At 71.4% G+C, this 56,515-nt stretch carries 54 protein-coding genes (2 of these 54 running past the window's edge); 36 read left to right on the top strand and 18 right to left on the bottom strand.

Annotated elements, in window-relative coordinates; translation table 11 throughout:
• A protein-coding gene (locus IF61_RS0123760) for an NAD-dependent epimerase/dehydratase family protein (protein WP_030368545.1) crosses the window boundary here: on the top strand, positions 1-1,039 show its 3' portion. It extends 8 nt beyond the left edge of the window; only the last 1,039 of its 1,047 coding nucleotides appear in the window; the start codon falls outside the window, past its left edge; the stop codon is at positions 1,037-1,039.
• Between the two features lie 14 nt (positions 1,040-1,053).
• A complete protein-coding gene (locus tag IF61_RS0123755) occupies positions 1,054-2,118 on the top strand; it encodes a lysophospholipid acyltransferase family protein (protein ID WP_030368544.1) in 1,065 nt (354 codons plus the stop codon).
• A 198-nt stretch (positions 2,119-2,316) separates the two neighbouring features.
• Here the strand turns inward: IF61_RS0123755 and IF61_RS0123750 are convergent, their stop codons facing one another.
• The 4 genes from IF61_RS0123750 to IF61_RS0123735 form a co-directional block, all read right to left on the bottom strand.
• Positions 2,317-3,525: a DUF5667 domain-containing protein gene (locus IF61_RS0123750; RefSeq protein WP_030368543.1), complete on the bottom strand. Its 1,209-nt coding sequence runs from the start codon at positions 3,523-3,525 to the stop codon at positions 2,317-2,319.
• Between the two features lie 205 nt (positions 3,526-3,730).
• A complete protein-coding gene (locus IF61_RS0123745) occupies positions 3,731-4,567 on the bottom strand; it encodes an ECF subfamily RNA polymerase sigma factor, BldN family (protein WP_030368542.1) in 837 nt (278 codons plus the stop codon).
• 486 nt (positions 4,568-5,053) lie between these two features.
• Positions 5,054-6,001, bottom strand: coding sequence for an HAD family hydrolase (locus tag IF61_RS0123740; RefSeq protein WP_030368541.1), 948 nt, complete (start codon positions 5,999-6,001; stop codon positions 5,054-5,056).
• A gap of 143 nt (positions 6,002-6,144) precedes the next feature.
• The gene (locus tag IF61_RS0123735; RefSeq protein ID WP_078660433.1) at positions 6,145-6,423 is read right to left on the bottom strand and encodes a glutaredoxin family protein; all 279 of its coding nucleotides are present in this window, start codon (positions 6,421-6,423) and stop codon (positions 6,145-6,147) included.
• 464 nt (positions 6,424-6,887) lie between these two features.
• On the opposite strand from IF61_RS0123735, the gene IF61_RS0123730 reads away from it, so the two are divergent.
• The 6 genes from IF61_RS0123730 to IF61_RS0123705 all read left to right on the top strand — a co-directional run bounded on the left by IF61_RS0123730 (position 6,888) and on the right by IF61_RS0123705 (position 13,389).
• On the top strand, positions 6,888-7,682 hold the full coding sequence (locus IF61_RS0123730) for a redox-sensing transcriptional repressor Rex (RefSeq protein ID WP_030368539.1): 795 nt from the start codon (positions 6,888-6,890) through the stop codon (positions 7,680-7,682).
• The gene (locus tag IF61_RS0123725; RefSeq protein WP_030368538.1) at positions 7,679-9,148 is read left to right on the top strand and encodes a glutamyl-tRNA reductase; all 1,470 of its coding nucleotides are present in this window, start codon (positions 7,679-7,681) and stop codon (positions 9,146-9,148) included. The genes IF61_RS0123730 and IF61_RS0123725 overlap by 4 nt, the downstream gene beginning before the upstream one ends.
• The gene (hemC, locus tag IF61_RS0123720; protein ID WP_030368537.1) at positions 9,145-10,167 is read left to right on the top strand and encodes a hydroxymethylbilane synthase; all 1,023 of its coding nucleotides are present in this window, start codon (positions 9,145-9,147) and stop codon (positions 10,165-10,167) included. Before IF61_RS0123725 ends, hemC begins: the two co-directional genes overlap by 4 nt.
• Positions 10,164-11,813, top strand: coding sequence for a bifunctional uroporphyrinogen-III C-methyltransferase/uroporphyrinogen-III synthase (locus IF61_RS0123715; RefSeq protein WP_030368536.1), 1,650 nt, complete (start codon positions 10,164-10,166; stop codon positions 11,811-11,813). The genes hemC and IF61_RS0123715 overlap by 4 nt, the downstream gene beginning before the upstream one ends.
• Positions 11,810-12,802 (top strand): porphobilinogen synthase, encoded by a 993-nt coding sequence (gene hemB / locus IF61_RS0123710; protein ID WP_030368535.1) that lies wholly within the window; start codon positions 11,810-11,812, stop codon positions 12,800-12,802. The genes IF61_RS0123715 and hemB overlap by 4 nt, the downstream gene beginning before the upstream one ends.
• Positions 12,803-12,924: 122 nt before the next feature.
• Positions 12,925-13,389 (top strand): ATP-binding protein, encoded by a 465-nt coding sequence (locus tag IF61_RS0123705; protein WP_030368534.1) that lies wholly within the window; start codon positions 12,925-12,927, stop codon positions 13,387-13,389.
• A 21-nt stretch (positions 13,390-13,410) separates the two neighbouring features.
• On the opposite strand, the gene argS is transcribed toward IF61_RS0123705, so the two are convergent.
• On the bottom strand, positions 13,411-15,171 hold the full coding sequence (argS, locus tag IF61_RS0123700; RefSeq protein ID WP_030368533.1) for an arginine--tRNA ligase: 1,761 nt from the start codon (positions 15,169-15,171) through the stop codon (positions 13,411-13,413).
• A 162-nt stretch (positions 15,172-15,333) separates the two neighbouring features.
• Here argS and lysS point away from each other — a divergent pair, with 162 nt between their 5' ends.
• Entirely contained in the window at positions 15,334-17,082 is a 1,749-nt protein-coding gene (lysS, locus tag IF61_RS0123695; protein WP_030368532.1) for a lysine--tRNA ligase, read from the top strand.
• A 118-nt stretch (positions 17,083-17,200) separates the two neighbouring features.
• Here lysS and IF61_RS0123690 read toward each other — a convergent pair whose 3' ends face one another.
• A complete protein-coding gene (locus IF61_RS0123690) occupies positions 17,201-17,920 on the bottom strand; it encodes a hypothetical protein (protein ID WP_030368531.1) in 720 nt (239 codons plus the stop codon).
• Positions 17,921-18,117: 197 nt separating this feature from the next.
• Positions 18,118-18,987, bottom strand: a complete 870-nt coding sequence (locus tag IF61_RS0123685; RefSeq protein WP_030368530.1) for a hypothetical protein — start codon at positions 18,985-18,987, stop codon at positions 18,118-18,120.
• Between the two features lie 187 nt (positions 18,988-19,174).
• On the opposite strand from IF61_RS0123685, the gene IF61_RS0123680 reads away from it, so the two are divergent.
• Positions 19,175-20,368, top strand: coding sequence for an RtcB family protein (locus IF61_RS0123680; RefSeq protein ID WP_030368529.1), 1,194 nt, complete (start codon positions 19,175-19,177; stop codon positions 20,366-20,368).
• On the opposite strand, the gene IF61_RS0123675 is transcribed toward IF61_RS0123680, so the two are convergent.
• The 4 genes from IF61_RS0123675 to IF61_RS0123660 form a co-directional block, all read right to left on the bottom strand.
• Positions 20,340-21,074 (bottom strand): DUF2306 domain-containing protein, encoded by a 735-nt coding sequence (locus tag IF61_RS0123675; RefSeq protein ID WP_052392950.1) that lies wholly within the window; start codon positions 21,072-21,074, stop codon positions 20,340-20,342. The genes IF61_RS0123680 and IF61_RS0123675 overlap by 29 nt on opposite strands.
• A gap of 107 nt (positions 21,075-21,181) precedes the next feature.
• Positions 21,182-21,577 (bottom strand): VOC family protein, encoded by a 396-nt coding sequence (locus tag IF61_RS0123670; protein ID WP_030368527.1) that lies wholly within the window; start codon positions 21,575-21,577, stop codon positions 21,182-21,184.
• A 30-nt stretch (positions 21,578-21,607) separates the two neighbouring features.
• Entirely contained in the window at positions 21,608-22,351 is a 744-nt protein-coding gene (locus IF61_RS0123665; RefSeq protein WP_030368526.1) for an SDR family NAD(P)-dependent oxidoreductase, read from the bottom strand.
• 60 nt (positions 22,352-22,411) lie between these two features.
• Entirely contained in the window at positions 22,412-22,753 is a 342-nt protein-coding gene (locus tag IF61_RS0123660) for a YnfA family protein (RefSeq protein ID WP_030368525.1), read from the bottom strand.
• 475 nt (positions 22,754-23,228) lie between these two features.
• Here IF61_RS0123660 and IF61_RS33500 point away from each other — a divergent pair, with 475 nt between their 5' ends.
• From IF61_RS33500 to IF61_RS0123645, 3 genes are all read left to right on the top strand, one after another.
• Positions 23,229-23,612 (top strand): anti-sigma factor antagonist, encoded by a 384-nt coding sequence (locus IF61_RS33500; RefSeq protein ID WP_052392949.1) that lies wholly within the window; start codon positions 23,229-23,231, stop codon positions 23,610-23,612.
• A gap of 70 nt (positions 23,613-23,682) precedes the next feature.
• Positions 23,683-24,414, top strand: coding sequence for an ANTAR domain-containing protein (locus IF61_RS0123650; protein WP_052392948.1), 732 nt, complete (start codon positions 23,683-23,685; stop codon positions 24,412-24,414).
• Positions 24,415-24,419: 5 nt separating this feature from the next.
• Entirely contained in the window at positions 24,420-25,148 is a 729-nt protein-coding gene (locus tag IF61_RS0123645) for an ANTAR domain-containing protein (RefSeq protein ID WP_030368522.1), read from the top strand.
• A 20-nt stretch (positions 25,149-25,168) separates the two neighbouring features.
• On the opposite strand, the gene IF61_RS0123640 is transcribed toward IF61_RS0123645, so the two are convergent.
• Positions 25,169-25,804, bottom strand: a complete 636-nt coding sequence (locus IF61_RS0123640; protein ID WP_078660429.1) for a hypothetical protein — start codon at positions 25,802-25,804, stop codon at positions 25,169-25,171.
• Between the two features lie 129 nt (positions 25,805-25,933).
• On the opposite strand from IF61_RS0123640, the gene hemL reads away from it, so the two are divergent.
• The 8 genes from hemL to IF61_RS0123600 all read left to right on the top strand — a co-directional run bounded on the left by hemL (position 25,934) and on the right by IF61_RS0123600 (position 34,439).
• The gene (hemL, locus tag IF61_RS0123635; RefSeq protein ID WP_030368520.1) at positions 25,934-27,268 is read left to right on the top strand and encodes a glutamate-1-semialdehyde 2,1-aminomutase; all 1,335 of its coding nucleotides are present in this window, start codon (positions 25,934-25,936) and stop codon (positions 27,266-27,268) included.
• 53 nt (positions 27,269-27,321) lie between these two features.
• Positions 27,322-27,969, top strand: coding sequence for a histidine phosphatase family protein (locus IF61_RS0123630; RefSeq protein ID WP_052392960.1), 648 nt, complete (start codon positions 27,322-27,324; stop codon positions 27,967-27,969).
• A 178-nt stretch (positions 27,970-28,147) separates the two neighbouring features.
• A complete protein-coding gene (locus IF61_RS0123625) occupies positions 28,148-29,359 on the top strand; it encodes a polysaccharide deacetylase family protein (protein WP_030368518.1) in 1,212 nt (403 codons plus the stop codon).
• Between the two features lie 97 nt (positions 29,360-29,456).
• Positions 29,457-30,080: a TlpA family protein disulfide reductase gene (locus tag IF61_RS0123620; RefSeq protein WP_030368517.1), complete on the top strand. Its 624-nt coding sequence runs from the start codon at positions 29,457-29,459 to the stop codon at positions 30,078-30,080.
• A gap of 46 nt (positions 30,081-30,126) precedes the next feature.
• Positions 30,127-30,864, top strand: a complete 738-nt coding sequence (locus IF61_RS0123615) for a cytochrome c biogenesis CcdA family protein (protein ID WP_030368516.1) — start codon at positions 30,127-30,129, stop codon at positions 30,862-30,864.
• 5 nt (positions 30,865-30,869) lie between these two features.
• Positions 30,870-32,645, top strand: coding sequence for a cytochrome c biogenesis protein ResB (resB, locus tag IF61_RS0123610; RefSeq protein ID WP_043190320.1), 1,776 nt, complete (start codon positions 30,870-30,872; stop codon positions 32,643-32,645).
• Complete coding sequence (gene ccsB, locus IF61_RS0123605) at positions 32,645-33,805, top strand: c-type cytochrome biogenesis protein CcsB (protein ID WP_030368514.1); 1,161 nt, start codon at positions 32,645-32,647, stop codon at positions 33,803-33,805. Before resB ends, ccsB begins: the two co-directional genes overlap by 1 nt.
• An 82-nt stretch (positions 33,806-33,887) precedes the next feature.
• A complete protein-coding gene (locus IF61_RS0123600) occupies positions 33,888-34,439 on the top strand; it encodes an SRPBCC domain-containing protein (protein WP_052392947.1) in 552 nt (183 codons plus the stop codon).
• 6 nt (positions 34,440-34,445) lie between these two features.
• Here IF61_RS0123600 and IF61_RS0123595 read toward each other — a convergent pair whose 3' ends face one another.
• The gene (locus IF61_RS0123595; protein ID WP_030368512.1) at positions 34,446-35,873 is read right to left on the bottom strand and encodes a phosphocholine-specific phospholipase C; all 1,428 of its coding nucleotides are present in this window, start codon (positions 35,871-35,873) and stop codon (positions 34,446-34,448) included.
• Between the two features lie 298 nt (positions 35,874-36,171).
• The gene (locus IF61_RS0123590; RefSeq protein ID WP_030368511.1) at positions 36,172-36,465 is read right to left on the bottom strand and encodes a PLD nuclease N-terminal domain-containing protein; all 294 of its coding nucleotides are present in this window, start codon (positions 36,463-36,465) and stop codon (positions 36,172-36,174) included.
• A gap of 87 nt (positions 36,466-36,552) precedes the next feature.
• On the opposite strand from IF61_RS0123590, the gene IF61_RS0123585 reads away from it, so the two are divergent.
• Genes IF61_RS0123585 through IF61_RS0123575 form a run of 3 tightly spaced genes read left to right on the top strand, consistent with a single transcriptional unit; the run spans position 36,553 to position 39,668 of the window.
• On the top strand, positions 36,553-38,004 hold the full coding sequence (locus tag IF61_RS0123585; RefSeq protein WP_030368510.1) for a menaquinone biosynthesis decarboxylase: 1,452 nt from the start codon (positions 36,553-36,555) through the stop codon (positions 38,002-38,004).
• Positions 38,001-38,921: a menaquinone biosynthesis prenyltransferase MqnP gene (gene mqnP, locus IF61_RS0123580; protein ID WP_030368509.1), complete on the top strand. Its 921-nt coding sequence runs from the start codon at positions 38,001-38,003 to the stop codon at positions 38,919-38,921. Before IF61_RS0123585 ends, mqnP begins: the two co-directional genes overlap by 4 nt.
• A gap of 51 nt (positions 38,922-38,972) precedes the next feature.
• Complete coding sequence (locus tag IF61_RS0123575; RefSeq protein WP_078660428.1) at positions 38,973-39,668, top strand: UbiX family flavin prenyltransferase; 696 nt, start codon at positions 38,973-38,975, stop codon at positions 39,666-39,668.
• Here the strand turns inward: IF61_RS0123575 and IF61_RS36355 are convergent.
• The gene (locus IF61_RS36355; protein ID WP_169748840.1) at positions 39,665-39,811 is read right to left on the bottom strand and encodes a hypothetical protein; all 147 of its coding nucleotides are present in this window, start codon (positions 39,809-39,811) and stop codon (positions 39,665-39,667) included. The genes IF61_RS0123575 and IF61_RS36355 overlap by 4 nt on opposite strands.
• Positions 39,812-39,943: 132 nt before the next feature.
• Between IF61_RS36355 and IF61_RS0123565 the strand changes: the two genes are divergently transcribed.
• The 6 genes from IF61_RS0123565 (at position 39,944) to IF61_RS0123540 (ending at position 46,790) form a co-directional block, all read left to right on the top strand.
• Positions 39,944-40,399: an Lrp/AsnC family transcriptional regulator gene (locus IF61_RS0123565; protein ID WP_030368507.1), complete on the top strand. Its 456-nt coding sequence runs from the start codon at positions 39,944-39,946 to the stop codon at positions 40,397-40,399.
• A 51-nt stretch (positions 40,400-40,450) separates the two neighbouring features.
• Positions 40,451-41,614, top strand: coding sequence for an aminofutalosine synthase MqnE (mqnE, locus tag IF61_RS0123560; RefSeq protein ID WP_030368506.1), 1,164 nt, complete (start codon positions 40,451-40,453; stop codon positions 41,612-41,614).
• Between the two features lie 80 nt (positions 41,615-41,694).
• Positions 41,695-41,982, top strand: coding sequence for a DUF4229 domain-containing protein (locus IF61_RS0123555; protein WP_030368505.1), 288 nt, complete (start codon positions 41,695-41,697; stop codon positions 41,980-41,982).
• Between the two features lie 359 nt (positions 41,983-42,341).
• Positions 42,342-43,670 carry a dicarboxylate/amino acid:cation symporter gene (locus IF61_RS0123550; protein ID WP_030368504.1) on the top strand — a complete coding sequence of 443 codons (1,329 nt, stop codon included), beginning with the start codon at positions 42,342-42,344 and terminating at the stop codon, positions 43,668-43,670.
• A 133-nt stretch (positions 43,671-43,803) separates the two neighbouring features.
• Complete coding sequence (locus tag IF61_RS0123545) at positions 43,804-44,472, top strand: TetR/AcrR family transcriptional regulator (protein WP_397945760.1); 669 nt, start codon at positions 43,804-43,806, stop codon at positions 44,470-44,472.
• Between the two features lie 434 nt (positions 44,473-44,906).
• A complete protein-coding gene (locus IF61_RS0123540; protein WP_030368502.1) occupies positions 44,907-46,790 on the top strand; it encodes an AMP-dependent synthetase/ligase in 1,884 nt (627 codons plus the stop codon).
• A gap of 156 nt (positions 46,791-46,946) precedes the next feature.
• On the opposite strand, the gene IF61_RS0123535 is transcribed toward IF61_RS0123540, so the two are convergent.
• Both IF61_RS0123535 and IF61_RS0123530 read right to left on the bottom strand, forming a co-directional pair.
• Positions 46,947-48,134 carry a lipase family protein gene (locus IF61_RS0123535; protein ID WP_030368501.1) on the bottom strand — a complete coding sequence of 396 codons (1,188 nt, stop codon included), beginning with the start codon at positions 48,132-48,134 and terminating at the stop codon, positions 46,947-46,949.
• Between the two features lie 289 nt (positions 48,135-48,423).
• Positions 48,424-48,627 (bottom strand): cold-shock protein, encoded by a 204-nt coding sequence (locus IF61_RS0123530; protein WP_003984261.1) that lies wholly within the window; start codon positions 48,625-48,627, stop codon positions 48,424-48,426.
• 292 nt (positions 48,628-48,919) lie between these two features.
• Here IF61_RS0123530 and IF61_RS0123525 point away from each other — a divergent pair, with 292 nt between their 5' ends.
• On the top strand, positions 48,920-49,816 hold the full coding sequence (locus IF61_RS0123525) for a menaquinone biosynthetic enzyme MqnA/MqnD family protein (RefSeq protein WP_052392959.1): 897 nt from the start codon (positions 48,920-48,922) through the stop codon (positions 49,814-49,816).
• Between the two features lie 49 nt (positions 49,817-49,865).
• Here the strand turns inward: IF61_RS0123525 and IF61_RS0123520 are convergent, their stop codons facing one another.
• Positions 49,866-50,897 carry an alpha/beta hydrolase gene (locus tag IF61_RS0123520; RefSeq protein ID WP_397945829.1) on the bottom strand — a complete coding sequence of 344 codons (1,032 nt, stop codon included), beginning with the start codon at positions 50,895-50,897 and terminating at the stop codon, positions 49,866-49,868.
• Between the two features lie 261 nt (positions 50,898-51,158).
• Between IF61_RS0123520 and IF61_RS0123515 the strand changes: the two genes are divergently transcribed.
• From IF61_RS0123515 to IF61_RS35970, 5 genes are all read left to right on the top strand, one after another.
• Entirely contained in the window at positions 51,159-52,907 is a 1,749-nt protein-coding gene (locus tag IF61_RS0123515) for a serine/threonine-protein kinase (protein ID WP_030368498.1), read from the top strand.
• A 79-nt stretch (positions 52,908-52,986) separates the two neighbouring features.
• A complete protein-coding gene (gene mqnC / locus IF61_RS0123510; protein WP_169748841.1) occupies positions 52,987-54,171 on the top strand; it encodes a cyclic dehypoxanthinyl futalosine synthase in 1,185 nt (394 codons plus the stop codon).
• Positions 54,172-54,178: 7 nt separating this feature from the next.
• The gene (locus tag IF61_RS0123505) at positions 54,179-54,835 is read left to right on the top strand and encodes an amidohydrolase family protein (RefSeq protein WP_030368496.1); all 657 of its coding nucleotides are present in this window, start codon (positions 54,179-54,181) and stop codon (positions 54,833-54,835) included.
• 414 nt (positions 54,836-55,249) lie between these two features.
• Positions 55,250-55,948, top strand: coding sequence for a demethylmenaquinone methyltransferase (locus IF61_RS0123500; protein WP_030368495.1), 699 nt, complete (start codon positions 55,250-55,252; stop codon positions 55,946-55,948).
• 100 nt (positions 55,949-56,048) lie between these two features.
• A protein-coding gene (locus IF61_RS35970; RefSeq protein ID WP_157848653.1) for a zinc ribbon domain-containing protein crosses the window boundary here: on the top strand, positions 56,049-56,515 show its 5' portion. Its footprint extends 436 nt past the window's final position; only the first 467 of its 903 coding nucleotides appear in the window; the start codon lies at positions 56,049-56,051; its stop codon lies off the right edge, out of view.

Below are 56,515 nucleotides of genomic sequence, written 5' to 3'. Positions count from 1 at the left end.
GGTCGTGCTCGTCACCGGAGTCGCACGGCAGCTGGGAGGCCGGTTCGTCCGCCGTGTCCAGCGCGAGCCCGATGTGGACCGGGTGATCGGGGTGGACGCGGTGCCACCCGGGCACCATCTCGGCGGGGCCGATTTCATACGGGCGGACATCCGCCATCCCAGGATCGCGCGGGTTCTGGCCGAACACGGTGTGGACACGGTGGTCCACATGGATGTGAACGGCACCCCGCTGGGCAAGCGCGGCAGCCGGGCCACGGTCAAGGAGACCAACGTCATCGGCACGATGCAGCTGCTCGGTGCCTGCCAGAAGACGCCGTCGGTGAAGCGGCTGGTGGTCAAGTCCAGCACGAATGTCTACGGGTCCGCGCCACGCGATCCGGCGATCTTCACCGAGACCACGCCGCCCAAGTCGCTGCCCAGCGGTGGCTTCGCCAAGGACGTGGTCGAGGTCGAGGGCTACGTGCGCGGCTTCGCCCGCCGCCGGCCCGACGTGGCGGTGTGCGTGCTGCGCTTCGCGAACATCCTCGGGCCGTGCGCCGACTCGCCGCTCGCGGAGTACTTCGCGCTGCCCGTGCTGCCCACGGTCCTCGGCTTCGACCCGCGGCTGCAGTTCGTCCACGAGGACGACGTCATCGAGGTGCTGCGGATCGCCTCCGGCGAGCCGCGCAGGGGCACGCTCAACAGCGGCACGTTCAACGTCGCGGGCGACGGGGTGCTGCTGCTCTCCCAGGCGGCGCGCCGCCTCGGGCGCCCCACCCTCCCCTTCTTCCTGCCGACCGTCACCTGGGTCGGCTCCGCACTGCGTTCGGTCGGCGTGACGGACTTCTCGCCCGAGCAGATCCGGCTCCTCACCCATGGGCGGGTCGTCCGGACCACCCAGATGCGCGAGACCCTCGGCTTCGACCCGCGCTACACCACGGCGGGCGCCTTCGAGGACTACGCGCGCAGCCGGGGCCCCGGGCTGCTGCCGCCCGAGACCTTGGCCCGTACCGTCGACCGGATCGCCGCGGCACTGCCTGCCGGCCGCGGCCAGAAGTGAGGAGCGCACCCACCATGGCGGACGCGAAGGTCATCCCGTTCGGCGGCGAGGAGCCGCGGTCCAAGCGCGGCAAGGGCAAGCGGCCGGGGCGGGCCCGTACGAGCCGGATGTCGTCCTCCCTCGCGCCCGTGCCGCCGCAGCGGTACCTGGACCGGGCCGAGGACGCCCAGGGCGCGTCCGAGGAGCACGCGGCCGCGGTGGCGGGCACGGACGGGCAGGCGGCGGAGGCGGCGCGGTCCGGCGGCTGGGACCGGAAGCTGGCGCACGGGCTGAGCTTCCTGCGGCGGCGGATCACCGGCGAGTACGAGGTCGACGAGTTCGGTTACGACGAGGAGCTCACGGACCAGGTCCTGATGTCCGCGCTGCGGCCCTTCTACGAGAAGTACTTCCGGGTCGAGGTGAAGGGCATCGAGAACATCCCGGACAAGGGCGCGGCCCTGGTCGTCGCCAACCACTCCGGCACGCTGCCGGTGGACGGGCTGATGCTGCAGGTCGCGGTCCACGACCACCACCCGGCGGCCCGGCACATCCGGATGCTCGCCGCGGACCTGGTCTTCATGCTGCCGGGCGTCAACGAGATCTCCCGGAAGCTCGGGCACACGCTCGCCTGCGCGGAGGACGCCCAGCAGCTGCTGGAGCGGGGCGAGGTGGTCGGCGTGATGCCGGAGGGGTTCAAGGGGATCGGGAAGCCGTTCTCGGAGCGGTACAAGCTGCAGCGGTTCGGCCGGGGCGGCTTTGTGTCGACGGCACTGCGTGCCGGGGCGCCGATCGTGCCGTGCTCGATCGTGGGGGCCGAGGAGATCTATCCGATGCTCGGCAACTCTCGGACGATGGCCCGGCTGCTGGGGATCCCGTACTTTCCGCTGACGCCGTCGTGGCCCTGGCTGGGGCCGCTGGGGCTGGTGCCGCTGCCGACGAAGTGGACGATCCAGTTCGGAGAGCCGATCCCGACGGACGGGTATCCGGCGGAGGCGGCGGACGACCCGATGCTGATGTTCAACCTGACCGACCAGGTACGAGAAACGATTCAGCACACGCTCTACAAGCAGCTCGTGCAGAGGCGATCCGTGTTCTTCTGACCGGCCCACGGCCGACTTTCCTCTGACCGGCCCCCGGCCGCCTTCTTCTGACCGGCCCCCGGCCGACGGATGGAGTCCGGCGCAGGCATAGGGCCAAGCAGCTCGTGCAGCGGCGGCCGGTGTTTCTTCTGATCCCGGAATCACCGGATGATCCCGGAATCACCGGAAGTCTCAGAAGAAACACCGACCGCCTCGGTCCTACTTCGGGTCCTCGCCGCCTTGGATCCCCAGCCCGGGGATGATCTGCGGCAGCACCGGCGGGATGTCGATGCTCGGCTGCTTGGCCGGCTTGCTGTCCTTGCTGCGGGGCGTGCCTCCCGGGGTGGCGCTGCCGGGGGGCGACGGGGGCTTGAGCAGCCCCGTGCCGCCGAGGAGGCCCTCGTGCTCCTCATGGGCGCCCGGGGACGCCGGCTGCTGCTTGCTGCCGCCCGCGTGCTTGCCGCCGCCGCTGGCCGAGGCGGACGGCTGCGGGGAGTGGCGCGCGGTGTGCCCGGACGTGCCGGCCCGGTCCGTCTCGGACTGGGCGGGGGAGCCGTGCTTGCCGTGGTGCGCGGGGGGCAGCAGGGACCGCAGCGAGCCGACCTCATCGTCTATGGCCGAGAGGACCGAGCTCACTTCGGCGCCCACATCGGCCAGTTGGACCGGGAGCTTCCCGCGGAGCTGGTCCCAGCTCTCGCGGTGCGAGGACGCGAAGCTGGAGAGCCGCTGGATGGGCCCGATCGAGCGGTCGTGCTTGTAGGCGGTGTGGAGCAGGCGGTGGCCCTCGGAGGCGTCCTGGCGCATGCCGGAGAGGGTCCTGCGGATCTCGCCGAGGACCTCGTGGTCCAGGTGGCCGCCCAGCTTGCCGCGCTCCATCAGGCGGCGGGCCTCCTGCAGGCGGGTCGAGGCCCGGTCGAGCAGCAGGCTGCCGCGGTCGGAGTCGTCGTCGGCCATGCCGAGACGGAGATCCTCCATGCCGCGCTTGAGCGGGTAGAGCGAATCGCCGGGCAGGGCATTGGAGCTGGCCGCTGCCACGCCGCCGAACGCGCCCGCCGCCACGCCCACGGTCAGGCCGCCCGCCGCGAGCCCCTTGGACCAGCGGGAGCGCGGCCGGAGCCGACCCAGGGCACGGTGGGCGCCGCGGCCCGAGCGGCGGGTCTTCTGCTCGGGGATCGCCGCGGAGTCACCCCCGGCGAACTGGGTCTCCATGGCAGCGATGAGCTGCGCCCGCTGCACGACCCTGGTCTCGGGGTCGAGACCGGGCCGGGGTAGTTCTCCGAGCCGGCCCGTCAGGGCCAGCAGCCTGCCCTGCTCGCCGCCTTCGGCCGGCGGATCGGGCTCTGTGGCCGCCGTGCCCTGGACTTCCTGATGCTCCAGGGACTGGGCGAAGGCGTTCGCCCGCCGGTGCGCCGATACGTTCGCGATCACAGGCGGCACCTCCTCTCGTCATGACGGTCGACTCCTCTGAACACCTGGAGGGTTGCACGCCGTGATGAGCATCCACTCGATCGAGTGAGTGGCTGCGGGCATGGCGTGACCGCAGGGAGTCTGCATCCCGCACAACGACGGGCGCATCGGGCGGGTTACGCGTCCCGGACGATGTGACCGCTGGTGAGTGAACGCTTGCAAATGGTTAACGCGCGTCGTCGGGCAGGAGGCGGGCCAGGGTGCGGACCGCCCGGTACTGGAGGGTCTTGATGGCGCCCTCGTTCTTGCCCATGACGCGGGCGGTCTCGGCGACGGAGAGCCCCTGCAGGAAGCGCAGGGTGACGCACTCCTGCTGCTGGGGATTGAGCTTGCGCACCGCCTCCAGCAGCGCGGCGTTGGACAGGGACTCGAGGACGGAGTCCTCCGGGCTGCGCTCGACCTCATTGGCGTCGAGCATCTCGCCGGTGGTCACCTCGAGCCGGAACCTTGACGACTTGAAGTGGTCGGCGACCAGATTGCGGGCGATCGTCACGAGCCAGGCGCCGAAGTCGCGCCCCTGCCAGGTGAAGGTGCCGATGCGGCGCAGGGCGCGCAGGAACGTCTCGCTGGTGAGGTCCTCCGCGGTGGCCCGGCCGCCGACCCGGTAGTAGATATAGCGGTAGACCGTATCGGCGTACTGGTCGTAGAGGCGGCCGAAGGCCTCGGCCTCCCCGGCCTGGGCGCGCTCGACCAGGTCGAGCATGCGGGCGCTGTCGCTGTCCGCACTGGGGCGGCGCGTTGACGTGGCGGAGCCGGAGGACGCGGCGGACGGCGCGGTGGCCGCACCGCCGCGGCGGGCGGCCCGTCTGCCCACCGCCGCGCTGCTTTCGGCGAGGGCGTAGCAGGGGCCGGCGTGACCGGCGCGGCCGCCTCCTGCGGCAGGGGCGAGCGTGGCGAGGGCGGGGACGGCATACGCGGTGGGGACGAAGCCGCGCAGGCGGTCGAGGACCGTAGCGCGAAGCGTAGCCAGGCCCGAGGCGTCAACCCCGACGTGTGGGTACACGGGACTCCCAGAGGCAGAGCTTCCATCACGTGCAGTACGGAACCGTTCACTCGTCGTAGGGACAAGGGGGTACCGGTTTGCGTCTGAGGAGAATAACGCTTCGTACAGGCAGCACTACACCGAGTTGCTCAAATCATCGTTTCCGTTCGATCTCTTACCGGTTCGAGATCGATCAAATATCGAACTATGAAAGGAGGTTGAACAGATTTGGTCATGGTGTGGCCGAATGGGCGGCGTGTTGTGGCAATCCGGGCGCGGAAGGACTGGGGAGAAGGATGTGAGGGTATGAAGACAGGATTGCCTGAGAGTGACGGTCGGCTACGCGCTGTTGCCGAACCCTTGTGGTGACCGCGCGAGTGGTGGCGCGAAGTGGACGGCGTGCCGCCGTGACAGAGCCGCCCCGGAGTCGCTAAAGCGCCGCCCCGGTGTCGCTGGGACGCGGCAGCCGGGGCGGAGGAGCGGGTGCGGGAGGGGTGCGGGAGCGCCTCAGCGCCTGCGCCGGTGCAGGGCGATCGCCGCGGCCGCGCCGCCCGCCAGGGCGCCCACGCCGGCCGCCGCCGGGATGCCGACCTTGGCCGCCTTGCGGCCCGTACGGTAGTCGCGCAGGCGCCAGCCGTGCTCGCGGGCGTGCTTGCGCAGCCGGCCGTCGGGGTTGACGGCGTAGGGGTGTCCCACGAGGGACAGCATCGGGATGTCGTTGGCGGAGTCGCTGTACGCGGCGCAGCGGTCCAGCTCCAGGCCCTCGGCCGCGGCCAGGGCGCGGACGGCCTCGGCCTTCGCCGGGCCGTGCAGGGGCTCGCCGACGAGCTTGCCGGTGTAGACGCCGCCGATCGACTCGGCGACGGTGCCGAGCGCGCCGGTCAGGCCGAGGCGCCGGGCGATGATCGTCGCGGCCTCGACGGGCGCGGCGGTGACGAGCCAGACCTTCTGGCCCGCGTCGAGGTGGGCCTGGGCGAGGGCGCGGGTGCCGGGCCAGATCCGCTCGGCCATGTACTCGTCGTAGATCTCCTCGCCGATGGTCATCAGCTCGGAGACGCGGTGGCCCTTGACGATGGACAGGGCGCTGTCGCGGGCGTCCTGCATGTGCTCGGCGTCCTCGCCGGCCAGCCGGAACCACACCTGCTGCCAGGCGAAGCGGGCGAGCTCGCGCTTCTGGAAGAAGCGCCGCTTGTACAGGCCGCGCCCGAAGTGGAAGAGGGAGGCGCCCTGCATGACGGTGTTGTCGAGGTCGAAGAAGGCGGCGGCCTGCACATCGCCGACGACCGGGAAGTCCGGCTGAATCGGCTCAGCCGGCTCCTGCGCGCCTTCCAGGGCGCTCTCGGCGGCGCTCTCCTGAGCGGTTTTGCGGGCTGCCTCCGCCGCGGCCTCGCCTGCCAGCACGCTGCGTGCCGTGGCAGAGCGCCTGCGCGGAGTGATCCATCCCAGTGCGGCCATGGCCCGAGCATAGCCAGTATGTTCGGGGTAACCGGAGTCGGGATGATTCCGGGGCGTGAACTTCCCCTGACGCTCCGGTTACGCCCGGCGGGGCGGCGTGCGGCGGGGCCGGGGGAGGGGTCGCTCCGAGGGGCGGGTGCCGGTCAGCCCGTCAGGGCCTTGCGCAGCCGGTCGGGGTCCACGCGCCAGAAGTCGTGCTGGGCGCCGTCGACGAGGATCACGGGGATCTGCTCCCAGTACTTGCGGTGGAGCTCCTCGTCCTGGGTGATGTCCTTCTTCTCCCAGCGGGCACCCAGTTCGCCGCAGACGTCGGCGATGACGGTCTCGGCGGCGTCGCACAGGTGGCAGCCGGGCTTGCCGATCAGAGTGACCGTGCTGTCGGCGGGGTTCTTGCGGGGGCGGCGGCGCAGCAGGGGGGTCATGTCCGCCATTGTGCCCGCACCCCGTGTGCCTCTGTGTGCTTCTGTGCGCGCCTGTATGCAATGACGTGCTCCCGGCTCGCTCAAACGTGCGGGATGGGTGCCTGAGTCGACTACCATCATGTGGCGATTTGTTGGCGTCCGGGGTTTTTTCTGGCCCGGGGGCCCCGGGCCGGGGGTTACCCCCGGGAAGTAGTAGTGAGTCAGGAGTGAGCGCCGTGTCCGCGTCGACGCTCCCCTGGGTCGCGCGTGACGGGAGTGGCTGCTGTGGCAGTCCGGCCGGCCGTCCCCGGAAGGGGCCGAATGGTTCCCGCTCAGGGCCGAAAGGCCGCGTGACACCGGTCACTTTGACCGGGCAAAACGGACACCATCTTTGTGCACGCGTTCACAAAGGCATAGCCTGCGTTCGACGGGGCGGTCCTGGGACGAGGCGCCGCCCGCAGCCCCGCTCTACCCGCAGGAGCACCGTGGCAACTGGCCGAACTCACCGACCGGCGACCCGAAGCCGAGGGATTCCCGAGGCCACCGTCGCCCGGCTTCCGCTGTACCTGCGCGCGCTGACCGCGCTCTCCGAGCGCTCGGTGCCCACGGTCTCCTCCGAGGAGCTCGCGACCGCGGCGGGCGTCAATTCCGCCAAGCTCCGCAAGGACTTCAGCTACCTCGGCTCGTACGGCACCCGCGGGGTCGGCTACGACGTCGAGTACCTCGTCTACCAGATCTCCCGCGAGCTCGGCCTGACCCAGGACTGGCCGGTCGTCATCGTCGGCATCGGCAACCTCGGCGCGGCCCTCGCCAACTACGGCGGCTTCGCCTCCCGCGGCTTCCGCGTCGCGGCCCTGATCGACGCGGACCCCGCGATGGCCGGCAAGCCGGTCGCCGGGCTGCCCGTGCGCCACACCGACGAGCTCGAATCGATCATCACCGACAACGGCGTCTCCATCGGCGTCATCGCCACCCCGGCCGGCGCGGCCCAGCAGGTCTGCGACCGCCTCGTGGCCGCCGGTGTCACCTCGATCCTCAACTTCGCGCCGACCGTGCTCTCCGTGCCCGAGGGCGTGGACGTCCGCAAGGTCGACCTGTCGATCGAGCTGCAGATCCTCGCCTTCCACGAGCAGCGCAAGGCCGGCGAGGAGACCACCTCCGCGCAGGAGCCCGCCGCCGCGGCGCAGCCCCGCTCCGGCGCGGCCGTGCGCACGCCCGCGGGCGGCCGGGCGGCCGGAAAGGGACCGGACGGGGACGTCCCCGCCGTGATGCCGGCATGAGCCTCCTCGTCGTCGGACTGAGCCACCGCAGCGCGCCGGTGAGCGTGCTGGAGCGCGCCGCCCTCGCGCGCGAGGCGCAGGCGAAGCTGCTGCAGGACACCCTCGCGGCCGAGCCCGCCACCGAAGCGGCAGTGCTCGCCACGTGCAACCGCATCGAGCTCTACGCCGACGTGGACAAGTTCCACGCCGGTGTGGCCGAGCTGTCCACGCTCCTCGCCCAGCACACGGGCGTCGGACTGGACGAGCTCACTCCGTACCTCTACGTGCACTACGAGGACCGGGCCGTCCACCACCTCTTCTCGGTGGCGTGCGGGCTGGACTCGATGGTCGTCGGCGAGGGCCAGATCCTCGGCCAGATCAAGGACGCCCTCGCCCTCGGCCAGGAGCTGCACACCGCCGGCCGGCTGCTGAACGACCTGTTCCAGCAGGCCCTGCGGGTCGGCAAGCGCGCCCACAGCGAGACCGGCATCGATCGCGCGGGCCAGTCCCTGGTCACCTTCGGCCTGGAGCGCCTCGCCGACGGCGCGCCGCTCGGCGACTGGGCCGGCGGCAAGCGGGCCCTCGTCATCGGCGCCGGCTCGATGTCCTCCCTCGCCGCGGCGACGCTCGCGCGCGCGGGCGTGGCCCACGTGGCCGTCGCCAACCGCACGCTCGCCCGCGCGGAGCGCCTCGTGGAGATCCTCCAGGAGCCGGGCGGCCGCTCCGCCGCCGGCTTCACGGCCTCGGCCGTGGAGATGGCCGCCGTGCCGGCAGAGCTCGCGCTCGCGGACGTCGTGGTCAGCTGCACCGGCGCCATGGGCGTCGTCCTGACGGCCGAGGCCATACGCGCTGCGCTGGCGTCCCGTACGGACGCGCCGGCCGGCCCCGCGGCCGCGGGCAGCGTGGACCAGGACCGTACGGACAGCGGCTGTCCGCTCGACTCCGCCTGCGGCGACGCCGCCCGGACGGACGTCCGCCTCGCCCTCCTCGACCTCGCCATGCCGCGCGACATCGACGCCGCCGTGCACCGCCTGGACGGCGCCCGGCTCGTCGACATCGAGTCGCTCGCCGAGGCCTCCGCCGACGCGCCCATGGCCGCCGACGTCGACCAGGTGCGCACCATCGTCTCCGACGAGGTCGCCGCCTTCGGCGCCGCCCAGCGCGCCGCCCACATCACCCCCACCGTGGTCGCCCTGCGCACCATGGCCGCGGACGTCGTCGCGAGCGAGATCGCCCGGCTCGACGGCCGCCTGCCCGACCTGGACGACAAGCAGCGCGCGGAGATCACCCAGACCGTGCGCCGCGTCGTCGACAAGCTCCTCCACGCGCCGACCGTGCGCGTCAAGGAGCTGGCCTCCACCCCCGGCGGCGCCGGCTACGCCGACGCGCTGCGAGAGCTCTTCGACCTCGACCCGCAGGCGGTCGCCGCCGTCAGCCGGGCCGACTCGCAGGCCGGTACGCACAAGACGGCACGGGAGCCGGCATGAACGACAACTCTTCGTGGCCGCTGCGCCTCGGCACGCGCCGCAGCAAGCTCGCCATGGCCCAGTCCGGGCAGGTGGCGGAGGCCGTGCGGCAGCTGACCGGCCGCCCGGTCGAACTGGTGGAGATCACCACCTACGGCGACGTCTCGCGCGAGTCCCTCGCGCAGATCGGCGGCACCGGCGTCTTCGTCTCCGCGCTGCGCGACGCGCTGCTCGCGGGTGAGATCGACTTCGCCGTGCACTCCCTCAAGGACCTGCCGACCACGCAGCCCGACGACCTGGCCCTCGCGGCGATCCCGCCGCGCGAGGACCCGCGCGACGTGCTGATCGCCCGCGACGGCCTGACCTTCCAGGAGCTCGCAGCGCTGTCTTCCGGGAAGGTTGCCAGGATCGGCACCGGCTCCCCGCGCCGCATGGCCCAGCTCAACGCCTGGGCCCGCGACCTCGGCCTGGAGATCGAGACCGTGCCCATCCGCGGCAACATCGACACCCGGATCGGCTACGTCACCGACGGCGAGCTCGATGCCGTGGTGCTCGCCGCCGCGGGCCTCGCGCGGATCGGCCGCAGCGATGAGGTCACGCAGTTCCTGGAGACCGACGCAGTTTTGCCCGCCCCCGGCCAGGGGGCCCTGGCGATCGAGTGCGCCATGACCAACGCACCCCTCGCCGCGACGCTCGCCGAGCTCGACGACCCGTACACCCGGGCCGCCGTGACCGCCGAGCGTTCCCTGCTCGCCGCCCTGGAGGCCGGCTGCTCCGCACCTGTGGGTGCGTTGGCCGACCTTTCCCCAAGCTCTCGACTTCGCTCGAGCAGGGGATACCCCAATGTTGATGAGCAGGTTGTCACCGAAATGCGCCTGCGGGGCGTCGTCGGCACGACCGACGGCAAGACGCTGGTGCAGCTGTCCACCACCGGCCCCGTGCCGTCGTCCTGCGAAGAAGCCGTGGCCATGGGCCGCGAGCTCGCCGCTGCGATGCTCGACAAGGGTGCGGCCGGTCTTATGGGGGAGCGAGCACTTTGAACCCCACCGCCCCGAACCACCCCGTGCACGGGCACGTCACCTTTCTGGGTGCCGGCCCCGGAGACCCGGGACTGCTGACGCTCCGCGCCGTGGAGGCGCTCGCGGCCGCGGACGTCCTGATCGCCGATCCGCAGGTGCTCGACGTGGTGCGTGCGCATACGCGCGCCCATGTGGACATGCCTGCCCAGACGGTTACTGACGAGGCATCAAAAACCGCGGACATCCCTGTCCTTAGGGACACCGCCAATCTTGTCATGACGGCCGCGCGCAGCGGCAAGCGGGTCGTCCGTGCCGTCCTCGGCGACCCCGGCCTCGACGGCGACGCCGCCGACGAGATGCTCGCCTGCGCCGCCGAGGGCATCACCTTCGAGGTGGTCCCCGGCGTCGCCACGGCCGTCGGCGTGCCCGCCTACGCCGGTGTGCCGCTGCGCGACGGCAAGGGCGCCGACGTGCGCTTCATCGACGCCCGCACCGCCTCGGCCACCTGCTGGTCCGAGGTCGGCGCGAGCGCGGTCACCGCGGTCGTCTCCACGACCCTCGACTCCGTCGTCTCCGCCGCCGGCGAACTGGTCTCCGCCGGCCGCGGCCCCGACACCCCGATGACCGTCACGGTCGCCGGCACCACCACCCGCCAGCGCACCTGGACCGCCACCCTCGGCAGCGTCGCCCAGGTGCTCAAGGCCGCCAAGGTGCTGCCCTCCGCCGACGGCGCCCAGCCCGTCATAGCCGTGGTCGGCGAGCGCAGCGCTGCCGAGCAGCGCGACCGGCTCTCCTGGTTCGAGTCCAAGCCGCTCTTCGGCTGGAACGTCCTCGTGCCGCGCACCAAGGAGCAGTCCGCCTCGCTCTCCGACCAGCTCCGGTCCTACGGCGCCGTGCCGAGCGAGGTCCCGACCATCGCCGTCGAGCCGCCGCGCACCCCGCAGCAGATGGAGCGCGCGGTCAAGGGCCTGGTCACCGGCCGCTACGAGTGGATCGCCTTCACGTCCGTGAACGCCGTCAAGGCGGTGCGCGAGAAGTTCGAGGAGTACGGGCTCGACGCGCGCGCCTTCGCCGGCATCAAGGTCGCGGCCGTCGGCGAGCAGACCGCCAAGTCGCTGATCGAGTTCGGCGTGAAGCCCGACCTCGTGCCGTCCGGCGAGCAGTCCGCCGCCGGCCTGCTGGAGGACTGGCCGCCCTACGACCCGGTCTTCGACCCGATCGACCGCGTCTTCCTGCCGCGCGCCGACATCGCCACCGAGACCCTGGTCGCCGGCCTGATCGACCTGGGCTGGGAGGTCGACGACGTCACCGCGTACCGCACCGTACGGGCCTCGCCGCCGCCGGCCGAGACCCGCGAGGCGATCAAGGGCGGCGGCTTCGACGCCGTGCTCTTCACCTCGTCGAGCACGGTCCGCAACCTCGTCGGCATCGCCGGCAAGCCCCACAATGTCACCGTCATCGCCTGCATCGGCCCGGCCACCGCGAAGACCGCGGAGGAGCACGGCCTGCGGGTGGACGTGCTGTCGCCCGAGCCCTCGGTGCTCAAGCTCGCCGAGGCGCTCGCGGAGTTCGGCGCGGCCCGCCGCGACGCCGCCCTGGAGGCCGGCGACCCGGTGACCCGCCCGAGCGAGCGACGTCCCGGATCGCGTAGAAGGGCACGGAGTTGAGCACCACGTACGGCACGTTCCCGGGGTCCCGGCCCCGGCGACTGCGCACCACCCCGGCCATGCGCCGCATGGTCGCCGAGACCCGGCTGCAGCCGGCCGACCTGATCCTCCCCGCCTTCGTGCGGGAGGGCATCAGCACCCCGGTGCCGATCTCCGCCATGCCGGGGGTCGTCCAGCACACCCGCGACACCCTGCGGAAGGCGGCCGTCGAGGCGCTGGAGGCCGGCGTCTCCGGGATCATGCTCTTCGGCGTGCCCGAGGAGGCCAAGAAGGACGCCGCCGGCACCGCCGGCACCGACCCGGACGGCATCCTCCAGGTCGCCATCCGCGACGTGAAGGCCGAGGTCGGCGACGAGCTCGTCATCATGTCCGACCTGTGCCTGGACGAGTTCACCGACCACGGCCACTGCGGCGTCCTCGACGCCTCCGGCCGGGTCGACAACGACGCCACTCTTGAGCGCTACGCCGAGATGGCGCAGGTCCAGGCCGACGCGGGCGTCCACGTCGTGGGCCCCAGCGGCATGATGGACGGCCAGGTCGGCGTCATCCGCGACGCCCTCGACCAGACCGGCCACGAGGACGTCTCCATCCTGGCCTACACCGCCAAGTACGCCTCCGCGTTCTACGGCCCCTTCCGCGAGGCCGTCGGCTCCTCGTTGCAGGGCGACCGCAAGACCTACCAGCAGGATGCGGCCAACGCCCGCGAGTCGTTGCGCGAGCTCGCGCTCGACCTCGCCGAGGGCGCGGACATGGTCATGGTCAAGCCGGCCCTGCCGTACCTGGACATCCTCGCCAAGGTCGCGGAGGCCGTCGACGTGCCGGTCGCCGCGTACCAGATCAGCGGCGAGTACGCGATGGTCGAGGCCGCCGCCGCCAACGGCTGGATCGACCGCGACCGCGCGATCATGGAGACCCTCACCGGCATCAAGCGCGCCGGCGCCCAGATGATCCTCACCTACTGGGCGACCGAGGTCGCACGCCGGCTCTGACGGCACCGTCCGAGACCGTCAAAGGGCCGGTGCCCGGGGGGAATTCCACGGAAACAGTGGAAAGCCCCCGGGCACCGGCCCTAGCTTGTGGCGCACACCGCCCCCTCCGCGGAGACGCGCCCATGAGCACCGACCCAGGGCTCCCCGACAGCTGGGAATACACCCTCCAGGTCCCCTCCGACCCGCTCGCGCCCTGCATCGCCCGCCGCACCCTCCGCACGATCTTCGAGGAGCACGGCTTCGCGCGCGTGGCCGAGACCGCCGAACTGCTCACCTCGGAGCTGGTCACCAACTCCTACCGGCACTCCGACGGGCCCGCCTCCGTACGCGTCCGGCGCGAGGGCAAGGGCAGCGCGGTGCGCGTGACCGTATGGGACACCAACCCCGCACTGCCCGGCCTGCGGGCCACCGCACTGCCCCGCGAGGACGCCGAGGAAGGGCGCGGGCTCGCGCTCGTGATGCGTTGCGCCGACAGCTGGGGAGGATTCGCGCTGCGCCGGCAGCCCCAAGGGCTCACCGGCAAGCTCGTCTGGTTCGAACTGGGCGGGAACGAAGACAGGGGCGGGCCGGGCGGGGAAACCGCCTGACCCGCCCCCGCACACCAGGTGTTACAGGCGCTCGGGCGTCCGGATGCCCATCAGCCCCATGCCCTGCCGCAGCGTGCGGGCCGTCAGGTCGCACAGGAAGAGGCGGTTCTCCACCTGGGCCTCCTCCTCGGCCTTCAGCACCGGGCACTGGTCGTAGAACGTCGTGTACAGCGAGGCCAGCTGGTAGAGGTAACCGGCCAGCTTGTGCGGCGCGTACTCCCCGGCGGCCTCCGCCACCGTCGCCGCGAACTGGTCCAGGTGCAGACCCAGCGCCCGCTCGGCCGGAGCCAGCGCCAGCTCCGGGTGCGCGACCGGAGCGGCCTCCCCCGCCTTGCGCAGGATCGACTGGATGCGCGCGAACGCGTACTGGAGGTAGACCGACGTGTCGCCGTTGAGGGACACCATCTGGTCCAGGTCGAACTTGTAGTCGCGGGCCGCCGACGTCGACAGGTCCGCGTACTTCACGGCGCCGATGCCCACCTGGGCAGCACGCTCCGCGATCTCCTCCTCGTCAAGGTCCTGCGCCTTCTCGCGGACGATCGCCGCGGCGCGGTCGACGGCCTCGTCCAGCAGGTCCACCAGCCGGACCGTCTCGCCCTCACGCGTCTTGAACGGCTTGCCGTCCTTGCCCAGGACCGTGCCGAAGCCGAGCTGCACGGCCTTGACGTCGTCCGTCAGCCAGCCGGCCCGGCGGGCCGTCTCGAAGACCATCTTGAAGTGCAGGGACTGGCGGACGTCCACCACGTACACCAGGGTGTCGGCCTTCAGGTTGAAGACGCGGTCGCGGATCGCGGAGAGGTCGGTGGCCGCGTAGCCGAAGCCGCCGTCCGACTTCTGCACGATCAGCGGGACCGGATTGCCGTCCGGGCCCTTCACGTCGTCGAAGAACACGCACAGCGCACCCTCGGAGCGCACCGCGACACCGGACTCCTCCAGCATCCGGCACGTCTCCGCCAGCATGTCGTTGTAGCCGGACTCGCCGACGATGTCCTCGTCGCGGATCTCGACGTCCAGCTTGTCGAACACCGAGTAGAAGTAGATCTTCGACTCGTCGACGAACCGCTGCCAGAGCGCGAGGGTCTCCTCGTCGCCCGCCTGCAGGTTCACCACCCGGCGCCGGGCGCGCGCCTTGAACTCCTCGTCCGCGTCGAAGAGCGTGCGGGACGCCTTGTACAGACGGTTGAGGTTCGACATGGCCTCCTCGCCGGAGACCTCCCCGCCGGCCTTGTGGTCCAGCTCGTGCGGGTGCTCGATCAGGTACTGGATGAGCATGCCGAACTGGGTGCCCCAGTCGCCGATGTGATGGCGGCTGATCACCTTCTCGCCCGTGAACTCCAGGAGCCGGACGACCGAATCGCCGATCACCGAGTTGCGCAGGTGGCCGACGTGCATCTCCTTGGCCACGTTCGGCTGGGCCCAGTCGATGACGGTCGTGCCGGGCCGCTCCGCGAGCGGCGCGCCGAGCCGCTCGTCCGCGGCGCGCGCGGCGAGGGTCTTCGTGATCGCCTCGTCCGTGATCGTGATGTTCAGGAAGCCGGGGCCCGAGACCTCGACGTCCTTGATCAGATCACCGGCCGGCAGGCCTTCGACGACCTTGCCCGCCAGCTCGCGCGGGTTGCCCCCCAGCTTCTTGGCCAGTGCCAGCATCCCGTTGGCCTGGAAGTCGGCCCGGTCGCTTCGGCGCAGCAGCGGATCGGCGGCACCGGCCTCCGGCAGGGCTGCCGAGAGGGCGTCCGCGATGCGCTGGTGGAGCGAAGAAGCGAGGGAGGGAACCGAAGCCATGGGATGGGTGCCATTCCGGTAGACGGCATAGAACGAGTCCCGCCGATTATCCCATGCGCCTACCACGGTCCCCGCGGTAATTTCACCGGAGCCGGGCAACCCCGGAGCCACCCCTCCCGTCTGGGACAATGGTCATGCCAGGACCGTAAGGAAGGAAGTGCCGTGGCTCAGGCTCAGAGCACCGAGGCCGATTGGGTCTCCCGTTTCGCCGACGAGGTCATTGCCGAAGCGGAGCGCCGGGCCCCCGGCAAACCGATCGTCGTCGCCTCGGGCCTGTCGCCCTCCGGCCCGATCCACCTCGGCAATCTCCGCGAGGTCATGACGCCGCACCTCGTCGCCGACGAGATCCGCCGCCACGGCCACGAGGTCCGGCACCTGATCTCCTGGGACGACTACGACCGCTACCGCAAGGTGCCGAACGGCGTCCCCGGCATCGACGAGTCGTGGGCCGAGCACATCGGCAAGCCGCTGACCTCCGTCCCGGCCCCCGCCGGCTCGGCGTACCCGAACTGGGCGGAGCACTTCAAGGCCGCCATGGTCGACGCGCTCGCCGAGCTCGGCATCGAGTACGACCCGATCAGCCAGACCGAGCAGTACACCTCGGGCGTCTACCGCGAGCAGATCCTGCACGCGATGAAGCACCGCGGCGACATCGACGCGATCCTCGACCAGTACCGGACGAAGGACAAGGCGACCGGCCAGCCCAAGAAGCAGGGCCAGAAGCAGCAGCAGAAGCCCGTCGACGAGGCCGAGCTGGAGGCCGCCGAGGGCTCCGGCGCCGCCGCCGAGGACGACGGCAGCGGCTCCGGCGCGGGCTACTTCCCGTACAAGCCGTACTGCGGCGCCTGCGAGCGCGACCTGACGACCGTCACCGCGTACGACGACGAGACCACCGAGCTCGCCTACACCTGCGTGTGCGGCCACACCGAGACCGTCCTGCTCAGCGAGTTCAACCGCGGCAAGCTGGTCTGGAAGGTCGACTGGCCGATGCGCTGGGCCTACGAAGGCGTGATCTTCGAGCCCTCGGGCGTGGACCACTCCTCCCCGGGCTCCTCCTTCGTCGTCGGCGGCCAGATCGTCCGCAAGGTCTTCGGCGGCGAGCAGCCGATCGGCCCGATGTACGCCTTCGTCGGCATCAGCGGCATGGCCAAGATGTCCTCCTCCAAGGGCGGCGTGCCCACCCCGGGCGACGCCCTGAAGATCATGGAGGCGCCGCTGCTGCGCTGGCTGTACGCCCGCCGCAAGCCCAACCAGTCCTTCAAGATCGCCTTCGACCAGGAGATCCAGCGGCTCTACGACGAGTGGGACAAGCTGGAGGCCAAGGTCGCCGACGGCACCGCCCTGCCCGCCGACGCCGCAGCCCACAGCCGCGCCGCCCGCACGGCCGCCGGCGAGCTGCCCCGCACGCCGCGCCCGCTGCCGTACCGCACGCTCGCCTCCGTCGTCGACATCACCGCCGGCCACGACGAGCAGACGATCCGCATCCTCAGCGACCTCGACCCGGCCAACCCCGTCGCCGACCTCGACGAGGTCCGCCCGCGGCTGGACCGGGCCGAGCACTGGATCAACACCCAGGTCCCCGCCGAGTCCCGCACCATCGTCCGCTCCGAGCCCGACACCGAGCTCCTCGGCTCGCTCGACGAGCAGGGCCGCGAGTCACTGCGGCTGCTCCTGGAGGGCCTGGACGACCACTGGTCGCTCGACGGCCTCACCACGCTCGTCTACGGCGTGCCCAAGGTCCAGGCCGGCCTCACGCCCGACGCCAAGCCGACCCCGGAGCTGAAGGTCGCCCAGCGGTCCTTCTTCGCGCTGCTCTACCACCTGCTGGTGAGCCGCGACACCGGCCCGCGCCTGCCCACGCTGCTCCTCGCGGTGGGGGCGGACCGGGTCCGCAAGCTGCTGGGCTCGTAGCGTCTGACCGCACGAAGACGCCGGGCCGGCCCGATGAGAATCGGGCCGGCCCGGCGTCTTTGCGTACGGGCACCATGCCGGGGCCGGCCCGGAGCTACCGGACCGGTACGCGCCGGCGTCAGCCCTTGTTCGCCGCGGCGACCGCCGCCACCGCCTCCTTGGCCGCGTCCTGCGCGCCCTTGGCGATGTCGTCCGCGGCCGGGTTCTTCGCGCCCTGGAAACCGGCACCGCTGTACTTCACGGTGACGACGACATTGCCCGTACGGGCCACGACCGTCGCGTTGCGGTAGTCGTCGTCGTCCTTCTTGGTGTCCGTGGCCACCACGTTCGCGCCGTCGCCGATGCCCTCGGCCTTGTCGGTCTTCGCGTCCTTCGCGCCGTCCGCCGTGGTCGCCTTCGTCACCTGCTGCTCGGCGAACTTCTCGGCGCGCTTCTCGCCCGAGCCGAGCGTCGGGTCGGAGGCCAGCCGCTTGTACGAGACCGTCAGCGAACGGAACTGCAGGTCCTTGACATCCTCGTCGTTCAGGCCGTTCCAGAAGCAGCTCGCCGAGTCGTTGGCGTCGCTGGTGGGGAGGGCCTCGCCCTCCTTCTTCTTCGCCTTCGGCACCAGCGAGTCGATCGTCTTCTCGGCGATCGTCTTGCAGACCTCCGGCGGCAGCTTGGCGAACGTGGCCGCCTTGACCGAGGGCGAGGCGCTCGGAGCCGACGCCGGGGCGGAGGCGGAGGGCGACTTCTTCTTGGCGCCGCCGTCGTCGTCCGAGCAGCCGGTGGCGACGAGCATCACCGGTACTGCGGCGCAGGCGAGGAGTCGGGCGAGTCGCGGGGCTGTTCGGTGCATGGGTCCTTCGCTCGTTCGGTGTCGAGGGGCGGGGCGCCTGGGGCGGCCCGCCCGGTCTGGTCGGCCTGTCGGTCGGCCTGTCTGCTCGGCACGGTACGCGGCCGAGGCGGGCCGGTGGCCGTATTGGGGCGTTACCCGGCGGGCCGGGTCGGGCTCGATCGCCGAGAACACCGGGAACGCCGGGAAGCTACGAGTGGTCAATTGCCGAAGTGCCCCGCTTCGAGCTCGCGGGCCAGGGACTGGGCCTTGCCCTGGAGGTCCTCGCTGGCGGGGACGTGCAGCTTGTCGACAGACCACTGGTCGTAGGCGATGGTGACGATCACGTTCGCCGCCCGGAAGACGATGTTGATGTCCCGGTGCACGCCGGAGCCCGAGTTGATCAGCTTGTCGTCGATGAAGGCGTCGTCGCCGAGGTCGTCGAGGACGCGCGGCGCGAGCGAGGCACCGCCGGCCGGGGAGCCGGAGGCGGACGGCGCGCCCGTACGGGAGGCGGACGGCGACGGCGAACCGCTCGCCGCGCCGCCCTGCGGGTGCGGGCCCGAGCTCGCGCCCTGCGACGCCCCGGCGGAGGCCGCGGAAGACGAGCCGGACGCCGAGGGGGAGGCCGAGGAGACCGGGATGTGCGCGGCGGCCGCCTGCCGGCCGTAGAGCTGCTCCGCGCGCTGCTCGTCGCTGACGCCGGGCTGGTACGACACGACGCGCTCGAAGTCCACGGCCAGGTGCCGGGTGCCCTGCGGGGTCTCCAGCTTCCAGCGGCAGCCGACGCGGCGGTCGGTGTCGTAGGTGATCGCGGCCTGGCCCTTGTAGAGCTTCGCGGTGTCGCGGCCGTCCTCGTCGTCGCCCGTGGCGGGCAGGAGGCGGCGCAGGGTGTCGCGGTTCACGTAGCCGCAGGGCTCGGGGAGGCTGTGGTACTTGCCCGGCTGCGCGGCCGGTGCGGTGGAGCCGGCGTGGCCGGGCTTGGAGTCGTCGCCGCCGGCGGCGCCGGCCCCGCCGCTGCAGGCGGTGAGCACCGCGGCGAGGAGGGTGGCGGCCAGTGCGGCGGCCGGTGCGTGAGCCCTTCGCTGCACTGTCCGTGGCTCCTTCCACCGGCTGCGGGCCGCATCCCGTGCCGGAAAACGTGTTGCCGCCGCGGAGGCGGCGGCTGGACAGTATGTCTACCGCAAGCGCCGCCGCGTCTGCCGGTTCGCTGTCGCGAATCATGAGATATGTCCGGCTTTTGCGTTATCTTGCTTTTACGGGGTTATGAGGAAAATCATGTCCTACACCGAGGTGCCCGGCGCCCGGGTGCCGATCCGCATGTGGACCGATCCGGCCACGGTCGAGGACGTTGCCATGCAGCAACTGCGCAACGTCTCCACCCTGCCATGGATCAAGGGACTCGCGGTCATGCCGGACGTCCACTTCGGCAAGGGCGCCACGGTCGGCTCGGTGATCGCCATGCAGGGCGCGGTGTGCCCGGCGGCGGTCGGCGTCGACATCGGCTGCGGGATGTCCGCGGTGAAGACGTCCCTGACGGCCAACGACCTGCCCGGTGATCTCTCCCGGCTGCGGTCGAAGATCGAGGAGGCCATTCCGGTCGGCTTCTCGATGCACGACGACCCGGTCGACCCGCGCCGGCTGCACGGGCTGCCGACGGCGGGGTGGGACGACTTCTGGGGGCGGTTCGACGGGGTTGCGGAGGCGGTCAAGTTCCGTCGGGGTCGGGCGCTGAAGCAAATGGGAACCCTTGGCCAAGGCAACCACTTTGTTGAATTTTGCATTGATATGTCCGGTTCGGTGTGGCTCATGCTCCACTCCGGCTCCCGCAACATCGGCAAGGAGCTCGCCGAGTATCACATCGGCGAGGCGCGGAAGCTGTCGCACAACCAGGGCCTGGTCGACCGTGACCTCGCCGTCTTCCTTGCGGACACCCCGCAGATGGCCGCCTACCGGCACGACCTGTTCTGGGCCCAGGAGTACGCACGGCACAACCGCGAGATCATGATGGCGCTCTTTAAGGACGTGGTCCGCAAGGAGTTCAAGAAGGCCAAGCCCATGTTCGAGCAGACGATCTCCTGCCACCACAACTACGTGGCGGAGGAGCAGTACGAGGGCATGGACCTGCTGGTCACCCGCAAGGGCGCGATCCGCGCCGGCGGTGGCGAGTACGGCATCATCCCCGGCTCGATGGGCACCGGCTCGTACATCGTGCGTGGTCTGGGCAACGAGGACTCGTTCAATTCCGCCTCGCACGGCGCCGGCCGCCGGATGAGCCGCAACCAGGCGAAGAAGCGATTCTCCGAGCGGGACCTCGCGGATCAGACGCGCGGCGTCGAGTGCCGCAAGGACCGCGGAGTGGTCGACGAGATCCCGGCCGCGTACAAGCCGATCGAGCAGGTCATGGACCAGCAGCGGGATCTCGTCGAGGTCGTGGCGAAGCTCAAGCAGATCGTGTGTGTGAAGGGCTGACCGCCCTTCCCCGGACCGCCTTGCCGCGCTCCGGCCGACGCCCGTAGCGGTACTGGATCCAGGCCTCGGTGGCGATCAGGTTGATCACGAGGCCGAGCCAGGCGCTTGCGCTGGCGATGTCGTGGGCGGCGGCCAGGGGGTCGCCGCCGTAGGAGAGCGGGTCCTGCGCCTGGGCCGCGACGGCGTGCTCGATGAACGGCTGGATGATCCGTGAGCTGATCGCGACGAACGTCATGGAGAAGTTGCGGATCATCCACAGCCGGTGATCCGCGTAGCGCCGCTGCAGCGCGGCCCGGTACGCGGACACGCCCGTGACGGCCCAGAGCACGTCCAGGGTGCCGAGCGCGGCCTGGTTCGAGAAGCCCACCGGGGTGAACCAGACGACGGGGATCGCGAAGAGGATCGAGGGGAAGACGCCCGCGAAGAAGTAGGCGCGCCCCGTCCAGCGGTGCAGGCGCGGGCGGCGGGCCCGCAGGCGGGGCCAGAACTGCAAGGGGCCGAGGAGCGCAGCCACGGCGGCCGTGAAGATGTGGCAGACCAGCAGCGCGTAGTGCAGGTCGCTGCGCGGCGGGACCCGGCTGGTGGCCATGTCGGGCGGCAGGTAGACCCGTATCGCCAGGGCCGTCACGACGAGGCTCAGCCCGGCCATCGTGATCAGCCAGCCGGTGCTGATGCCCCGTCGTTGTCGTCCGGTCATCGTGGACATGGTCGCCCGCCCTCCCCGTCGGTCCCACTGCGGTGGGATCCACTCTGGCGGGCAGCGGCGGGCGGCGCGCTGGGGTCAGGCCCCGGACCGGGGTGTCGCCAGGCCCCCTAGGCGCGCACGTCCTGCGGGTACCAGCGCAGCTCCACCGTGTTGCCGTCCGGGTCGAGGACGTAGAGCGACTCGGCGCTGCCGCGGGCGCCGAAGCGTTGGCCGGGGCCGTCGACGACGGTGAAGACGCCGGAGTCGATCACGGTCTGCCAGTCGAGGGGCTCGACCACGAGGCAGATGTGGTCGACGTTGGAGCCGGCCGCGTCGCCGCGGTCGCGCTCCACCAGGTCGATGATCGTGGTGGGGGAGACGCGCACGGACGGGAAGGGCGCCCGGCCCGCGCGCCACTCGTCGACGCGGACGGGGTCGAGGCCCAGCGGGCCGGTGTAGAAGGCGAGGGACCGCTCGACGTCGGAGACGTTGATGACGAGGTGGTCGAAGGCGATGACGCGCATGGACGTGTTCCTCAGTTCTCTCGGTGGATCTTAGTTCTCTCGGTGGACCTTGTAGTTGCTGGCCTGCGCGCGGGGACGTACGACGAGCAGGTCGATGTTCACGTGCGGGGGCCGGGTGACGGCCCAGCCGATGGTGTCGGCGACGTCCTCGGCGGTGAGGGGCTCGGCGACGCCCGCGTAGACGGCGTCGGCCTTGGCCCGGTCGCCGCGGAAGCGGGTGAGGGCGAACTCGTCGGTGCGCACCATGCCGGGGGCGATCTCGATGACGCGGACGGGCTGTCCGCACAGCTCCAGGCGGAGGGTTTCGGCGACGGCGTGGGCGCCGTGCTTGGCGGCGGCGTAACCGCTGCCGCCTTCGTAGGTGCCGAGGGCCGCGGTGGAGGAGAGGATCAGGACGGTGCCGTCGCCGCTCGCGGTGAGGGCGGGGAGCAGGGCCTGGGTCATGTGGAGCACGCCGAGGACGTTGACCTCGTACATGGTGCGCCAGTCGGCGGGGTCGGCGGTGGCGACGGGGTCGGCGCCGTGGGCGCCGCCGGCGTTGTTGATCAGGACGTCCACGCGGTCGAGGGTCGCGGCGAAGGCGTCGACGGCGGCGCGGTCGGTGACGTCGAGGGCATGGGCCCGGGCGCCGGGGAGCTCCTTGGCGAGGGCCTCGATGAGGTCGGCGCGGCGGGCGGTGAGGACGACGCGGTAGCCCTCGGCGGCGAGCCGGCGGGCGGTGGCGGCGCCGATGCCGCTGCTCGCGCCGGTGATGACGGCGGTGCGGGTGCTCATGGTGGTGGTGCCTCCTGGGCTCGGCGCGAGCGACCTCGTGGTCGTCCCGGGGCAGGATATTCAGCGGCCGCGTGGCACGTACATGATGATCGCCACGCCGATGAGGCAGATCAGCGCGCCGAGGACGTCGTAGCGGTCGGGCCGGTAGCCGTCGGCGACCATGCCCCAGGCGAGGGAGCCGGCGACGAAGATCCCGCCGTAGGCGGCGAGGATGCGGCCGAAGTGGGCGTCGGGCTGGAGGGTGGCGACGAAGCCGTAGGCCCCGAGGGCGGCGATGCCGGCGCCGATCCAGACCCAGCCGGGTGACCGGTGCTCGCGCACGCCCTGCCAGACGAGCCAGGCGCCGCCGATCTCCAGGAGCGCGGCGAGGAGGAAGAGGGCGACGGAGCGGGCGATCAGCATGATCGCAGCGTACGGCCGTGAGGGGGCGGGCCCGGGAGGGGCCGATCCGGCCGGTGTCCCACCCTCCCCTGGCGGGAGCACCGGCCGGTCTGTCTGCGACCACGGGGCGACCGGCGGGGCGGGAGGCGTCCGGCGCGTCCGAGGGAGACAGCGGCCGGGGGCCGGGGCCACGGCTGCACCATAGGGCGCCTGCGGGCTCTCCGGAAGGTGGTGGAGGCACATCTTCCGGGGAGGCGTGGGTTCTCGGCCAGGGGCGGCGGGGTGGCTATAGACCCTCGGAATTGAAGCACTGGCCAGGACCTTCCCGGGCCGGTTCCGGCTGATTTCCAGCATTTCAGTGGGGAGATGCCTGCCTGCCGGTGGTGATGCCCGCGGTAGACGTAGGTTCAGGATTGCTGCCCTGGACCTCGGTGGCGACGGTACGGGGACGCGAGCCCTCCGCACCGTCCACACCAGCCGAGCAGGGGGATCAGCCGTGGCGGAGTCGGAGTACGAGACCCGGATCCGGGTCGAGGGCCGGTGGGGCATGCTGGAGCTCGCCGGTGAGCTCGATATCGCGGCCGTGCCGGCGGTGGAGGAGCTGCTGTTGCAGCTGGTGGCGCTGGGTACCCCCGTCGTCGTGATCGACCTGCGCGACGTGACGTTCTTCGACTGCTCCGTTCTGGGGGCGATGTACCGGGCCCGGGCCGGGGTGCTCGCGTCCGGGGGGTGTTTCGCGGTGCTGTGCGTCCGGCCGTGGGCGCTGAAAATCATGCACATGGCGGAGCTGCTGGACGTCTTCCGGCCGGTGGCGACGCTGGTGGATCTGGCCGACCTCGACTCCCTCGATAATGGTCGCCGGAGGGGTGCCCGGGCGTAGGGTGAAGCCGACGGGCCGTTCGCCTCATGAGGGGCGTCGGAGGATCGGCCCCGGGAAGCGGGTGTCAGCGGTGGCGACCAGCTCGGGCATGGCCCGGCTGCTGCGCGATCTCTCGTCGCGGTCGGGTCCCGGCCTGATCACCGGGGATCCCCTGGAGTGCGCGCGGATCCTGGGCGTGGACGGGGTGGCGGTCTCCCTCAGCACGGACGGGGCCTTGGGCGAGGTCGTGTGGTCCTCCCCAGGCGTCAGCGAGCGCCTTGAGGACGAGCAGTTCATGCTCGGCGAGGGCCCGGGGGTGGAGTCCACCGTCTCCTGCGAGGTGATCGTCGAGCCGGATCTGAAGCTGATCCGGCCGGGCCGGTGGCCGGTGCTGATGCCGACGCTGGCCGGAATGGGCGTGGGCGCCCTCTTCTGTTTCCCGCTGCGGATCGGCGGAGTCTGCCTGGGCGTGCTGACCGCACAGCGGGCGCTCGCCGGCCCGCTGGCGCCCGCCGCGATGGACGACGCCTTGATCCTGGCGGCGGCGGTGACCGCGGTGGTGCTGGACGGCGGGCAGGGGGCGGAGCAGTTCGCCGCGGGCGAGGGCACCGCCCATCTGCACCGGGCGGTGGTCCACCAGGCCGGCGGGATGATCAGTGTTCAGGCGGGGGTGACGGTGGCCCAGGCGCTGGTGCTGCTGCGCGCCCATGCCTACCGGTACGAGCTTGCGTTGCTGCAGGTCGCGGAGGATGTCGTTACCCGGCGCCTGCGCTTCGACCACATTGGTGACGGGCTGGGCCCGTCGTTCGAAAGAAGGGGATGATGGCCATGGCTAGCCAGCAACGCACGCTGGAGATCCTGGTCGAGGCCGTGGATTCACTGATTGACGACTTCGATCTGATCGACTTCCTGCACCGGCTCACCGCTCGTTGCGTGGAACTGCTCGACATCGACGCCGCCGGCGTGATGATCATCGACCCGTGCGGCGAGTTGCAGGTCATCGCCGCCTCGGACGAGCACACCCGGCTGCTGGAGCTGTTCGCGCTCCAGCACGCGCAGGGCCCCTGTGTGGAGTGCTACCGGACCGGGCGCCCGCAGCTGGACATCGACCTGGCATCGGCGGAGGCCACGCGGGCGTTCGGGGCCTTCGCGACCCGTGCCCGGAGGGCCGGTTTCCGTACGACGCACGCGATTCCCATGCGGCTGCGCCACCAGGTCATCGGCGCGGTGAACCTCTTCCACTCCGGGCCCGGCAGGATGTCCGAGTCCGACATCCGGCTGGCGCAGGCGCTGGCGGACGTGGCCACGATCGCGATCCTCCAGCAGCGCACCATCGAGCAGGGCAACATCGACAAGGCCCAGCTCCAGGCCGCTTTGCACAGCCGGGTGGTCATCGAGCAGGCCAAGGGTGTGCTGGCGGAGCGGTGGCAGGTCAGCCTGGACGAGGCGTTCGAGAGCCTGCGGAACTACGCCCGCCCGCGGCAGATGCGGCTGGCGGACCTGGCCCGCCAGGTGGTGCAGGGCACCGTGGACACCGCCGAGCTCCAGCAGAGCTGACGCGCGGGCCCGCGGGCCGCTCACGGCCAGACGAGGCAGTACGGCTGGTGGCCGTTCTCGTGGAGGCGGTGGGAGAAGTCCTGCCACTCGCGCAGGAGCTGGTAGACGCCGAAGGCGTCGCGGGGGCCGCCGCGGTCGGGGACGGTGGACCAGATGAAGGCGGCGGCGCCGACAGACTCCTCGCCGATGCCGCGCAGCGGGTCGACGACGGTCATGGGCAGTTTGACGACGGCGTAGTCGGGGTGGAGGACGACCAGTTCGAGCGGGGGGACCTTGTGCAGGGGTATGCCCTCGATGCCGGTGAGCACCATGGCGGCCACGGTCTCCGGCTTGATGCGGGTGAACATGCCGCCCATGCCGAGCTCGTCGCCGCCGAGCTCCTCGGGGCGCATGGAGATGGGGACGTTCGCCGCGGCCGCGCTGTTGGGTGCCCCGAAGTACTTGTAGGTCACCCCCACGCGGCCGCTCCTGTTTCCCGTGCTGTTCGTGTTGCTCGTGCTGCCTGTACTGCTCGTGTTGTCCGCGCCGCCCGTGCTCCCCGGGAGCTGCTCCTCGCGCCGGTCGCGCCGGCCCCTGTGGCGCCCCCTGCGGGACTGCCGGGCGCGCTCGGGGCCCAGGTCACCGGTGCCCTCACCCAGTCCGCCACCGCGCTGCATATCTCCACCTGACCGCTTTTTCCTACGCAGCACTGCCCCCGCCGCGCAACCCGATCATCGTCTCAGAGACCTCCCCCGTGAAGAGCGTGCGAAACGCCCGGAGCGGACTCGTCGCGAGGCTCTGAGACCATGGCTAGCGTGAGCTACCCATACCCCATGCATGCGCCAGTCTCGCAGACACTCTTCGACCGCGCCGCTGTCGTGACGCCCGGCGGCGTGAACTCCCCGGTCCGGGCCTTCCGGGCCGTGGGTGGTACGCCCCGGTTCATGGTGTCCGGCACCGGTCCGTACCTCACCGACGCCGACGGCCGGGAGTACGTCGACCTCGTGTGCTCGTGGGGGCCGATGATCCTCGGGCACGCGCATCCCGAGGTGATCGCGGCCGTCCAGGAGGCGGTGGCCCGGGGGACGTCCTTCGGTACGCCGGGTGAGGGAGAGGTCGCGCTCGCCGAGGAGATCGTCGCGCGCGTCGAGCCCGTGGAGCAGGTGCGCCTGGTGTCGTCGGGCACCGAGGCGACGATGTCGGCGATCCGGCTGGCGCGCGGGTTCACCGGCCGCGCCAAGGTGATCAAGTTCGCGGGCTGCTACCACGGCCACGTGGACGCGCTGCTGGCCGCGGCGGGCTCGGGCGTGGCGACGTTCGGGCTGCCGGACACGCCCGGCGTGACCGGTGCGTCGGCCGCCGACACGATCGTGCTGCCGTACAACGACCTGGAGGCCGTGCACGAGGCCTTCCACGCCTACCCGGGTGAGATCGCCTGTGTGATCACGGAGGCGTCGCCGGGCAACATGGGCGTGGTGCCGCCGCTGCCGGGCTTCAACCAGGGGCTGAAGGACGCGTGCGCCAAGAACGGCGCGCTGTTCATCTCCGATGAGGTGATGACGGGCTTCCGCACGTCGAAGGCGGGCTGGTACGGCGTCGACGGCGTGAAGCCGGATCTGATGACGTTCGGCAAGGTGATGGGCGGCGGCTTCCCGGCGGCGGCGTTCGGCGGCCGGGCCGACGTGATGGCGCACCTGGCTCCGGCGGGCCCGGTCTACCAGGCGGGCACGCTGTCGGGTAACCCGGTGGCGACGGCGGCGGGTCTCGCGCAGCTGCGGCTGCTGGACGACGCGGCGTACGAGAAGGTCGACGCGGTGTCCGCGGAGATCAGCGGCCTGGTGAGCGAGGCGCTGACCAAGCAGGGCGTGGTGCACCGCCTGCAGACGGCGAGCAACATGTTCTCGGTGTTCTTCACCGGGCGCGAGGTGCGGGACTACGACGACGCCCGGGCGCAGGAGTCGTTCCGCTTCAACGCCTTCTTCCACTCGATGCTGTCGCAGGGCGTGTACCTGCCGCCGTCGGCGTTCGAATCGTGGTTCGTCTCGACGGCGCACGACGAGGCGGCGGTGGAGCGGATCGCGGCGGCGCTGCCGGCGGCGGCGCGCGCGGCGGCCGAGGCGACCGAGGAGGGGGCCAAGTGAGCCCGGCGAAGGGCGCGGCGCGGGGGCGGGACGACATCACCGTCGTGCACCTGATGCGCCACGGTGAGGTGCATAACCCGGAGGGCGTGCTCTACGGGCGGCGGGCCGGCTATCACCTGTCGGACCTGGGCCGCCGGATGGCGGACCGGGTGGCGGAGCACCTGGCGGGGCGGGACGTCACCCATGTGGTGGCCTCGCCGCTGGAGCGGGCGCAGGAGACGGCCTCGCCGATCGCCAAGACGCACGGGCTGGACCTGGCGACGGACGAGCGGCTGATCGAGGCGGCGAACGTCTTCGAGGGCAAGACGTTCGGGGTCGGTGACGGCGCGCTGAAGAAGCCGGCGAACTGGAAGTACCTGACGAATCCTTTCCGCCCGTCGTGGGGCGAGCCGTACGTCGAGCAGGTCGTGCGGATGATGAGCGCGCTGGACGCGGCGAAGGACGCGGCGCGCGGTCACGAGGCGGTGTGCGTGAGCCACCAGCTGCCGATCTGGATCGTGCGGAGCTTCGTGGAGCGGCGGCGGCTGTGGCACGACCCGCGGAAGCGGGAGTGCACCCTGGCGAGCCTGACGACGTTCACCTATAGGGGGGACAGGATCGTCTCGGTGGGGTACAGCGAACCGGCCCGGGATCTGGTGCCGGCGCATCTCCTCGCGGGGGCCAAGCCGGTGAAGGGCGGGTCCAAGGCGTTCGGCGCCTGAAACCCTTTCGGCGGAGTACGGGTTGCTCCGTAAGACGGCTCCGGCTGCGTAAATGCGGGGCAACTCCGTAAAGACGGGGGAAACTGCGCAACCGCCGTACTCGACGCGCCCTCTCACGCAATGTCGTTTTATATGGACGACAACGGCGTGGGGCACGGCGAGTACGGACGGAGTCGACATGCGCGACATCAGCCGACGGGGTCTCCTCGGGTGGGGTGCGGGAGCGGCCGCGGCGCTGGGCGGCGTGGCCGGCTGCTCCTCCACGGCGGTCCCGGAACGACGCAGCGGTCCGGCGGCGAAGGCCGTGGAGCGGGCCAAGGCCAAGCTGATCGGTGACGGTTCGACCGCCGACGCGGGGCCGCAGCCCAACCAGCCGCCGGAGCCCGAGCGGCTGGAGCCGGGGCAGAAGCCGCCGCAGTTCGTGATCTTCTCGTGGGACGGGGCGGGCGAGGTCGGCAACGGGCTCTTCCCGCGCTTCAGGAAGCTGGCGCAGGATCACAACGCGCGGATGACGTTCTTCCTGTCCGGGCTGTACCTGCTGCCCGAGTCGAAGCGGCACCACTACAAGCCGCCGAACAACCCGGTCGGCGCCTCCGATATCGGCTACCTCACCGACGACCACGTCCGGGCGACCCTGGAAAACGTGCGGGAGGCGTGGCTGGAGGGGCACGAGATCGGCACCCACTTCAACGGCCACTTCTGTTCCGGCGAGGGGTCGGTCGGCAAGTGGGAGGGGGAGGACTGGGAGTCGGAGATCGAGCAGGCGGTCTCCTTCGTCACGGAGTGGCGGACGAACACCGGGTTCGGCGATCTGGAGCCGCTGCCGTTCGATTACCGCAAGGAGCTCGTGGGCGCCCGGACGCCGTGTCTGCTGGGGCAGGACAATCTGCTGCCGACGGCGGCGAAGCTCGGCTGGCGCTACGACGCGAGTTCTCCGGGCGGGACGCAGGTGTGGCCGTCGAAGAAGCACGGCCTGTGGGATCTCCCGCTGCAGCAGATTCCCTTTCCCGGGCATTCGTTCGAAGTCCTGTCGATGGACTACAACATCCTCGCCAACCAGTCGAAGAACACCACGCGCGGCCCTTCGGTGCACTATCCGGAATGGCGGCAGCAGGCCACGGACTCCTATCTCGCCGGATTCGAGCGGGCGTACGAGACGAATCGCGCGCCGTTCTTCATCGGGAACCACTTCGAGGAGTGGAACGGCGGCATTTATATGGATGCGGTGGAGGAAGCTCTGAAACGCATCGCCGACGATCAGTACAAGGACGTGCGGCTGGTCTCCTTCCGCCAGTTCGTGGACTGGCTGGACGTCCAGGACCCGGCCGTGCTGAGCGCCCTGCGCCGGCTGGAGGTCGGCGAGAAGTGGCACGCCAGGGTGGCCGCCTGACCGCCCGCGCGGCCGTGTCCCGGGGCACTGCCGGGCGCCGGCCCGCGTCACAGGGGGGCGCGGAAGATCCCTAAACGGACCATGCGAAACTTTTCACATGAGTGCCTGCCGCGCCTTTCGACGCCCCGGACCACGCCGGCGTATCACCATGCCGGCCATCCTCGCCGCCGCCGCGGCCCTGTCCCTGACCGCCTGCGGCTCGGGCGACAACCCCAAGAGCGGCGGCCAGACCCAGTTCGTGCAGGGCACGGGCGGCGTGAGCGTCGTCAGCGACAAGGGCGGGCGGCAGGACGCGCCCGACCTCTCCGGCAAGACGCTGGAGGGCAAGGAACTCGACATCGCGAAGGACTACAAGGGCAAGATCGTCGTCCTTAACGTGTGGGGCTCGTGGTGCTCCCCGTGCCGCGCCGAGGCCAAGAACCTCGTCAACGTCGCGGGCGACTACAAGGACAAGGGCGTCCAGTTCGTCGGGCTCAACACCCGCGACTCCGACCCCGCCCCGGCGATCAAGTTCGAGAAGGAGTTCGAGGTCCCGTACCCGAGCCTCTACGACTCGGCCGGCAAGCTCCTGCTGCGCTTCCCCGCGGGCAGCCTCAACCCGCAGTCCATCCCCTCCACCGTCTTCATCGACCGCGACGGGAAGATCGCCGCGCGGGCGATCAAGGCGCTGACCGAGGAAGAGCTGCGCAAGACGCTCGACCCGCTGGTCGCGGAGAAGTGACCCGGTGACCCCCGCCACCGCCGCCGTCACGGTCGCTGTCGGCGAGATGAACCAGACGGTGCTCTCCGGGGCGCTGCTGCTGGCCCTGCCCGTCGCCCTGTTCGGCGGGCTGGTCTCGTTCTTCTCGCCGTGCGTGCTGCCGCTCGTCCCCGGCTACCTCTCCTACGTGACGGGAGTCGGCGGAGCGGATCTGGCCGAGTCCCGCAAGGGCCGGATGCTCGCCGGGTCCACCCTCTTCGTTCTCGGCTTCACCTTCGTCTTCGTCTCCATGGGCACGCTCTTCGGCTGGGTCGGCCGGGCGCTGCTGGTCCACCAGGAGACGATCACGAAGGTGATGGGGGTCCTCACCATCGCGATGGGCCTCGCCTTCATGGGTCTGCTGAACAGATTCGGGCAGCGCGAGTTCCGCTTCCACACCCGGCCCACCATGGGCCTGGTGGGGGCGCCGCTGCTGGGCGCGCTCTTCGGGCTCGGCTGGGCGCCGTGCATCGGCCCGACGCTCGCCTCCGTCCTCTCCCTCTCCTCCACCCAGGCCAGCGCCGGGCGCGGCGCGCTGCTGACCGTCGCCTACTGCCTCGGCCTGGGCCTGCCGTTCATCCTCAGCGCGGTGGCCTTCCGGCGCGCGCTGGGCGCGTTCGGCTGGGTCAAGCGGCACTATGCATGGGTCATGCGCGCCGGCGGGCTGATGCTGGTCGCGGTCGGCGTGCTCCTCGTCACGGGGGTGTGGGACAGCATGATCCGCGAACTGCAGACGTGGTCCAGCTCTTTCTCCCCCGAGGTCTGATGTAAATGGGCACGACAGAGACACCCCCCGCCGCCGACGGCGCGGCCGACGAGAGCGACGTCGCTGCCGGCTCGCAGCTGTCCACGGCCCCCGAGGAGGAGCGCGGCCAGGCCGTGCCCGGTTCCTTCGGCGGCGTCCGCAAGCCTGGAGCGCTCGGGTACGCGGCCTGGACCGCGCGCGAGACGATCGGCTGGGCCCGCTGGTTCTGGCGGCAGCTGACCTCCATGCGGGTCGCCCTGATCCTGCTGTTCCTGCTCTCGCTGGCGACCATCCCCGGCTCGCTCGTCCCGCAGACCAGCGTGGACGCGGTCAAGGCCGAGGGGTGGCGCAAGGCCCACGAGACGCTCGGGCCGCTCTACGACAAGCTCGGCCTCTTCCACGTCTACAGCTCGGTGTGGTTCTCCGCGATCTACATCCTGCTGTTCACGTCCCTCGTCGGCTGCATCATCCCGCGCACCTGGCAGTTCGTCGGCCAGCTCCGCGGCCGCCCGCCGGCCGCCCCCCGCAACCTCAAGCGGCTGCCGGCCCACACCACGTGGCGCACGGACGCCGAGCCCGAGCAGGTCCTGGCCGCGGCCCGCACGCTCCTGAAGAAGCGCCGCTTCCGCACCCAGCCGGGCAGTGACTCCGTGGCCTCCGAGAAGGGCTACCTGCGCGAGGCCGGCAACCTTGTCTTCCACATCGCGCTCATCGTGCTGCTCATCGCCTTCGCCTCCGGGCAGCTGTGGAAGTCCGAGGGCCAGAAGCTGATCGTCGAGGGCGACGGATTCGCCAACACGCTCGTCCAGTACGACGACTTCAAGTCCGGCTCGCTGTTCACGGCCGACGACCTCAGGCCCTTCAGCTTCTACCTCGACGACTTCGAGGCGACGTACGAGCGCACCGGCCCGCAGCGCGGCACCCCGCGCACCTACGAGGCCCACGTCACCTACCACGAGGGCGCCGACGGGCCCGGCCGCAAGGCCACGGTCAAGGTCAACGAGCCGCTGGAGACCTCCGGCTCGAAGGTCTACCTGATCGGCCACGGCTACGCGCCCGTCGTCACCGTCCGCGACGGCCAGGGCGATGTCTCCTTCCGCGGCGGCATCCCGTCCCTGCCGATCGACAACAACATCACCGAGTCGACCGTCCTCAAGGTCGGCGACTACCGCACGAAGGACGGCGGGAAGGACCAGATCGGCTTCAAGGGCAACTTCGTGCCCACCATGGACCTGAAGACCGGCACCATGCTGTCCCAGTTCCCCGGCCTGGACAATCCGCGCCTCGTCCTCACCGCCTACCACGGCAGCCTCGGCACTGACAGCGGCACGCCGCAGAACGTCTACCAGCTCGACGTGTCCAAGATGGAGCAGTTCAAGGACAAGGACGGCAAGCCCTTCGCGCAGGCCCTCAAGGTCGGCGACACGATGAAGCTGCCCGACGGCGGCACCCTGAAGTTCGAGGGCATCAAGCCCTGGGCCACCTTCCAGATCTCCCAGCAGCCCGGCAACGCCACCGCCCTCGCCGGCGCGGTCGCGGCCCTCCTCGGCGTCGCCGGCTCCCTGTTCATCCAGCGCCGCCGCGTCTGGGTGCGGGCCGTCCGCGGCAAGGACGGGCACACCGTCGTCGAGCTGGCCGGCCTCGGCCGCAGCGAGTCCGCGAAGCTCCCCGAGGAGCTCGCCGACCTCGCCGGCGCCCTGCAGGCCGACGCCCCGCCCGTGACCGCCACGGACGCCCCCGACCCCGCGGAGTCCGCCGAGTCCGCGGATTCCTCCGCAGCATCCGAAGGAGCGCGCGCGTGATCCCCCTCGCTGCCGCAGCCAACGAGAACCTGGCCCACATCAGTAACGTACTGATCTATTCGGCCATGGCCGTCTACACCCTGGCCTTCCTCGCCCACATCGCCGAGTGGGTGTTCGGCAGCCGGAGCGCCGTCGGCCGCACCGCCGCCGCGATCACCACCGAGGCCGGGGCCGCCCGCGCCGCCGCGGGCGCGAGCGCCCGGGGCTCTCAAGGGGGCAGCGGCACGGCCGTCCTGGAGCGCCCCAAGGTCGTCACCCGCGCCGCCACCGGCAGCCGCGACGTCCCCGACGGCCCCGGCGCCGCCGGCACCAGCGAGAAGGGCGACGTCTACGGCCGCATCGCCGTCTCGCTGACCGTGCTGTCCTTCCTGCTGCACGCGGGCTCGGTGCTCACCCGGGCGCTGTCCGTGCAGCGGGCCCCCTGGGGCAACATGTACGAGTTCTCCACGACCTTCGGCATGACGGTCGTCGGCGTCTACCTCGGCCTGCTGGTCTTCAAGAAGAACGTGCGCTGGCTCGGCCTGCCGCTGACCACCACGATCCTCCTCGACCTCGGCCTCGCCGTCTCCGTGCTCTACACCGAGAGCGACCAGCTCGTCCCGGCCCTCCACTCGTACTGGCTGTGGATCCACGTCTCCACCGCGATCCTGTGCGGTGCCGCGTTCTGGGTCGGCGCCTGCTCCACCCTGCTCTACCTCTTCCGCGACGGCTACGAGGCGCGCCTCGTCGAGGGCCGCACCGGCGCCGGCCTGCGCCGCTACCTGGACGAGCTGCCGCAGGACCGCCGTTACGCCCGCTTCAAGGCCAAGCTCGCGCTGCGCACCGACAACCCCATGTCGCGCCTGCCCGCCGCCGCCACCCTCGACAAGCTGGGCTACCGCATCAACGCGACGGTCTTCCCGCTGTGGACCTTCACGATCATCGCCGGCGCCATCTGGGCCGAGGCCGCCTGGGGCCGCTACTGGGGCTGGGACCCCAAGGAGGTCTGGTCCTTCATCACCTGGGTCGCCTACGCCTGCTTCCTGCACGCCCGCGCCACCGCCGGCTGGAAGGGCCGCAAGGCCGCCTACATCGCCCTGGCCGCCTTCGGCTGCTACATCTTCAACTACTACGGCGTGAACATCTTCGTCACCGGCAAGCACTCGTACGCCGGAGTCTGACCCGGCGCGCATCCCCTCGTACGGCCCGTTTCCCGCGCTTCCCGGAGCGCGGGAGGCGGGCCGCGGTGGTAGAGCTGGGGGTATGGAGATCCCCTCCCTCTACGGGAAGTCCGAGCCGCGGGGTGAGGACAGCCACCTCCTGCGCTACGAGCTGTCGCTGCCCTACCCCGTGCCCGAGGTGTGGATGGCCGTCGCCACCCCCGAGGGCCTGCCGACGTGGCTGGCCGCGGCCGAGCCGTTCGACCAGCGGGAGGGCGGGGCCATCACCCTGCGCTGGCAGAACACTGACGCCGCCGGGCACGCCACCGTCGCGCCCGGCCGCGTCACCGCCTGGCAGCCGCAGCGGCTGGCCGAGTACACCGTTGAGATCCACGGCCGGATCCGCTTCGAGCTGGAGGAGGCCCCGGCCGGCGTCGGCGGCACGCTGCTGCACTTCACCAACGAGTTCACCGGCCCCGACACCGTCCGCCTGGACTGCCTGGCGGGCTGGCACCACCACTTCGAGTACCTGCTGGAGGCGCTGGCGGGCCGCCCGGCGGACTGGACGGGGTGGACCCTCGAACGGTGGCGGAAACTCCGCGCGGAGTACGAGCTGCGCGGCAGCGGCGACCCCGGCGAACCACCGGAGGGCTGACGTTCGTCAGCGCCGCGGCCGCTTGCCCTTCTCCTGCTCCGGCGGGGTCTGGCGGGCGCCCGGCAGCGTGGGCTTGGGCAGGTGGGTCACGTCCCACTTCGCCTGCTCCAGCTGCTGCGCGGTGTCCGCGGGCAGCCGCGGCGGGCGCTTGGCCCGGTCCGTGAAGCCGAACGCCGAGGTCAGGTCGCCGAAGGCGCGGCGCCGCCAGGCGCTGATGTTCGGCTCCCGCACCCCCGTCCACACCTCCAGGAAGCGCAGTACCGAGGTGTGGTCGAAGGCGTCGCCCGCGGCCCAGCCGCCCACCGTCCACGGCGACACGATCAGGCACGGCACCCGGAAGCCGCCGCCGATCGGCAGCTTCCCCACGAACTCGTCCGCCGTGCCCGCCGGCGGCACCGGCGGCGGCACGTGGTCGAAGAGGCCGTCGTTCTCGTCGTAGTTCAGGATGAAGACCGTCTTCGCCCACACCTCGGGATTGTCCGCGATGGCCTCGATCTTCCGCGCCACGTAGTCCGCGCCCGCGGCCGGCAGGTAGCGCGGGTGCTCCGACTGCGCCGCGGTCGGGATGATCCAGGAGACGGCCGGCAGCTTCCCGTCGCGGGCGTCCCTCTCGAAGGCGTCCGCGGGCAGCTTGCGCATGCCCCGCTCGTACAGCGGATCGCCCGGCTTCGCGTCCTTGAACTGCTGGAACTGCTCCAGCAGGTTGCAGCCGTAGTTGTCCTCCTCCTGGTACACGCGCCAGCTGACCCCCGCCGCCTGCAGCCGCTCCGCGTATGTCGTCCAGCGGTACGGCTCGGGGGCGGTGTTGTCGATGACGGGGCCGCCGCGGGTGCCGGCCGGGTCGATGGTGCCCGTCATCCAGTACAGCCGGTTGGGCCAGGTGGGCCCCATGACGGAGCAGAAGTAGTTGTCGCAGAGGGTGAACGCCTCGGCCAGGGCGAACTGGAAGGGGATGTCCTCGCGCGTGTGGTAGCCCATCACGTACGGGCCGTTCGCGCCGTCCGCCTTGCGGTGCGCCGGCATCCAGCGGTCCATCTTCCCGCCGTTCCACGCCTCGTGCTGGACGGACCAGGCGTGGCTGGTGGACGGGATGACCTGGGCGCTCGACTTGTGCGTGTCGAGCCGGAAGGGCAGCAGGTGGCCCGCGGGGTTCTTCTCGTCGGGCTGGTGGAAGACGTCCTTGCCGTCCGGCAGCTTGATGGCGTCCGGGTCGCCGAAGCCCCGCACGCCCTTGAGGGTGCCGAAGTAGTGGTCGAACGACCGGTTCTCCTGCATGAGCAGGACCACGTGCTCGATGTCGCGCAGCGAGCCGCGCCGGGCCGGGCCGGTGGCGACGGCCCGCTGCACGCTCGGCGGCAGCAGCGACAGTGCGGCGGCGCCGCCGACGGCACTCGCGGCGGAGCCGAGGAGTCTGCGTCGGGTCATGTCGGGCATGGCGTGTGCCCCTCTCCCTGGAGTCGCGTGAGGCCTCAGTGTGGCCTCTCGGACTCTCCCGGCACGGGTGCGTCAAGGGCAGGAGAGGGTGTGTGAACGGGGTGCCAAATGGCGGTGAAGAGGAGCGAGTTGGTCCGGAGGGCGGTGTGCGGGGGTCGGAATCTGCTTTTCTTATGACCCGATCGGGGGATGACCTGCTACGCCGTACGGCGGGTGACGTGCGGGAGGCCGGGTGACGGCCGGTCGGGCGAATCGTCTGACGAGGCGTCAGCGGACTGCCGGCCCGGCCGGGGCGGGCTCAGCTCGCGGGCGGCGGATCGCCCTGGTCGCGCCGGAGCGACTTCAGGAACTCGGGGTTGTCGTCGGGCGCGACCCACTGCCGCTCGCCGCCGCGCGCCGCGGCCGCGGCCCGCGGGCGCCCCGCGATCAGCCAGGCGACCGGCCCGATCAGCACCTCGCCGAAGAGCAGGATGACGATCACCCAGGCGAGCTTCGGCAGGCCGCGGACCTCGTTCTCCGGGGTGTTCAGGCAGTCGACGAAGGCGTAGATCCACAGCGCCAGGATCAGCAGGAACGGCAGATACCTGAGCATGTCGGACGGCTCCCCGGAGACGACGGTACGGGCCGCGCGGCGGCCCCGATACATAGCCAGCGTAGTGCGTGCTTGATACTGGAACGCATGGCTTACGACGACCTTCGCTCGTTCCTCCGGGCGCTGGAGCGCGACGGCGACCTCAAGCGCATTACGGCGGAAGTCGATCCGTACCTGGAAATCGGCGAGATCACGGACCGGGTGAACAAGGCGGGCGGCCCCGCCCTCCTCTTCGAGAACGTCAAGGGCTCGGCCATGCCGCTGGCCATGAACGTCTTCGGCACCGACCGGCGGCTGCTCAAGGCGCTCGGCCTCGCGTCCTACGACGAGATCAGCGAGAAGATCGGCGGCCTGCTCAAACCCGAGCTGCCGCAGGGCTTCACCGGAATGCGCGAGGCGTTCGGCAAGCTCGGCGCGATGGCGCACGTGCCGCCGCGCAAGATCAAGGACGCTCCGGTCCAGGAGGTCGTCCTCACCGGCGACGACGTCGACCTCGACCAGCTGCCGGCGCTCTTCACCTGGCCCGAGGACGGCGGCTCCTTCTTCAACCTGGGCCTCACCCACACCAAGCACCCGGAGACGGGCGTACGGAACCTGGGCCTCTACCGCCTGCAGCGCCACGACAAGCGCACCATCGGCATGCACTGGCAGATTCACAAGGACAGCCGCAACCACTACCAGGTCGCCGCCAAGCGCGGCGAGCGGCTGCCGGTGGCCATCGCCTTCGGCTGCCCGCCGGCCGTGACCTACGCCTCCACGGCGCCGCTGCCCGGCGACATCGACGAGTACCTGTTCGCGGGCTTCGTCTCCGGCAAGCGCGTGGAGATGGTCGACTGCAAGACCGTCCCGCTGCAGGTCCCGGCCAACGCCGAGGTCGTCATCGAGGGCTGGCTGGAGCCGGGCGAGATGCTCCCCGAGGGCCCCTTCGGCGACCACACCGGCTTCTACACGCCGCAGGAGCCGTTCCCGGCGCTGACAATCGACTGCGTGACCATGCGGAAGCGGCCGCTGCTGCAGTCCATCGTCGTCGGCCGCCCCCCGACGGAGGACGGCCCGCTGGGCCGGGCCACGGAGCGGTTCTTCCTGCCCCTGCTGAAGATCATCATTCCGGACATCGTGGACTACCACCTGCCGGAGTCCGGCGGCTTCCACAACTGCGCGATCGTCTCGATCGACAAGAAGTACCCCAAGCACGCGCAGAAGGTCATGCACGCCGTCTGGGGCGCGCACATGATGTCGCTGACCAAGCTGATCATCGTGGTGGACGCGGACTGCGACGTGCACGACCTGCACGAGGTGTCCTGGCGGGCGCTGGGCAACACCGACTACGCGCGCGACCTGACGGTCGTCGAGGGCCCGGTCGACCACCTCGACCACGCGTCGTACCAGCAGTTCTGGGGCGGCAAGGCGGGCATCGACGCGACGGCGAAGTGGCCCGAGGAGGGCTACACGCGCGACGGGGGCTGGCCGCAGATGGTCGAGTCCGATCCGGAGACGGCGGCGAAGGTCGACCGCCGGTGGAAGGAGTACGGGCTGTGACGTCCGCTGCCGAGGGGGTCCTCAACCCGGGCCCGGCGCCGTCGAGCGGCAAGGTGAAGGCCTTCCTGCGGCTCGTGATGATCGAGCACTCCGTCTTCGCGCTGCCCTTCGCCTACATCGCCACCCTCACCGCGATGTTCAGGACCTACGGCAACGTCCACTGGACGCGGCTGCTGCTGGTCACCGTCGCGATGGTCGGGCTGCGCACGTTCGCGATGGCCTGCAACCGCATCATCGACCGCGAGATCGACGCCCGGAACCCGCGCACCGCGAACCGCGAGATCGTCACCGGCGCGGTGTCCGTGCGCTCGGCGTGGACCGGCGCCGGCATCGCCGTCTTCTTCTTCCTGGGCGCGGCGGCGCTGCTGAACCCGCTGTGTCTGGCGCTGGCCCCGATCGCGGTCGTCCCGATGGTGGTCTATCCGTACGGGAAACGATTCACCGACTTCCCGCACGCGATCCTGGGCCTGGCCCAGGCGATGGGCCCGGTGGGCGCGTGGCTCGCGGTGACAGGGGAGTGGTCGTGGGAGGCGGTGATCCTGGGCCTCGCGGTGGGCGTGTGGATCGGCGGCTTCGACCTGATCTTCGCCTGCCAGGACGTGATGGCGGACCGGGCGCACGGCGTGAAGTCGACCCCGGCGCGCTTCGGCGTCCCGGCGGCGCTGCACGGCGCCCGCGTCTGCCACGTGATCACGACGGGCCTGCTGGTCTGGTACGGGGCGGCCACGGACGCGGGGGCGTTCTTCTGGGTGGGTCTGGCCGTGGTGGCCGGTGCCTTCCTCTACGAGCACACGATCGTCAAGCCGCACGACCTGTCCCGCCTGAACAGGGCATTCTTCACCGTCAACGGATTCATCGGCATTGCGCTTTTCGTGTGTGCGCTGCTCGATCTGGTGGCGCGCGGGCTCGGCGTCTAGCCGGTACCGCCTCGCGCGGGCGGTCGCGGGCCTGCGGCTAGGCTCAAGGGCGTGGAGCCGTACGAACGTGGAGCGCAGCGCCAGGAGCGCCGGCCGTGGGTGGTCGGCGTGTCCGGGGCGTCGGGTACGCCGTATGCCGCCGCCGTGGTGCGGGGGCTGCTGGCGGCCGGTGAGGCAGTCGACCTGGTGGTGAGCCGCGCGTCGCGGCTGACGCTGCTGGACGAGACCGGGATCAAGTTCCGTGACGCCCACTGGCAGGAGGACCTGCGCGAGTGGCTGGCGCTGGGTGCCGACGGGAAGCCGCACTTCCCGGCCGCCCCTCTGGAGGACGTCCGGTACTGGCCCGCGGGCGATCTCGCCGCGGGGCCGTCGTCCGGCTCGTATCCGGCGAAGGGGATGCTGATCGTCCCGGCGAGCACGGCCTGTGTGGCCGGGGTGGCGCTGGGGCTGTCGAAGGACCTGCTGCAGCGGGTGGCGAGCGTGACGCTCAAGGAGCGGCGGCCGCTGGTGGTCGCCGTGCGGGAGACGCCGCTGAGCGGGCAGTCGCTGAAGCAGCTGGTGGCGCTGGACGAGGCGGGCGCAGTGGTGCTGCCCGCCTCTCCGGCGTTCTACGCGGGTGCGACGCACATCCAGGATCTGGTGGACTTCGTCGCGGGGCGGGTGCTGGATGCGGCGGGTGTGCCGCACCGGCTGTACCGCCGGTGGAAGGGAGAGCTGGGTGAAGCGCGCTCCCGGGAGGGGGACTAGCGCTTCTTCGCGCGCGCGGCCCGGCTGGTGGCGCGCTCGGCCTTGGCCTCGGCGCGGCGCTCGGCGGTCTGGTGGGCACGCGAGCGGTTGGCCAGGTCCTGCATCTCACGCATGCGGGCGTAGGCCATCTCGATCGTGTACACGGTTACGTCACTCCTGAAGGATCGTCGTTGATCTAGCGAGTTGAGCGAAGATTTGCTGGGCCTGAAGCCCTGCATGCCTTAGATTCTACATGAAAAGCGGCGAGTTCGCCGATTATTGAAAGGTGCCAGGTTATGGACGCGGTGGACAGGCAGCTCATCCAGGCCCTCCGGGAGAACGGCCGGGCCTCGTACGCGGAGCTGGGCCGGCTGGTCGGCCTCTCCGGGCCGAGCGTCACCGACCGGATCAACCGCCTGGAGGCGGCCGGCGTCATCACGGGCTACCGCGCGACCGTGAACGCCGCGTCGCTCGGGCTGGGCGTCACCGCCCTGATCGGCCTTCAGCTCTCGGACTCCGCCGACCACGAGGACGTCGCCCGCCGGCTGCGCGACCTGGAGGAGATCGAGGACTGCTGGTTCATCGCCGGCGACGACTCGTACATGCTCAAGGTCCGCGTCGGCGACGTGGACGGCCTGGAGCGCACCATCCGCCGGCTCTCCGGCACCAAGGGCGTGGCCCGCACCCGTACCACGATCGTGCTGTCCACGAAGTGGGAGAACCGGGTCGGCGAACTGCCCGACGAGGCGTAGGGATACGCTCGGGAGGGTTCGTAAAGCGGAAGTATCGGAGAGGCGGACGTCATGGACGCGGGGCTCAAGCGCGAGCTGGAGGAGAAGGTCCTCGCCGGGGAGCGGCTGACCCGTGAGGACGGCATCGCCCTCTACGAGTCCGACGACCTGGCCTGGCTGGGCGGGCTCGCCCACCACGTGCGTACGCAGAAGAACGGCGACGTCGTCCACTTCAACGTCAACCGTCACCTGAACATGACGAACGTGTGCACGGCGTCGTGCGCGTACTGCTCGTTCCAGCGCAAGCCGGGCGAGAAGGACGCGTACACGATGCGCATCGAGGAGGCCGTCCGCCTCGCCAAGGCGATGGAGAGCGACAAGCTCACCGAGCTGCACATCGTCAACGGCCTCCACCCGACGCTGCCCTGGCGCTACTACCCGCGCTCGCTGAAGGCCCTCAAGGAGGCGCTGCCGAACGTCTCGCTGAAGGCCTTCACCGCCACCGAGATCCAGCACTTCGAGAAGATCTCCGGCCTGCCGGCCGACGAGATCCTCGACGAGCTGATCGACGCCGGCCTGGAGTCGCTGACCGGCGGCGGCGCGGAGATCTTCGACTGGGAGGTCCGCCAGCACATCGTCGACCACGACACCCACTGGGAGGACTGGTCGCGCATCCACCGCCTGGCGCACTCCAAGGGCCTCAAGGGCCCGGCGACGATGCTCTACGGCCACATCGAGGAGCCGCGCCACCGCGTCGACCACGTCCTGCGGCTGCGCGAGCTGCAGGACGAGACCGGCGGCTTCCACGTCTTCATCCCGCTGCGCTACCAGCACGACTTCGTGGACATGAAGGACGGCAAGATCCGCAACCGCCTCCAGGCGCGGACGACGATGGCGTCGGGCGCCGAGGCGCTGAAGACCTTCGCGGTCTCGCGGCTGCTGTTCGACAACGTCCCGCACGTCAAGGTGTTCTGGGTGATGCACGGCGTGCAGACCGCGCAGCTCGCGCTGCAGCACGGCGCGGACGACATGGACGGCTCGGTCGTCGAGTACAAGATCACGCACGACGCGGACAACTACGGCACGCCGAACAAGCTCACCCGTGACGACCTGCTGGAGCTGATCCGCGAGGCCGGCTTCCGCCCGGTCGAGCGCAACACCCGCTACGAGGTCATCCGCGAGTACCCGGGTCCGGACGCCGCGCTGCGCGAGTCGCCGCAGGCGATGCGCCTCTGAGATCCACTTCGGGCCGTGCTGTACTGGTTTGACTGAAGAACGTGCCCCTTTCGGTCGTCGTCGAGAAGAAGGTCCCGTCCGTGAGTAGCCAGAAGTACGCGTCGCTCCGCTACACCGCCCTGCGATTCGGCCTGCTCATCGGCTGCTTCGCCGTCGTCTACGTGCTCGCTTACGCGCACGTCATCCCGCTGGGCGTGGGCAGCTCGAACCTCATGTGGATGGTGCTGCTCTCGCTCGTCCTGTCCGCGCCGCTGAGCTGGGTGCTGCTGCGCAAGTCGCGCGACGCGATGTCCGTGCAGATCGTGGAGCGCGTGGACCGGGCCAAGGCGGCGATCAACGCCAACGCCGGTCAGGAGGACGGGGTGTAAGCCTCGTCACGTTTGCCCGATTTTTCGCCGGTGCCCCGGCGTGGAGCCACCCGCTCCACGCCGGGGCACCGGCGTTTTCGGCGGGGTTCCGGCGAGGTCGCGGCGTCCGGCGAACCCAAAGCAGACCTTTGGGCTCCTCAAAGTCCGAGTGTTAACGTATTGGACATGAAGACAGCAGCAGCGCACCAGTTCCCCACGGGCCCCGCGCTCGTGGCGCGCCTGCACGTCGATCTTTGCCGCTGTGTCTCCGCGGCCTGTTGTCGCCGCTGACGCATGTCCACCGCGGCCGGAGATCCTGCGCAAACGGATTTCCCCGGCGCCTCACGCCCTTTTTCTTCCGTCTGTAACCGGAGTTTCCGTTGTCATCGACACCCCCGTCCCCCACGGCGTCCATCCGCGGGCGCATACCCAAGGTCCCGTTCTGGGCCCAGATCCTGCTCGGTCTCGTCGTCGGCGCCCTGCTCGGCTGGGCCGCCAAGAGCGGTGACATCTCCTGGCTGTCCACCACGCTGGGCAAGATCGGCGACCTCTTCGTCCAGCTGCTGATGCTGGTCATCGCGCCGCTGGTGTTCTTCGCGATCCTCGTCTCGATCACCAATCTGCGGAACGTCTCCAACGCCGCCCGGCTGGCCACCCGCACCCTGATGTGGTTCATGATCACGTCGCTGATCGCGGTCGTGATCGGCCTGGGCATCGGCCTGCTCACCGACCCGGGCGCGGGCACCGGCCTGACCGCCGCCGACGGCGCCGAGCCCAAGAAGCACGGCTCCTGGCTGGACTTCCTCACCGGCATCATCCCGACCGACATCGTCACGCCCTTCACCCAGCTCAAGGTCTTGCAGATCGTCTTCATGGCCGTGGTCGTGGGCATCGCGATCCTGAAGACCGGCGAGAAGGCGAAGCCGGTCCTCACCCTCAGCCACTCCGTGCTGGAGCTGCTGCAGAAGGCCCTGTGGTGGGTCATCAAGCTCGCCCCGCTGGGCACGCTGGGCCTCGTCGGCACGGCCATCTCCACGTACGGCTGGAACCTGCTCAGCAAGTACGCGACGTTCACCGCGGACATCTACGTCGGCTGCGCCCTCGTCCTCTTCGTGGTCTACCCGCTGCTGCTGGCCGGCGTCGGCAAGGTCAACCCGCTGCAGTTCTTCCGGGGCGCCTGGCCCGCCATCCAGCTGGCCTTCGTCTCCCGCTCCTCCGTGGGCACGATGCCGCTGACGCAGAAGGTCACCGAGCGCCTGGGCGTGCCCAGGGAGTACGCGTCCTTCGCCGTGCCGTTCGGCTCGACGACCAAGATGGACGGCTGCGCCTCGATCTACCCGGCCATCGCCGCGATCTTCGTCGCGCAGGTCTTCGACGTGCCGCTGGAGGTCAAGGACTACATCCTGATCGCCTTCGTCTCGGTGATCGGCTCGGCCGCGACCGCCGGCCTGACCGGCGCGACGGTGATGCTGACCCTGACGCTGTCGACGCTGGGCCTGCCGATGGCGGGTGTGGGTCTGCTCCTGGCGATAGACCCGATCGTCGACATGATGCGTACGGCGACCAATGTCGCCGGCCAGTCGGTCGTCCCGATCCTGGTGGCCTCCCGCGAGGGGATCCTGGACCGCGAGGCGTACGCGACGGCCGACGGCTCCCGCCTGGAGGACGAGCCCCGCGTGGAGGCCGCGCCGCAGCCCGTGGCGGCCTGACGGACGGCGTGCGAGGGTCGCTGCTGACGGGATCTTGACTGACCCGTCCGTAGGGAAGGCCCGAACGGCCCTACCCCGCATCCCTCCGCCCCGTAACATTACCTGCCGGTAACGTGACGACGGGGGCGGAGGGATGTTTGTCGTGACTGCTGCTGCACAGACCAGGCCCAAGCGCATGCCGCGGGAGGTGCGCGAGCGCCAGATGCTCGACGCCGCCGTGGCCGTCTTCGCCCGGCGCGGGTACCGGGCCGCGTCGATGGACGAGATAGCCGAGCTCGCCGGGGCGTCGAAGCCCTTGGTCTATCTCTACCTGAACTCGAAGGAAGACCTCTTCAGCGCCTGCATCCGGCGCGAGGCCGCGGCGCTCATCGCGGCCGTGCGGGCCGCCGTGGACCCGGGGGCGCCCGCCGACCGGCGGCTGTGGAACGGGCTGCGCGGGTTCTTCGCCCACACGGCCGCGCACCCCGACGGCTGGGCCGTCCTGCACTGCCAGGCGCGCACCCACGGCGAACCGTTCGCCCTGGAAGTGGCCGCCCTGCGGCAGCAGCTCGTCGACGTGGTCACCCAGCTGATCACCGAGACGGCCGCGGACAGCGGCTGCACCGCGCCGCTGCCCGAGACCGAGGTCGCCGGCCTCGCCCACGCCCTGGTGGGCGCGGCCGAGTCGCTCGCCGGCTGGTCCAACGAACGCGACGGCGCCGCCGCTTGTGAGCGGGAGACGGCGGCGACGCTGATGAACTTCGCGTGGACCGGGCTGGAGAACCTGACGCACGGGCGGCGCTGGGCCCCCGTGGGCGCGTGACGCCGCGGGCGCCGTAGCGGGGGCGGCGCCTGGAGGCATGCGGCAATGCCGCCGGACTCCCGCCGTCGCGGTACATCGCCGCTGCGGCGGGAGTTCATTCGCGGCAACGGGCGAGCCTCGGCCGTGCTGCGAGCCTCGCGGGTAAGCCGCTGCCGCGGGCCGCCCTTTCCGCCGCGGCGGCGGGATGCCACGACGCAGCCGTCCGGCGGTGCCGAGCCGGGCCGCGAGCCCGGCGCAGGGGGACCCCTCGCTGCCGCGGCAGTTCCTTTCCGCCGCGGCGGCGGAACGCCACGGCGCAGTGGCCCGGCCGTGCCGGACCACGCCCGGCACGGCCGATACCGGCCGGGCCGGACCGGCGGCGGTCTGGAGCGTGTGGCTCCCGAGGCGTAGATTGCCGCCACTTACCGACTGGTAGCCCCCGTAGGGAGCCGCACGTGTCCATTCCGCGCACCGCAGCCCCACCCCGCGTCACCTTCGTCGACGGCGTCGTCCGCGAAGCGTCCCTCCCCCCGCTCGTCCCGCCCGTGGCGCGGGGCTCGCTCGGCGACCTGCCCTTCGACAACGCCGCCGAGGCCCCCGCCGACCCCGTCCTCAGCCGCAAGCAGCCCGACGGCACCTGGCGCGACGTCAGCGCCGCCACCTTCGCGGCCGAGGTGCTCGCCACCGCCAAGGGCCTGATCGCCCACGGGCTGCGGCCCGGCGACCGGCTCGCCATCATGGCCCGCACCCGCTACGAGTGGACGCTGCTGGACTTCGCCGCCTGGGCCGCCGGGCTGGTCACCGTCCCCGTCTACCCCACCTCCTCCGCCTCCCAGGTCCGCTGGATCCTGCAGGACTCCGGCGCCGCCGCCTGCGCCGTCGAGGACCCGGACCAGACGCGCCTGGTCGAGGGGGAGCGCGCCGCGCTCCCGGGCCTCGCCCACCTGTGGGAGTTCGACGCCGGCGCCGTCCCCCGCCTGGTCGCGGCAGGGCGCGGCCTGCCCGACGACGCCGTCACCGAGGCCCGCGCCGCCCGTGGCCCCGGCGATGTCGCCACCCTCATCTACACCTCGGGCACCACCGGCCGCCCCAAGGGCTGCGTCCTCACCCACGCCAACTTCTTCGCCGAGGCCGACAACTCCACCGAGCTGCTGCACCCCGTCTTCAAGGCGGTCAGCAAGGAGCCCGCCGCCACTCTCCTCTTCCTGCCGCTCTCGCACGTCTTCGGCCGGACCGTCGCCGTCGGCTGCATGCGCGCCCGCGTCCGCATGGGCCACGCCCCGTCCCTGCGCACCGAGGACCTGCTGGCGGACCTCGCCGGCTTCCGGCCCACGTTCCTGCTGGTTATCCCCTACGTGCTGGAGAAGGTCTACAACACCGGCCGCGCGAGCGCCGAGAAGCTGGGCCGCGCCGACTCCTTCGACCGCGCCGCCCGGACCGCCCGCCGCTACGGCGAGGCGGAGCTTGCCCGCCGGCACGGCAGCGGCCCCGGGCCCGGGCCCGGCCTGCGGATCGCCCGGGCGCTGTACGACCCGCTGGTCTACCGCCGGATCCGGGCCGCCCTCGGCGGCGGGGTCCGCTACGTGATCAGCGGCGGCTCCCCGCTCGGCGAGCGCCTCGCGGCCTTCTGCGTGGGCGCGGGCATCGACGTCTTCGAGGGCTACGGCCTCACCGAGACCACGGCCGCCGCGACCCTCACCCCGCCGCACCGCCCCCGCCTCGGCACCGTCGGCTGGCCGCTGCCGGGCGGCGCCGTGCGGATCGCGGAGGACGGCGAGGTGCTGCTGCGCGGCGGGCACGTCTTCGCCGGCTACTGGGACGGCGAGCGCGGGGAGGCGGTGCCCGCGGCGCCGGGGGAGTGGTTCCCCACCGGCGACCTGGGCGCGCTCGACGAGGACGGCTACCTCACCATCACCGGCCGCAAGAAGGAGCTGCTCGTCACCTCCGCCGGCAAGAACGTCGCCCCCGCGCCCCTGGAGGACCGGCTGCGCGCGCACCCGCTCGTCGGCCAGTGCATGGTCGTCGGCGACGACCGCCCGTACATCACGGCCTTGCTGACCCTGGAGCCCGACGGGATCGCCCACTGGGCGCGCATGCACCGCAAGGAGGGGCTGGCGCCGGAGGAGCTGGTGCGGGACGGGGAGTTGCTCGCGGAGCTGCAGACGGCGGTGGACGACGCGAACGCGTCGGTCTCGCGGGCGGAGTCGATACGCCGCTTCGCCGTCCTGACCGCCGACTTCACGGAGGACGCCGGCCACCTCACGCCGTCCCTGAAGCTCAAACGGGCGGTGATCGCCCGGGACTTCGCGGACGAGGTGGAGCGGCTGTACGAGCGCTGACCGAGGGCGGCTCAGCGCTCGCACGGAGGGCTCCGCCTTGGGAACACCTGCCGCCGCAACGGCGGATCACCACGCCGGCGGGGGCCGGTGGAATCCGAGGCCGCCGGTACGGGCCCGGACGCCTCGATCCGCCGGAGGGGCATCACGGGAGGGGCATCAGCAGTTGCCCGCCGCCGGTTTGCCGGCGAACCGGTCCGCCAGCCAGTTCGCCGCCGGCACCGATTCGGCCAGCAGGCTGGAGCCGTGCCCGCCCTGCGGCAGGGGTTTCCAGTCCACCACGGCGCCCTTCGCGCACCAGCCGGCGCGCAGCAGCGCGGCGCTGTCGTAGGGGACGAGCTCGTCCTGCGTCCCGTGGTAGAGGTGCACGGGACGGTCGGGGACGTGCGTGCCGAGGTCGGAGGAGCGCAGGACGCGCTGCCAGTCCGGCTGCTGCAGCGGGTTGCGGACGGTCACGTCGGAGATCCGGTTGAACAGGCCCGCGGCGGTGTCGGCCGCCACGCAGTGCTGGGTGAAGTAGGCGGTCCTGGCCCGGCCCTTGCCGTTGAGGTACGAGGCGAGGTCCAGCTCGGGGAAGGCGGCGTCCTGCCCGATCGCGGCCATGAGGACCAGGCCCGCGCCGATGCGGCCGTCGTTGAACTCGGCGGCCTTGATGAGGTCGGCGGGGACGCCGCCGGCCGCCGTCCCCTTGACGTTCAGCTCGGGCGCGTACGTGTCGTGCAGCTCGGCCGCCCAGCCGGCGGCCTGGCCGCCCTGCGAGTAGCCCATGATGCCGACGGGGCCGTCCACGGACAGTCCCGTGCCGGGCAGCCGTTGCGCGGCGCGGGCGGCGTCGAGGACGGCGTGGCCCTCGGACCGGCCGACGGTGTACGTGTGGGTGCCGGGCGTCCCGAGGCCCTCGTAGTCGGTGACGGCCACGGCCCAGCCGCGCAGGGTGAGCAGCTGGATGAGGTTGCCCTCCACGGTCGTCCCGCGCGGGAAGCCGGCCGAGGGGGCGCACTGGTCGGCCAGGCCCACGGTGCCGACGGCGTAGGTGACGAGCGGGCGCGGCCCGGTTCTGCCGTCCTGGGGGACGATCACGGTGCCGGAGACGACGTCCGGGGCGCCCCGGGCGGTGGTGGAGCGGTAGGTGATGTGCCACGCCTTGGTGCGGGTGGGCTGGCCCGGCAGGGGGTGGAAGGAGGTGGGGGCGGAGGTGACGATCTCGCCCGGGGCGGGTGCGGGCCCGGTGGCGCCCGCGGTGCCCGCGAGGCCGAGGGAGACGGCGAGCGTGCCGACGGCGGCCCACGTTTTTGTACGGAGCTGCTTCGTACGGAGCTGCCAACGCAGGTGCGTGCGCAAGTGCATGCGGCTCTCCTGACTGTTCAGTTGTGTCCGGTCACTCATGTCTCGTCGCGAAACCCTCGGACGAAACTCCGAAACGCCCGTACCTCCGTGATCGCCCGCGCGGCGATCGGAATCCCCGCCCGAGCGAAAGAAAACGAAAGAAACTGATCGATAAGAAGTCGCTAAGAGTTCATGAACGATCGGGAAAAGGCAGGAGCCCGGCTCCTCCGCCGAAGCGGAAGGCCGGGCTCCTTGGGTACAGCGCGTCGACCGCGATCGGTCAAGGCGTCACACCGGAGGGATCCGAAGATCAGACCGGGGTGACGTTCTCCGCCTGCGGGCCCTTCGGGCCCTGCGTGACGTCGAAGTTGACCTGCTGGTTCTCCTCGAGGGAGCGGAAGCCAGAGGCGTTGATCGCGGAGTAGTGAACGAAGACGTCGGGGCCCCCGCCGTCCTGGGCGATGAAGCCAAAGCCCTTTTCAGCGTTGAACCACTTCACGGTTCCGGTAGCCATAAAGCCCTCCTTGGGCCCAAAGGGTTGCCCTGCTCCAGAACCTGCGAGAAGTCTGAAAACTACAAAAGCCTGCGGGTCACATGCTCCGCAGGCTCTGTACTGCAAGGGAAACCAAACTGCAACTTGCGGCGAGCCTAGCACGCGAGGTTCTCCCGCGGAAGGAGTTGAAGATCACGCTGTCGGATGGTTTTCCCGGTGTTCCTGACGGAAAAGATCCCCGGTCGGGCACCCGGCCGGAGCACACCCCGGCCCCACCGGCCCGGCGGCCCGGGACTAGCCTCCCGATGTGGACATTTCAGCCTCGGCCGTAACGACCGACCCCGATGCCGGCTCTCCCGCAGGTACCCGTCAGCGCAGCCGTCCGCGCGTGGGGCACATCCAGTTCCTGAACTGCCTGCCGCTCTACTGGGGCCTCGCCCGCACGGGCAGCCTGCTGGACCTGGACCTGACCAAGGACACCCCGGAGAAGCTCAGCCGGCAGCTGATCGAGGGCGAGCTGGACATCGCCCCGGTCACCCTCGTCGAGTTCCTGCGCAACGCGGACGACCTGGTCGCCCTCAAGGACATCGCCGTGGGCTGCGACGGCCCGGTGATGTCCTGCGTGATCGTCTCGCAGGTGCCGCTGGGCGAGCTGGACGGCGCCCGCGTCGCGCTGGGGTCCACCTCCCGTACGTCCGTGCGCCTGGCGCAGCTCCTGCTGGCGGACCAGTACGGCGTACGCCCGGACTACTACACCTGCCCGCCGGACCTGGGCCTGATGATGCGCGAGGCGGACGCCGCCGTGCTGATCGGCGACGCCGCGCTGCGGGCCTCCCTGCACGACGCCCCGCGGCTGGGCCTGCAGGTTCACGACCTCGGGCAGATGTGGAAGGACTGGACGGGCCTGCCGTTCGTCTTCGCGGTGTGGGCCGTGCGCAAGGACTACCTGGCGCGCGAGCCGGAGATCGTCGCCAAGGTCCACGAGGCGTTCCTCGCCTCCCGGGACGTGTCCCTGGAGGAGGTCACGAAGGTGGCCGAGCAGGCGGCGCGCTGGGAGACCTTCGACGCCGGGCTGCTGGAGCGCTACTTCACGACGCTGGACTTCCGCTTCGGGCCGGAGCAGCTCGCGGGCGTGACCGAGTTCGCCCGCCGCACGGGCCCCACGACGGGCTTCCCGGCCGACGTGCGGGTGGAACTGCTGGAGCCCTGACCCCCGGGGAGGGGGTCAGGGCTCCGGGCTGGAACGAACCGCAGCGGGCTTACGGGGCGACGGGGCCGACCATCTGCTCGCTGATCCACTGCATGCTGCCCATGTCCATGCCCTGGATGTAGGTCACGGCGTTGTGCTTGCCGCCCTCGATCTTCTGCAGGCGGGTGTGGACGGGGCCCTTGTTGCCGTAGGTGGCGATGAACTTGTCCACGTGCGGGATGACGCTGGACTCCTTCGTCCCGTACTGGAACGCGAGGTAGACGTCGGTCCCGGGCTTGTTCGCGGCGATCAGCTGCTTGGCCAGCACCTCGGGGTTGTTCTCGGCCTTCTCCTTCTCGTGGCCGTTCCACAGCCGCGAGTCCGGGACGATGTCCGGGCCGGACGCGATCACGGCCTTGAACTTGTCCGGGTGCTTCAGGACGGCCTTCAGGCCCGCGAAGGCGCCGGAGGAGGAGCCCATGAACGCCCAGCCGTCGCGCGACTTCACCGTGCGGAAGTTGGCCTTGATCAGGTCCGGGACGTCCTCGGTCAGCCAGGTGCCCATCTTCGGCTGGCCCGGGATGTCACTGCCGTCCCAGTAGAGGCCGCCGGTGTCCGGCTGCGGGTTGAGGACCGGCATCGCCAGGATGAACGGCTTGCCCTTGCCCTCGTTGTACCACTTGGTGACGGACGACTCGAGGTGCAGGCCCCCGTCGTCCATCCAGTAGTTGTTCGGGAATCCGGGGCCGCCCGGGAGCGCGATCAGGACCGGGAAGCCGTGGTCCTTGAACTTCGGGTCCTTGTACGCCTTGGGCGCCCAGACCCACACCTTGCCCTTGAAGCCGGACTTCTTGCCGTCCAGGGTGGTCACGGCCACCTGGGTGCCGTCGGAGAGGGTGCTGGTGTTCTTGAACTCGGCCGCCGGGCCGGTCGGCATCAGGACCTTGGAGTCCGCCTTCTGCGCGCCGGACGAGCCGCCGGCCTGGCCGCCGCCGTTGCCCGGCTGCTCCTGGCCGAAGCTGACCGGCTTGCCCTTGTCCGAGAACGGGCCGATCTTGAAGTAGTTCAGGACGCCGGCGGCTATGAGGCCCACCACGGCTATGGACGCCACGATGATCGTCCATTTTTTGCCACGGGATCCGCGGCCGTGGCCGCAGGGGTGGCCGCAGGACTGGCAGGTCCCTGGTTGCTGGTACGTCATCGCGCCGCTCCGGACGTTGCTGCTGCCCCGAAGGACATGACGGTTTGTTCCGTCCAGGTGGATGGGGAAACCGCCCTGGGGGGTTCCTGAGGCACCCCGTGAAATGAGTCATAGGCCGATATCGGGGTCCGCAGGCCCCCGCCGGGGGAGGCGAAAGGCCCGATGGAGCCCTTGCAGGCGGAAGATCCGCAGGTCATCGGCGTGTACCGGCTGCTCGGGCGGCTGGGCGCGGGCGGTATGGGAAGGGTGTACCTGGGGCGCAGCGCCGGCGGTCGTACGGTGGCCGTCAAGGTGGTGCATCCCCATTTTGCCCTGGATGACCAATTTCGCGCGCGTTTTCGACGCGAGGTGGCGGCGGCCCGCCGCGTGGGCGGGGCGTGGACCGCGCCGGTCCTGGACGCCGACCCGGACGCCCCCGTGCCCTGGGTCGCCACGGGCTACGTGGCCGGCCCGTCCCTCACCGAGGCCGTCCTCGCCACCGGCCCCCAGCCGGAGCGGACCGTACGGGCCCTCGGAGCGGGGCTCGCGCAGGCCCTCGCGGCCGTCCACGCGCTCGGCCTCGTCCACCGCGACGTCAAGCCGTCCAACGTGCTGCTCGCCCTCGACGGGCCCCGGCTGATCGACTTCGGCATCGCCCGGGCCACGGAGGGCACGGCGTCACTGACCGCGACCGGCGTCTCCGTCGGCTCGCCCGGTTACATGGCCCCGGAACAGATCCTCGGGCATGCGGTGACGGGCGCCGCGGACGTCTTCTCCCTCGGGGCGGTGCTCGCCTACGCGGCGACGGGCGAGCCGCCGTTCCCCGGCGACAGCGCGGCGGTCCTGCTCTACAAGGTCGTCCACGAGGCGCCCGCCCTCGGGCCCGCCCTGGCGGGCGACCCGCGCTCCCTGGTGGAGTCCTGCCTGGCCAAGGACCCGGCGGCGCGGCCCGCCCCGCGGGAGATCGCCGCCGCCCTGGCCCCGGACGGCGCGGACGCCCTCGTCGGGGCGGGCTGGCTGCCGCGCGTGCTGGTGGAGCGCGTGAGCAGACGCGCGGTGGAGCTGCTGGACCTGGAGACGGGCGCGCCGACGGTCGCGGACCGGGCGGGGCCGCCTCCGGCGGGGCCCGTGGAGCCCGCGGCGGCCGCCGCTCCGGGCCCTGGGCAGGGCCTTGCCCAGGGCCTCGCTCCGGACCGCGGGCCGGGCCCGCAGGACGCCGTGACGACGGGTGCCGGGGTGCCCGGTGCCGCGGACCGCGCGGACGTGAGCCTCGCGAAGGACGGGTGCCCTCCGGCGGAATCCGGGCCTGCCCGGGCGGATTCCGGGCCTGCCCAGGCGGAAACCCGGCCCGCTCGGGCAACATCCCGGCCCGCTGGGGCCACATCTCAGCCCGTCCAGGCAACCTCTCAGCCCGTCCAGGCAACGTCCCAGCCCGCCCGGCGTTTGAGGGCGAAAGTCCTGGCCGCCACCGCCCTCCTGGCCGCAGTCGCCGTCACCACTGTCGTGCTGACCCTCCTGCCCGGCGAGGGCGGCAAGGGCGGCAAGGGCGGCGAGGGCGCCTCGAAGACGGAGACGGGGACGGTCCCCGGAAAATTCCTCGGCACGTGGACAGGACAGATCGTCCAGAACGACGGCACCCCCAACGGCACCATGACCGCGGTCATCAAGGACGGCGCCCCCGGCACGTACGTCGTCCGCACCACCTACTCCGCCCTCAACGTCCTGGAGTGCCACAGCAAGGGCAAGCTCCTCACCGCCAACCCCACCCGGCTCACCCTGGAGGAGGCCACCGACGGGGAGCCGTCGCTCGGCTGCACCGGCGAGACCGCGCGGATCACGTTCTCCCCGGCCCCGGACGGCAAGCTCGCGTACGCCTCCGAGGACACCAAGGGCGGCAAGCCGCACGCGACCCTCACCCGCCGGGGAGACTGAGGGCTGGCGTAGGCTGACGGTCGTGTCAAACCCCCTCCGAAGGGACGCCCCGGTGAGCGAGAAGGCCGAACTCACGCCCATGGATGTGACCGCGGTCCTCGACCGTGCCGCCGCCGGTGGCCGCATCACTCCGGAGGAGGCGCTCGACCTCTACCGGCACGCTCCGCTCCACGCCCTGGGCGCCGCCGCGGACGCCGCCCGGCGTCGCCGCTACGCGGGCATCGAGCACATCGCGACGTACATCATCGAGCGCAACATCAACTACACGAACTCGTGCGTCACGGCGTGCAAGTTCTGCGCCTTCTACGCCCCGCCGAAGAGCGACAAGGTCTGGACGCGCCCCCTCGACGACATCCTGCGCCGCTGCGCGGAGACCGTGGAGCTCGGCGGCACGCAGATCATGTTCCAGGGCGGCCACCACCCGGACTACGGCGTGGAGTACTACGAGGAGCACTTCTCGGCCATCAAGAAGGAGTTCCCGCAGCTGGTGATCCACTCCCTCGGCGCGTCCGAGGTGGAGCACATGTCGCGGATCTCCGGCGTGAGCGCCGAGGAGGCGATCCGCCGCATCCACGCCGCCGGCCTGGACTCCTTCGCGGGCGCCGGCGCCGAACTCCTGCCGGCCCGGCCGCGCAAGGCCATCGCGCCGCTGAAGGAGTCGGGCGAGCGCTGGCTGGAGATCATGGAGCTGGCGCACACCCTGGGGGTCGAGTCGACCTCCACCATGCTCATGGGCACCGGCGAGACGAACGCCGAGCGCATCGAGCACCTGCGCATGATCCGTGACGTGCAGGACCGTACGGGCGGCTTCCGCGCCTTCATCCCGTACACCTACCAGCCGCAGAACAACGTGCTGAAGGGCCGTACGCAGGCGACCGTCTTCGAGTACCTGCGGATGATCGCCGTCGCCCGGCTCTTCCTCGACAACGTCGCCCACATCCAGGGCTCCTGGCTGACCGTCGGCAAGGAGGCGGGCCAGCTGTCGCTGCACTACGGCGCGGACGACCTGGGCTCGGTGATGCTGGAGGAGAACGTCGTCTCCTCCGCCGGCGCCAAGCACCGCTCCAACCGCATGGAGCTCATCGACCTGATCCGCAAGGCGGGCCGGGTCCCGGCGCAGCGCGCCACGACGTACGAGCACCTGGTCGTGCACGACGATCCGGCGAACGACCCGGTCGACGACCGCGTCGTCTCGCACCTGTCGTCGACGGCGATCGAGGGCGGCACGGCGCATCCCGAGCTGAAGCTCATCGACGCGGGCTGACGCCGCCGTGCTGACGCTGCACGCGGCCGGCCTGCTGCTGACCGCCGCCCCGGGCGCGGCTCCCGTGCCCGGCGGCGCCGTGGTCGTGGACGGTGACACGGTCGCGGCGACCGGCCCGTACGAGGACGTGGCCGCGGCCTTCCCGCAGGCGCGCGTGCGGCGCTGGCCGGGGGTGCTGACGCCGGGGCTGCGGCAGTGGTACGCGAAATGGCTGCTGGAGCGGTGCTACCACCCCGATCCCCGGGAGTACGAGGAGCTGGGCGAGCAGCCGCTGACGGGCGAGCGCCTGGCGGCCCTGGAGATGAGCGAGGCCCGGCGGGCGGGCAGCGTGCGCCGGGGGATCCAGCAGATGCTCCGGCACGGCACCACGGCCGTGGCGGGCAGCTGCTTCGACGACCCCGTGACGGCCACCGCCCTCGCCCGCTCGGGGCTGAGGTTCGTCTCGGTGGCGTGGATGCCGGGGGTTCCGGTGGACGAGCCCGGCCTTGACCCCTTGCGGGGCGTCTCCGATCCGGCGGTTGCCTTCGCGGAGCCGCTGACGGCCGGCGGGCGCGCCGACTTCGCCGTCTTCGACGTACCGGACGAGGCCGCCCTGCTGAAGGCGGGCGCAGGAACGTGCGTCGCGACGGTGCTCGGCGGCCGGCTGGTGTACCGGCGCCGCTGAGCGGATGCCCGCGGGCATGTCGCCGGCCGGGCCCGCGCACGGGCGTCAACGAGCCGTATGGAGGGCGTTCCCGCACGTCAGAGGGCCGTCAATGCGGAGGGCCCCGGTCCGTTCCGCGGGGCAGGATGAGTGACGCGGGGACGGCCGCTACGGGCGTCCCGCGGTGTCACTGTGGAGGGCCCGGGCAACGGTTCCGTACGCCGGGCCGCAAGGGCGCGCGACGCCGGGCGGGGGGTCCGGCGGTCCCGGGGAGCGGGGGCTCCCGGGACGAGCGCAGTCGGCACCGCGGGACGGCCGGTCCTTCCCGGGCGCGCCGTCCCCGTCCAAACCCTGCGCGTCCCAACCCTCGCGTCCAAACCCTCCGCGTCCCAACCCTCTGCGTCCCCTCCCGCCCCGGGGGTGAACAATGGGGGCGTGACCCGAGCATCCCTGGACAAGCAGCCGCACGAAGTCGCCGCGATGTTCGACGACGTGGCGGCCAAATACGACCTCACCAACGACGTGCTGTCGGTCGGCCAGGCCCGTCAGTGGCGCAAGGCCGTCGCCCGGGCCGTCGACGCCCGCCCGGGGGAGAAGGTGCTGGACCTCGCGGCCGGCACGGGCACCTCGTCGCTGCCGTTCGTCGTCGACGGGGCGTACGTCGTCCCCTGCGACTTCTCCGTCGGCATGCTGCGCGAGGGCAAGAAGCGCAACCCCTGGATGCCGCTGACCGCCGGCGACGCGACGCGCCTGCCCTTCGCGGACGGCGTGTTCGACGCCGTCACGATCTCCTTCGGACTGCGCAACGTGCAGGACACCGGCGCGGCGCTGCGCGAGATGCTGCGGGTCACCCGCCCCGGCGGCCGCGTGGTGATCTGCGAGTTCTCGACGCCCACCTGGGCGCCGTTCCGCACGGTCTACACCGAGTACCTGATGCGCGCCCTGCCGCCCGTCGCGCGGGCCGTCAGCAGCAGCCCCGACGCGTACGTGTACCTCGCCGAGTCGATCCGCGCCTGGCCGGACCAGCCGGCGCTCGCCGGGCTGCTGCAGGAGGCGGGCTGGTCGAAGGTTGCGTGGCGCAACCTGACCGGCGGCGTCGTGGCCCTGCACCGGGGGACCAAGCCGGGGGCGTGAGCCCCGGCGTCGGACGGTTTGTCATGGGCAGGGCGTCAACGGTCGATACGATCAAGGTCCCCCGCCCTCCGTACGACCGTCCCGAGACCCGGAGCGCCTCATGACCGTCTGTTCTCACTGCGGTACCCCGTTCGTCCGGGAGGATGCGCACTTCTGCATGAAGTGCGGGCGGCCGCGGACGTATACGGGGGCCGCCCCCGGGCAGTTCGCGGCCTACGGCTTCCCCGCCGCCCCCCGCCGCCCCGGCGTGCTCAAGTGGGTCGGGGTCGGGCTGGCGGTCTGCGTGCTCGGCGGGGCCGTGGTGGGCGGCGTGCTGCTGACGCAGGGCAAGAAGGACGACAAGCAGCACACGCTCGGCATCGACGACGAGACGCCCGCCGCACAGGCCGCGCCCCCGGTGGCGCCGAGCGGCCCGGTCAGCCCGTCGCCCTCCGCGTCCGCGTCTCCGTCCGGGTCTCCGTCCGCGTCCGCGTCGGCCTCCGCCTCCCCGTCGCCGTCCGAGTCCATATCCGCCTCCCCGTCGGCGTCCGGCCCGGAGTCCGGTGAGCCCGTTCCCGGCGGCTACGA

This window comes from Streptomyces roseoverticillatus, from assembly GCF_000719265.1.
GTDB classification, from domain to species: Bacteria; Actinomycetota; Actinomycetes; order Streptomycetales; family Streptomycetaceae; genus Streptomyces; species Streptomyces roseoverticillatus.
The sequence above is the reverse complement of the archived record's forward strand: the minus strand, read 5'-3'. Positions and strand labels throughout refer to the sequence as shown.

Coding starts and splice junctions, on each gene's coding strand:
- IF61_RS0123565 (WP_030368507.1), top strand. CDS start 39,944: ATGGACGCGGTGGACAGGCAGCTCATCCAGGCCCTCCGGGAGAACGGC.
- IF61_RS0123545 (WP_397945760.1), top strand. CDS start 43,804: ATGTTTGTCGTGACTGCTGCTGCACAGACCAGGCCCAAGCGCATGCCG.
- IF61_RS0123675 (WP_052392950.1), bottom strand. CDS start 21,074: ATGTCCACGATGACCGGACGACAACGACGGGGCATCAGCACCGGCTGG.
- IF61_RS0123620 (WP_030368517.1), top strand. CDS start 29,457: ATGAGTGCCTGCCGCGCCTTTCGACGCCCCGGACCACGCCGGCGTATC.
- IF61_RS0123725 (WP_030368538.1), top strand. CDS start 7,679: ATGAGCCTCCTCGTCGTCGGACTGAGCCACCGCAGCGCGCCGGTGAGC.
- argS (WP_030368533.1), bottom strand. CDS start 15,171: ATGGCTTCGGTTCCCTCCCTCGCTTCTTCGCTCCACCAGCGCATCGCG.
- IF61_RS0123535 (WP_030368501.1), bottom strand. CDS start 48,134: ATGCACTTGCGCACGCACCTGCGTTGGCAGCTCCGTACGAAGCAGCTC.
- IF61_RS0123645 (WP_030368522.1), top strand. CDS start 24,420: ATGGCTAGCCAGCAACGCACGCTGGAGATCCTGGTCGAGGCCGTGGAT.
- IF61_RS0123615 (WP_030368516.1), top strand. CDS start 30,127: ATGAACCAGACGGTGCTCTCCGGGGCGCTGCTGCTGGCCCTGCCCGTC.
- IF61_RS0123740 (WP_030368541.1), bottom strand. CDS start 6,001: ATGGCCGCACTGGGATGGATCACTCCGCGCAGGCGCTCTGCCACGGCA.
- hemC (WP_030368537.1), top strand. CDS start 9,145: ATGAACGACAACTCTTCGTGGCCGCTGCGCCTCGGCACGCGCCGCAGC.
- IF61_RS0123625 (WP_030368518.1), top strand. CDS start 28,148: ATGCGCGACATCAGCCGACGGGGTCTCCTCGGGTGGGGTGCGGGAGCG.
- IF61_RS0123670 (WP_030368527.1), bottom strand. CDS start 21,577: ATGCGCGTCATCGCCTTCGACCACCTCGTCATCAACGTCTCCGACGTC.
- IF61_RS0123690 (WP_030368531.1), bottom strand. CDS start 17,920: ATGCACCGAACAGCCCCGCGACTCGCCCGACTCCTCGCCTGCGCCGCA.
- hemL (WP_030368520.1), top strand. CDS start 25,934: ATGGCTAGCGTGAGCTACCCATACCCCATGCATGCGCCAGTCTCGCAG.
- IF61_RS0123530 (WP_003984261.1), bottom strand. CDS start 48,627: ATGGCTACCGGAACCGTGAAGTGGTTCAACGCTGAAAAGGGCTTTGGC.
- IF61_RS0123585 (WP_030368510.1), top strand. CDS start 36,553: ATGGCTTACGACGACCTTCGCTCGTTCCTCCGGGCGCTGGAGCGCGAC.
- IF61_RS0123755 (WP_030368544.1), top strand. CDS start 1,054: ATGGCGGACGCGAAGGTCATCCCGTTCGGCGGCGAGGAGCCGCGGTCC.
- IF61_RS0123600 (WP_052392947.1), top strand. CDS start 33,888: ATGGAGATCCCCTCCCTCTACGGGAAGTCCGAGCCGCGGGGTGAGGAC.
- IF61_RS0123590 (WP_030368511.1), bottom strand. CDS start 36,465: ATGCTCAGGTATCTGCCGTTCCTGCTGATCCTGGCGCTGTGGATCTAC.
- IF61_RS0123515 (WP_030368498.1), top strand. CDS start 51,159: ATGGAGCCCTTGCAGGCGGAAGATCCGCAGGTCATCGGCGTGTACCGG.
- mqnC (WP_169748841.1), top strand. CDS start 52,987: ATGGATGTGACCGCGGTCCTCGACCGTGCCGCCGCCGGTGGCCGCATC.
- IF61_RS0123705 (WP_030368534.1), top strand. CDS start 12,925: ATGAGCACCGACCCAGGGCTCCCCGACAGCTGGGAATACACCCTCCAG.
- mqnE (WP_030368506.1), top strand. CDS start 40,451: ATGGACGCGGGGCTCAAGCGCGAGCTGGAGGAGAAGGTCCTCGCCGGG.
- resB (WP_043190320.1), top strand. CDS start 30,870: ATGGGCACGACAGAGACACCCCCCGCCGCCGACGGCGCGGCCGACGAG.
- IF61_RS0123640 (WP_078660429.1), bottom strand. CDS start 25,804: ATGCAGCGCGGTGGCGGACTGGGTGAGGGCACCGGTGACCTGGGCCCC.
- IF61_RS0123660 (WP_030368525.1), bottom strand. CDS start 22,753: ATGCTGATCGCCCGCTCCGTCGCCCTCTTCCTCCTCGCCGCGCTCCTG.
- IF61_RS0123630 (WP_052392960.1), top strand. CDS start 27,322: ATGCGCCACGGTGAGGTGCATAACCCGGAGGGCGTGCTCTACGGGCGG.
- IF61_RS0123665 (WP_030368526.1), bottom strand. CDS start 22,351: ATGAGCACCCGCACCGCCGTCATCACCGGCGCGAGCAGCGGCATCGGC.
- IF61_RS0123735 (WP_078660433.1), bottom strand. CDS start 6,423: ATGACCCCCCTGCTGCGCCGCCGCCCCCGCAAGAACCCCGCCGACAGC.
- IF61_RS0123680 (WP_030368529.1), top strand. CDS start 19,175: ATGTCCTACACCGAGGTGCCCGGCGCCCGGGTGCCGATCCGCATGTGG.
- IF61_RS0123595 (WP_030368512.1), bottom strand. CDS start 35,873: ATGCCCGACATGACCCGACGCAGACTCCTCGGCTCCGCCGCGAGTGCC.